Annotated in this window: 42 protein-coding genes, 1 tRNA gene and 1 other annotated feature; of the genes, 9 read left to right on the top strand and 34 right to left on the bottom strand. The window is 62.3% G+C overall.

Going from position 1 to position 43285, the window contains the following annotated elements:
* Positions 1 to 19: 19 nt before the first annotated feature.
* From OCV80_RS09515 to OCV80_RS09505, 3 genes are read right to left on the bottom strand one after another with little or no spacing between them, the layout of a single operon-like run.
* Positions 20 to 985: a tRNA dihydrouridine synthase gene (locus OCV80_RS09515; protein ID WP_136890767.1), complete on the bottom strand. Its 966-nt coding sequence runs from the start codon at positions 983 to 985 to the stop codon at positions 20 to 22.
* The gene (locus tag OCV80_RS09510) at positions 982 to 1332 is read right to left on the bottom strand and encodes an arsenate reductase family protein (protein WP_021750916.1); all 351 of its coding nucleotides are present in this window, start codon (positions 1330 to 1332) and stop codon (positions 982 to 984) included. Before OCV80_RS09510 ends, OCV80_RS09515 begins: the two co-directional genes overlap by 4 nt.
* Positions 1333 to 1362: 30 nt before the next feature.
* On the bottom strand, positions 1363 to 1866 hold the full coding sequence (locus tag OCV80_RS09505; RefSeq protein ID WP_025544457.1) for a GreA/GreB family elongation factor: 504 nt from the start codon (positions 1864 to 1866) through the stop codon (positions 1363 to 1365).
* Between the two features lie 223 nt (positions 1867 to 2089).
* Here OCV80_RS09505 and OCV80_RS09500 point away from each other — a divergent pair, with 223 nt between their 5' ends.
* Positions 2090 to 2323 (top strand): hypothetical protein, encoded by a 234-nt coding sequence (locus OCV80_RS09500; protein ID WP_021750919.1) that lies wholly within the window; start codon positions 2090 to 2092, stop codon positions 2321 to 2323.
* A 46-nt stretch (positions 2324 to 2369) separates the two neighbouring features.
* Here OCV80_RS09500 and OCV80_RS09495 read toward each other — a convergent pair whose 3' ends face one another.
* The 11 genes from OCV80_RS09495 to OCV80_RS09445 all read right to left on the bottom strand — a co-directional run bounded on the left by OCV80_RS09495 (position 2370) and on the right by OCV80_RS09445 (position 17176).
* Entirely contained in the window at positions 2370 to 3224 is an 855-nt protein-coding gene (locus OCV80_RS09495) for a DNA/RNA non-specific endonuclease (protein WP_021750920.1), read from the bottom strand.
* On the bottom strand, positions 3221 to 3628 hold the full coding sequence (locus OCV80_RS09490) for a ribonuclease Z (RefSeq protein ID WP_119311312.1): 408 nt from the start codon (positions 3626 to 3628) through the stop codon (positions 3221 to 3223). Before OCV80_RS09490 ends, OCV80_RS09495 begins: the two co-directional genes overlap by 4 nt.
* A 147-nt stretch (positions 3629 to 3775) precedes the next feature.
* A complete protein-coding gene (locus OCV80_RS09485) occupies positions 3776 to 5482 on the bottom strand; it encodes a [FeFe] hydrogenase, group A (RefSeq protein ID WP_119311313.1) in 1707 nt (568 codons plus the stop codon).
* A gap of 13 nt (positions 5483 to 5495) precedes the next feature.
* Positions 5496 to 7379 (bottom strand): (2Fe-2S) ferredoxin domain-containing protein, encoded by a 1884-nt coding sequence (locus OCV80_RS09480; protein ID WP_119311925.1) that lies wholly within the window; start codon positions 7377 to 7379, stop codon positions 5496 to 5498.
* Positions 7380 to 7390: 11 nt separating this feature from the next.
* Entirely contained in the window at positions 7391 to 7873 is a 483-nt protein-coding gene (locus tag OCV80_RS09475; protein WP_025545751.1) for an NADH-quinone oxidoreductase subunit NuoE family protein, read from the bottom strand.
* Between the two features lie 108 nt (positions 7874 to 7981).
* The gene (gdhA, locus tag OCV80_RS09470) at positions 7982 to 9331 is read right to left on the bottom strand and encodes an NADP-specific glutamate dehydrogenase (protein ID WP_119311314.1); all 1350 of its coding nucleotides are present in this window, start codon (positions 9329 to 9331) and stop codon (positions 7982 to 7984) included.
* 1193 nt (positions 9332 to 10524) lie between these two features.
* Positions 10525 to 10598 (bottom strand) — tRNA-Gln (locus tag OCV80_RS09465).
* A gap of 144 nt (positions 10599 to 10742) precedes the next feature.
* The gene (locus tag OCV80_RS09460; RefSeq protein ID WP_267288379.1) at positions 10743 to 13109 is read right to left on the bottom strand and encodes an SEL1-like repeat protein; all 2367 of its coding nucleotides are present in this window, start codon (positions 13107 to 13109) and stop codon (positions 10743 to 10745) included.
* Between the two features lie 18 nt (positions 13110 to 13127).
* Positions 13128 to 14006 (bottom strand): tRNA lysidine(34) synthetase, encoded by an 879-nt coding sequence (locus tag OCV80_RS09455; protein WP_021750933.1) that lies wholly within the window; start codon positions 14004 to 14006, stop codon positions 13128 to 13130.
* Positions 14007 to 14040: 34 nt separating this feature from the next.
* The gene (gene cls / locus OCV80_RS09450; protein WP_119311316.1) at positions 14041 to 15603 is read right to left on the bottom strand and encodes a cardiolipin synthase; all 1563 of its coding nucleotides are present in this window, start codon (positions 15601 to 15603) and stop codon (positions 14041 to 14043) included.
* 124 nt (positions 15604 to 15727) lie between these two features.
* Positions 15728 to 17176: a nicotinate phosphoribosyltransferase gene (locus tag OCV80_RS09445; RefSeq protein ID WP_021750935.1), complete on the bottom strand. Its 1449-nt coding sequence runs from the start codon at positions 17174 to 17176 to the stop codon at positions 15728 to 15730.
* 249 nt (positions 17177 to 17425) lie between these two features.
* Here OCV80_RS09445 and OCV80_RS09440 point away from each other — a divergent pair, with 249 nt between their 5' ends.
* The 4 genes from OCV80_RS09440 to OCV80_RS09425 are packed head-to-tail and all read left to right on the top strand — an operon-like array spanning position 17426 to position 20300.
* Entirely contained in the window at positions 17426 to 18007 is a 582-nt protein-coding gene (locus OCV80_RS09440; RefSeq protein WP_267288378.1) for a hypothetical protein, read from the top strand.
* 53 nt (positions 18008 to 18060) lie between these two features.
* On the top strand, positions 18061 to 18897 hold the full coding sequence (locus OCV80_RS09435) for a BadF/BadG/BcrA/BcrD ATPase family protein (protein ID WP_021750937.1): 837 nt from the start codon (positions 18061 to 18063) through the stop codon (positions 18895 to 18897).
* Positions 18898 to 18904: 7 nt separating this feature from the next.
* Positions 18905 to 19921: a hypothetical protein gene (locus OCV80_RS09430; RefSeq protein WP_036628665.1), complete on the top strand. Its 1017-nt coding sequence runs from the start codon at positions 18905 to 18907 to the stop codon at positions 19919 to 19921.
* A 19-nt stretch (positions 19922 to 19940) separates the two neighbouring features.
* Positions 19941 to 20300 carry a hypothetical protein gene (locus tag OCV80_RS09425; RefSeq protein WP_025545438.1) on the top strand — a complete coding sequence of 120 codons (360 nt, stop codon included), beginning with the start codon at positions 19941 to 19943 and terminating at the stop codon, positions 20298 to 20300.
* Positions 20301 to 20363: 63 nt separating this feature from the next.
* On the opposite strand, the gene OCV80_RS09420 is transcribed toward OCV80_RS09425, so the two are convergent.
* The 3 genes from OCV80_RS09420 to OCV80_RS09410 form a co-directional block, all read right to left on the bottom strand.
* The gene (locus tag OCV80_RS09420) at positions 20364 to 20798 is read right to left on the bottom strand and encodes a CD1247 N-terminal domain-containing protein (protein WP_025545436.1); all 435 of its coding nucleotides are present in this window, start codon (positions 20796 to 20798) and stop codon (positions 20364 to 20366) included.
* 85 nt (positions 20799 to 20883) lie between these two features.
* Complete coding sequence (gene efp, locus OCV80_RS09415; RefSeq protein ID WP_021750941.1) at positions 20884 to 21453, bottom strand: elongation factor P; 570 nt, start codon at positions 21451 to 21453, stop codon at positions 20884 to 20886.
* 112 nt (positions 21454 to 21565) lie between these two features.
* On the bottom strand, positions 21566 to 22078 hold the full coding sequence (locus OCV80_RS09410) for a YqeG family HAD IIIA-type phosphatase (protein ID WP_036631142.1): 513 nt from the start codon (positions 22076 to 22078) through the stop codon (positions 21566 to 21568).
* Positions 22079 to 22151: 73 nt separating this feature from the next.
* On the opposite strand from OCV80_RS09410, the gene OCV80_RS09405 reads away from it, so the two are divergent.
* Positions 22152 to 22919 carry a hypothetical protein gene (locus tag OCV80_RS09405; protein ID WP_267288377.1) on the top strand — a complete coding sequence of 256 codons (768 nt, stop codon included), beginning with the start codon at positions 22152 to 22154 and terminating at the stop codon, positions 22917 to 22919.
* Positions 22920 to 22960: 41 nt separating this feature from the next.
* Here OCV80_RS09405 and rpsU read toward each other — a convergent pair whose 3' ends face one another.
* The 3 genes from rpsU to leuS form a co-directional block, all read right to left on the bottom strand.
* A complete protein-coding gene (rpsU, locus tag OCV80_RS09400; protein WP_021750944.1) occupies positions 22961 to 23143 on the bottom strand; it encodes a 30S ribosomal protein S21 in 183 nt (60 codons plus the stop codon).
* 143 nt (positions 23144 to 23286) lie between these two features.
* Positions 23287 to 23844: a hypothetical protein gene (locus tag OCV80_RS09395; protein WP_119311322.1), complete on the bottom strand. Its 558-nt coding sequence runs from the start codon at positions 23842 to 23844 to the stop codon at positions 23287 to 23289.
* A gap of 224 nt (positions 23845 to 24068) precedes the next feature.
* Positions 24069 to 26498 carry a leucine--tRNA ligase gene (gene leuS / locus OCV80_RS09390; protein WP_025544859.1) on the bottom strand — a complete coding sequence of 810 codons (2430 nt, stop codon included), beginning with the start codon at positions 26496 to 26498 and terminating at the stop codon, positions 24069 to 24071.
* Between the two features lie 289 nt (positions 26499 to 26787).
* Positions 26788 to 27022: a binding site (T-box leader), on the bottom strand.
* A 181-nt stretch (positions 27023 to 27203) separates the two neighbouring features.
* Here leuS and OCV80_RS09385 point away from each other — a divergent pair.
* Positions 27204 to 27791, top strand: a complete 588-nt coding sequence (locus tag OCV80_RS09385; RefSeq protein WP_119311926.1) for a GNAT family N-acetyltransferase — start codon at positions 27204 to 27206, stop codon at positions 27789 to 27791.
* A 191-nt stretch (positions 27792 to 27982) separates the two neighbouring features.
* Here the strand turns inward: OCV80_RS09385 and OCV80_RS09380 are convergent, their stop codons facing one another.
* From OCV80_RS09380 to smc, 14 genes are all read right to left on the bottom strand, one after another.
* The gene (locus OCV80_RS09380) at positions 27983 to 28345 is read right to left on the bottom strand and encodes a helix-turn-helix transcriptional regulator (protein ID WP_025544857.1); all 363 of its coding nucleotides are present in this window, start codon (positions 28343 to 28345) and stop codon (positions 27983 to 27985) included.
* Between the two features lie 277 nt (positions 28346 to 28622).
* Entirely contained in the window at positions 28623 to 28985 is a 363-nt protein-coding gene (gene rsfS, locus OCV80_RS09375; protein ID WP_025544856.1) for a ribosome silencing factor, read from the bottom strand.
* A gap of 45 nt (positions 28986 to 29030) precedes the next feature.
* Positions 29031 to 30668 carry an LCP family protein gene (locus OCV80_RS09370; RefSeq protein WP_158629683.1) on the bottom strand — a complete coding sequence of 546 codons (1638 nt, stop codon included), beginning with the start codon at positions 30666 to 30668 and terminating at the stop codon, positions 29031 to 29033.
* Positions 30669 to 30690: 22 nt separating this feature from the next.
* Positions 30691 to 32307: an LCP family protein gene (locus OCV80_RS09365; RefSeq protein ID WP_136890771.1), complete on the bottom strand. Its 1617-nt coding sequence runs from the start codon at positions 32305 to 32307 to the stop codon at positions 30691 to 30693.
* Between the two features lie 7 nt (positions 32308 to 32314).
* The gene (gene yqeK / locus OCV80_RS09360; RefSeq protein WP_021752101.1) at positions 32315 to 33505 is read right to left on the bottom strand and encodes a bis(5'-nucleosyl)-tetraphosphatase (symmetrical) YqeK; all 1191 of its coding nucleotides are present in this window, start codon (positions 33503 to 33505) and stop codon (positions 32315 to 32317) included.
* Positions 33506 to 33518: 13 nt separating this feature from the next.
* Positions 33519 to 34007, bottom strand: coding sequence for a GNAT family N-acetyltransferase (locus OCV80_RS09355; protein ID WP_119311325.1), 489 nt, complete (start codon positions 34005 to 34007; stop codon positions 33519 to 33521).
* A gap of 16 nt (positions 34008 to 34023) precedes the next feature.
* Positions 34024 to 34353, bottom strand: coding sequence for a ribosome assembly RNA-binding protein YhbY (gene yhbY, locus OCV80_RS09350; protein WP_021750956.1), 330 nt, complete (start codon positions 34351 to 34353; stop codon positions 34024 to 34026).
* A 274-nt stretch (positions 34354 to 34627) separates the two neighbouring features.
* The gene (locus OCV80_RS09345) at positions 34628 to 35218 is read right to left on the bottom strand and encodes an XTP/dITP diphosphatase (protein ID WP_021750959.1); all 591 of its coding nucleotides are present in this window, start codon (positions 35216 to 35218) and stop codon (positions 34628 to 34630) included.
* A complete protein-coding gene (locus OCV80_RS09340; RefSeq protein WP_267288376.1) occupies positions 35215 to 35388 on the bottom strand; it encodes a hypothetical protein in 174 nt (57 codons plus the stop codon). Before OCV80_RS09340 ends, OCV80_RS09345 begins: the two co-directional genes overlap by 4 nt.
* Positions 35389 to 35533: 145 nt before the next feature.
* The gene (rph, locus tag OCV80_RS09335) at positions 35534 to 36250 is read right to left on the bottom strand and encodes a ribonuclease PH (RefSeq protein ID WP_021750961.1); all 717 of its coding nucleotides are present in this window, start codon (positions 36248 to 36250) and stop codon (positions 35534 to 35536) included.
* Positions 36251 to 36542: 292 nt separating this feature from the next.
* Complete coding sequence (ftsY, locus tag OCV80_RS09330; protein WP_021750963.1) at positions 36543 to 37415, bottom strand: signal recognition particle-docking protein FtsY; 873 nt, start codon at positions 37413 to 37415, stop codon at positions 36543 to 36545.
* Between the two features lie 21 nt (positions 37416 to 37436).
* Complete coding sequence (locus tag OCV80_RS09325) at positions 37437 to 37688, bottom strand: hypothetical protein (protein WP_021750964.1); 252 nt, start codon at positions 37686 to 37688, stop codon at positions 37437 to 37439.
* Between the two features lie 48 nt (positions 37689 to 37736).
* Positions 37737 to 37955 carry a zinc ribbon domain-containing protein gene (locus OCV80_RS09320; RefSeq protein ID WP_025545177.1) on the bottom strand — a complete coding sequence of 73 codons (219 nt, stop codon included), beginning with the start codon at positions 37953 to 37955 and terminating at the stop codon, positions 37737 to 37739.
* A gap of 12 nt (positions 37956 to 37967) precedes the next feature.
* Positions 37968 to 41534, bottom strand: coding sequence for a chromosome segregation protein SMC (gene smc, locus OCV80_RS09315; protein WP_136890772.1), 3567 nt, complete (start codon positions 41532 to 41534; stop codon positions 37968 to 37970).
* A gap of 201 nt (positions 41535 to 41735) precedes the next feature.
* Here smc and OCV80_RS09310 point away from each other — a divergent pair, with 201 nt between their 5' ends.
* Together OCV80_RS09310 and yedE are read left to right on the top strand one after the other, a co-directional pair.
* Entirely contained in the window at positions 41736 to 41972 is a 237-nt protein-coding gene (locus tag OCV80_RS09310) for a DUF3343 domain-containing protein (RefSeq protein ID WP_021748201.1), read from the top strand.
* A gap of 41 nt (positions 41973 to 42013) precedes the next feature.
* A complete protein-coding gene (gene yedE, locus OCV80_RS09305; protein WP_036629706.1) occupies positions 42014 to 43129 on the top strand; it encodes a YedE family putative selenium transporter in 1116 nt (371 codons plus the stop codon).
* Positions 43130 to 43285: the final 156 nt, after the last annotated feature.

Below are 43285 nucleotides of genomic sequence, written 5' to 3'. Positions count from 1 at the left end.
CTTTTGGGGGACGCTGTCCTCACCCGAAGGCCCCTGCCGCGTGGTCCCGCAGAGGCAGCTCCTGGAAAATGGATGCCTCCACCGCCTCGTACTCCCCCGGCGTCCGAAGGCGGCGCATTTTCTTGTCATGGCGTTCGCCGCCCTCGAACAGGTGGATCAGGAAGAACCAGACCTCCTTCATCCGCTGGGCCGCCGGGCCCACCTGGCCATAGAAGTCCTGGTAGGACTGATACAGCGTCCGGGTGAAGGTCTGGAGCTCCTGCCGGGTGGTGGGGACGCCGCCCCGGAGCTTCCGCAGCAGGGCCGGGTCCGCGATGGCCCCTCGGCCGATCATCACCGCGTCGATGGCAGGAAAGTCCACCGCAAAGACTGTGCAGTCCTCCACGGTCACCAGATCCCCGTTGTAGCACAGGGGATTCCGGCTGCGCTCCGCCGCCCAGGCGAACCAGTCCCGGTGCACGGTCCCCTTGTAGAACTGCTTCTGCACCCGGGGGTGGATGGTGAGGCAGGCGATGGGATAACGGTTGTAAATGTCCAGCAGCCGCTCGAACTCCTCCGGCTCCTTCACCCCCAGCCGGGTCTTGATGGACACCGGCAGCTTCACGGCGGCGAATACCTCGTCAAAGAACCGCTCCAGCTCCTCCGGCTTTGCCAGAAAGCCCGCACCCTTGCCCTTGGCGGTGACGGTGCCAGAGGGACAGCCCAGGTTCAGATTCACCTCCGTATAGCCCATGTCTGCCACGATCTCCGCCGCCCACAGAAAGTCCGGTGCCCGGCAGGTCATCACCTGGGGCACCACAGGAAGCCCTGCGTTGGCCGCCGGGTCCAGCTCCCGTTGATCCCGCTTGGTCAGGATATGCTGATCCGTAGGGGAGAAAAACGGGATGAAATACCGGTCCGCCCCGCCGAACATCCGGTGGTACACCTGCCGGAACACCACCTTGGTGATACCATCCAGCGGGGCGAAGTCGTACCGCTGGATCATCCCAGTGCCGTCTCCCACTCCGCCTGGCGGAAGCCGGTGCGGACGAAGTCCTCCCCCACCAGAATGGGCCGCTTTACCAGCATCCCGTCGGTGGCCAGCAGGGCCAGCTGCTCCTCCTCGCTCATCTCCGGCAGCTTGTCCTTCAGGCCCAGAGCCTTGTACTGGAGGCCGCTGGTGTTGAAGAACTTCTTCAGGGGCATTCCGCTCTTCTCCCACCAGCCCCGCAGCTCCTCCGCCGTAGGATTTTCCAGCTTAATATCCCGGGCCTCGTAAGAGACGCCCCGCTCGTCCAGAAAGGCTTTCGCCTTCTGGCAGGTGGTGCACTTGGGGTACCACAAAAACAACATGATGCTCTCTCCTTCTTTTGATCTGTCTGCTCAGTAGCTGCTGATCTCCAGGCTCTCGTCGTCCCGGCCCTTCTCGATGGCCCGGATCTCCACCCAGTATTTCACCTCCGGACTCACCTCCACCTGGATCCGGTCTCCCACCTGACGGCCCAGCAGAGCCTTTCCCACAGGGGACTCCTTGCTGATGAGGCCCTTTAAGGCATCCTGCCGCAAGGTGGTGACGATCTGCAGCGTCATCTCCTGCTTCGCCAGCTCGTTGTAGATCGTGACCTTGTCGAACAATCCCGCTCGGTCACCCTGGTCCTTCACCTCGATGACCTTGGCAGTGCGGATCATCCGCTCCAGGTAGCGGATGCGGCTGTCGTTGCGGTTCTTGGCCTGCTTGGCGCACTTGTACTCGTAGTTCTCGCTGAGGTCGCCGAAGGCCCGGGCCGTCTGCACCTCCTCGATCAGCTGAGGACGCAGGACCCGGGTCCGGTAGTTGATCTCCTCCTGCATCTTTTTGATGTCCACTTCCGTCAGTTCGTCGTACATGACACAGCTCCTTTTCAGGCTGGGGTCGCGGTCCGGGTCCGTTTGCTTTGCAGGTCTCTCACAGGTGTGGGGAACCCGGCGCAGGTGAAATGCGAAATCGCCGCTCTGCGGCTATTCTACCACGTCCGGCAGGAAAGCACAACCCCGGCGGCTCCCTGCCCCGGCACCCTTTCCTCCGCCGGGAATAGAATGAAGTGTATCACGAGTCGAGGAGGCAATTGAAATGGAAAGCACTTCCAGCGCAGTCACCATGTGCGCCACCGTCCTGCGGGTCTGCCCCTGCGAACTGTGCGTCTGCGACCACGAGAACTGCCAGCAGGTCCTGGTCCATACAGACAACGCCTGCTGCTTCCGGGTGGGCCAGCAGGTCTGCATCGAGTTCAGCGGCGCCATGACCCGGAGCTGTCCGCCCCAGATCACCGCCGACTGTGTCCGGCCGGTGAACTGCTGCTGTTGAACATTTGAAAAAGCCGCCCGGGGGCGAATCCCCGGGCGGCTTCGGCTTATGGGTTGCATTGGCCGCAGGGCGTATAGCCCTGGGCGATCAGATCCTCCCGGCTGCCGGTATACTCCTGCCGGTTGGCGGTGCTCATGCCGGACACGCTGGAACAGTCCGGGTCGTGAAATTTGTGGCTGTTGGTATTGAGGATGTACGTGGTCTCGCCGCTTTGCGGCTCCGCTCCCTCCTGCCAGCTCTCGCCGGTGGCGTAGTCGATGGTGATGCCGGGCTGGACGTTGTACACATAGACATTGAAGCAGACGCCTTCCCCCTCGTCCTCCACAGACCAAGCCTCCATCTGGACACCGCTGGCTACCAGGTTCTGACCCTCGAACACCGGGGTCACCCGGTAGAGGACGTGGTTGTCCGTCTCCTTTACATAGTCCGCCACCAGATTTTCAAAGGGCAGCATCCCGTCCACATTCATATAGCGGGTGCCGGTGATGAGATTTTCCTCGTTGGCGTTCTCTCCGGTGAGCTGAAAGCCGATCAGGTGACAGCGGTTGTACAGGTACTCCCCGTCGTACTCCCGGTTGATCCAGCCGGAGGGTGTGACGGAACTGATGCTCTCCCGGTCCTCTGTGGGCATCAGATCCTGTCCCACGTTGGCATAGGCTACGCCGCAACGGCCCAGAGTGTCCAACTCACTGTACGTCTCAAAGGACACAGAGGTCATGTCCTCCTCCGGAAAATCCGGCTGGTTGCCATCGACGGCCACGTAGGGCTCCCCGGACCAGGCGGGAATATCCTCCAGAGAAAAGGAGGTGACGGTGCCCTCCGCCGGGGGCATCATGCAGCCGGAGAGGAGCAGGCACAAGGACAGCAGCGCCGCCGTCAGGGAAATGCGGGTTCGATTCATGGGATATAGACTTCCTTTGTAATGATCTCGTGGGAGAAGCCGGGGAACTCCTCCCGCCGGGCCAGAGTCCAGCCCTCCAGGGACAGGTCCCAGTAAAGGTCCGCCGGATAGGCCCGGTCCCAGCGGTACAGCACCACCCGCTCCACACGCCCGGCAAAGGGCGCCACAGAGCGGTCCTCCACAAAGCAGGGCTCCCCTGGCCCCGCCTTTTCCAAAAACGACTCGTCCACACAAAGGCGGCTCTGCTCCTCCGCCGGGAACTGGCGAGCCGTGGCCCCACTCACCCAGAGGCAGGCCTCCCCGACCTCTGCCAGCAGGTCCGCCCGCACCGCCCGGTCCCGGCTCTGCCGGCGGCAGTTGAAGGCCATGCCGTTCCGGCCGTCCACACAGGCCATCAGGATCATGCTGCATCCTCCCTTCGCGCTCTTTCTCTACGATACCCAAATTCCGCTCGAAACGCAAGGAAAATTTTTCGGCTTCCGCCGGGGGAAGCCGCCGTACCGGGCGGAAGCCCCTCCCGCCTGGGAGGGGCTTCCCTTTGGAAGATATCCTTACGCCTTGTCCGGACGCTTGTACTCCACATGGAGCAGCTGATGGGTGCGGCCCTTCATCGCTCCCTCCAGGAGCTTTGTAACGATGGGGTTCCGCTCAGACCGCTTGATGAGGGCGGTGCGGTCCGCCTCATAGAGGCCCTCTGCCCGCTGCTGCTTCACCGGGATCAGCCCGTAGGGCTGGCCAGCGCCGCCTACGCAGCCGGTCTTGCAGGTCATGACTTCCACCAGGTCGAAGTACTCCTGACCGCTCTCGATATCGTCCAGCAGCTTCTGTGCGTTCACCAGGCCGTGGACCACCGCGATCCGCAGCGCCCGGTCCCCCACCGGCAGCGTCACCGCCCGGATGGTCTCGCTGCCCCGGATGCCGGAGAACTGGATGGCCTGCAGGGTGTTCTTGGACTTGTCCTCCACTACCCGCCGGGCCACGGCCTCCGCCACGCCGCCGGTGGTGCCGAAGATGGTAGCCGCCCCGGTGCCCATGCCGAAGGGCAGGTCCGGGGACTCCCCCTCCAGCTCTGCGAAACGGATGCCGGACTCCTTGATCATCATGATGATCTCCTGCGTAGTCAGCACCAGATCCACATCCGGTTTTCCGTCATGCTGGAACTCCGGCCGCTTGGCCTCCATTTTCTTGGCGGTACAGGGCATGATGGCGATGTGGTAGGTGGTGCGGCCGTCCTCTTCGTCCTTCCTGGCGTACTGATCCTTCAGCACCGCCGCGAACATCTCCATGGGAGACTTGCAGGTGGAGATGTTCTTCAGGAAGTGGGGCCGCTCCTCCTCCACATACTTCACCCATGCCGGGCAGCAGCTGGTGAACATGGGGAAGGGGCCGCCTTTTTTCAGCCGCTCCAGGAACTCGTCCGCCTCCTCCATGACGGTCAGGTCTGCGCCAAAGGTGGTGTCGTACACCTCGTCGGCGCCCATCATCTTCAGGGCGGACACCAGCTTGTTGATGGCATTGACGCCGGGCTCCAGGCCGAAGGCCTCGCCCACCGCCACCCGGACCGCCGGGGCGATCTGGAACACCACCCGCTTCTTCGGGTCGTGGAGGGCCCGCCACCCCCGGCCGATCTCGTTAAAGATGGTGATGGCGCCGGTGGGGCAGGCGGCTGCGCACTGGCCGCAGCTGATGCAGTTGGTCTCTCCGAGCTTGCGGTCAAAGGCCGGGCACACCACCAGGTCGCTGCCCCGGTGGGCGAAGTTCAGGATACCCATGCCCTGCATCTCCTCGCACACCCGGATGCAGTCGCCGCAGAGGATGCACTTGTTGGGATCCCGGACGATGGCCGGAGAGGAGGTGTCGATCTCATAGTGGGGCCGGGTGTCCTTGAAGCGGACGTGCCGCACGCCGAAGCGCAGGGCCAGCTCCTGCAGGCGGCAGCTGCCATTCTTTTCGCAGGTGGTGCAGTCCCGGCAGTGAGAGGACAGCATCAGCTCCAGGATCATCCGCCGGTGCTTTAAGAGCCGGGCGGTATTGGTGCGGATCACCATGCCATCCCGGGGCTCCATGGAGCAGGAGGCGTCGATCTTGCCCCGCTCGTCCTCCACCACGCACATCCGGCAGGCGCCGTAAACAGACAGTTCCGAATAATAGCAGAAGGTGGGCATATCGATGCCGGCCTTCCGGATCACAGCCAGGACGTTTTTCTCCCCGTCGAAGGGCACCCGCTGGCCGTCAATGTACATAATTCCCTTTGCCATGGTACTCCCCTCCTCACTTACTGGCCGCGATGGCGCCGAAGGGACAATTGGTCACACAGGCGCCGCAGTTGATGCACTTCTCCGGATCGATGACGTGGACCTGCTTGGCCGCGCCGGTGATGGCCTCCATGGGGCAGTTCTTCCGGCACTTGCCGCAGCCCTTGCATTTCTCCGGGTCGATGGTGGGGTGGGGTTTTTCCTTGTTGCAGATGGGACAGTGGTGGTCCACTACATGGGCCAGATATTCATCCCGGAAATACTTCAGCGTGCTCTGGACGGGCTTGCAGGCGCTCTGCCCCAGGCCGCACAGGGCTGTCTTACTGATGGTGTCCGCCAGCTCCTCCAGCAGGTCCAGATCCTCCAGTGTGCCCTTGTTGTCGATGATCCGGTCCAGGATCTCCAGCATCCGCTTGGTGCCCTCCCGGCAGGGGACGCACTTGCCGCAGGACTCCTTCTGTGTAAACTCCATGAAGAACCGGGCCGTCTCCACCATGCAGGTGTCCTCGTCCATGACCACCAAGCCGCCGGAGCCGATCATGGCGCCGATGCTCTTCAGACTGTCGAAGTCCAGGGGCAGGTCCAGGTGCTCGCGGCTGGCGGTGGTGGCGCCGCCGGAGGGGCCGCCGATCTGAACGGCCTTGAACTTCTTGCCGCCCCGGATGCCGCCGCCGATGTCAAACACCACCTCCCGGATAGTGGTTCCCATGGGTACCTCAATGAGGCCGGTATTCACCACGTTGCCTGTCAGCGCGAAGGCCTTGGTGCCGGGGCTGGTCTTGGTGCCGATGGAGCGGTACCAGTCCACGCCCTTGCGGATGATGAGGGGCACGTTGGCAAAAGTCTCCACATTGTTCAGCACCGTGGGCTCGGCCCAGAGACCGTGCTCGATGGTCCGGGGCGGCTTGACCCGAGGCATGCCCCGGTTGCCCTCGATGGAAGCTGTCAGGGCACTGCCCTCGCCGCAGACGAAGGCGCCGGCGCCCATGTTTACATGGATCCGGAAGGAGAAGTCTGTGCCCATGACGTGATCGCCCAGAAGACCGTACTCCTCCGCCTTGGCGATGGCCGCTTTCAGCCGGCTCACGGCCAGCGGATACTCCGCCCGGACATAAATATACCCCTCGTCGCTGCCCACGGCGCGGCCGGCGATCATCATGCCCTCCAGCACGCTGTGGGGGTTACCCTCCATAATGGAGCGGTCCATGAACGCACCGGGATCGCCCTCGTCGCCGTTGCAGACGATGTATTTTTTCTCTGACTTCTGTTTCCGGGCACCGTCCCACTTCTGGCCCGCGGGGAAGCCTCCACCTCCGCGGCCCCGGAGGCCGGAGTCGATGATGGACCGGCAGATCTCCTCATCCGTCATCTCAAAGAGGGCCTTTTCAAAACCGGCGTAACCGCCCTTGGCGATGTACTCCTCAATGTCCTCGGCATCGCTGCTGCCGCAGTTCTCCAGCACCACCCGATGCTGCTTCTTGTAGAAGGGGATGTCCTCCTGCCGGGGGTAGGCTACGCCGTCCAGGTGATACACCAGCCGGTCGATGATCTCGCCGCCCAGCACGGTCTTCTCCAGAATCTCATGGCAGTCCTCCGGCTTCACATGGATGTACATGACGCCCATAGGCTCGATGTGGACCAGAGGCCCCATCTCGCAGAAGCCGTGGCAGCCGCTCATCTTTACATGGAGGCTCTTCTCCGCGTCCGTGTCGTGTTTGAGGCCCACGTAGACCGGCAGACCCCGTTTTTCACACTCCGTCTTCAAATTGTCATAGATCTTCATGGCGCCGCCGGCGATGCAGCCGGTGCCGGCGCAGATCAGGATAGAGGGCACCTGCTCGCTCTGCTTCAGGGCGTTGCGGGCGTTAGCCTGGAACACGTGGAAGCTGTCCCGCGTCATCTTTACCTGTCTCATGCGGTGGCCGCCTCCTTTCTGCGGATATCCTCCACCAGCGCCAGCGCATCTTCCGGCGTCATCTTGGCGTGGACCTCTCCGTCAATGGTCATGACCGGTGCCAGTCCGCAAGCGCCCAAGCAGGCCACGGTCTCCAGGGTAAACAGGCCGTCCGCGGAGGTCTTCCGCTTTCCGGTCAGACCCAAAGCGTCCCGCAGGCTGTCATAAATGGGTCCGGATTTGCGCACGTGGCAGGCCGTGCCGGTGCATACCTTGATGATGTGCCGGCCCTTGGCCTCCAACGAGAAATTCTCATAGAAAGTGGCCACGCTGTACACCTTTGCCGTGCTGATGCCCAGCTTTTCCGCGATCAGGGTCAGCGCTCCCTCGCTCAGGTACTTATACTCCCCTTGGATCTCCTGCATGATCGCGATCAGGTTCGACTGATCGCAGCCGTAGGCGTCGATGATCGCCTCCGCCCGGTCCAGATTCTGCTCCATAAATTCTCCCCTCATTGATTCGGATGATAAAAAACACGCGGGATCCGCACTTGCCGGCGGATCCCGCGCTTGTGTGCTCTGTTTCCGATATGTGCTTATGCGTCTGTATCAGAATACGCCCTGCTCCATCATGGCCTCAGCCACCCGCTTGAAGCCGGCGATGTTGGCGCCTGCCACCAGGTTGTAGCCCAAGCCGTACTCCGCGGCCGCGTCCACGCTCATCTGGTAGATGGTGTTCATGATCCGGTGCAGCTGCGCGTCCACCTCTTCCGCCGTCCACACCAGCCGCTCACTGTTCTGCGCCATCTCCAGTGCGCTGGTGGCCACGCCGCCTGCGTTCACCGCCTTGCTGGGCGCCACGATCATCCCGGGCTGCTCCATCAAGAACCGCAGCGCGTCGTTGGTGGTGGGCATGTTCGCCACCTCAATGTAGTACTTCACGCCGTTGGCCGCGATCTGCTTCGCCTGCTCCATGTGCACGTCGTTCTGCATGGCCGAGGGCATCACCACATCCGCCTTCACGCCCCAGGGCTTCTCACCGGGGAAGAATTCCACGCCGAACTTCTCCGCATAGTCCTGTACCCGGTTGCGGCCGCTGGAGCGCATCTCCACCAGATACGCGATCTTCTCCTCCGTGGCTACGCCGTCCGGATCATAGATATATCCGTCCGGGCCGGACAATGTCACCACCTTGGCCCCCAGCTGCGTGGCCTTCTTACAGATGCCCCAGGTCACGTTGCCGAAGCCCGCGCAGGCGATGGTCTTGCCCGCGATCCGCTCTCCCTCGTGCTCCAGCACGTTCTGGAGATAGTATACCGCGCCGTAGCCCGTGGCCTCCGGCCGGATCAGGCTGCCGCCGTAAGAGAACCCCTTGCCCGTCAGCACACCGTTCTCCCAGGCCCCCTTCAGCCGCCGGTACTCGCCGAAGAGATACCCGATCTCCCGGCCGCCCACGCCCATGTCCCCGGCGGGCACGTCCACATCCGGCCCGATGTACCGGTACAGCGCCTGCATGTACGCCTGGCAGAACCGCATGATCTCCGCGTCCGACTTCCCCGCCGGGTCGAAGTCCGCGCCGCCCTTGCCGCCGCCGATGGGCAGGCCCGTCAGGGAGTTCTTGAAGATCTGCTCAAAGCCCAGGAATTTGATGATGCCGGGATACACGTTGGCCTGGAACCGCAGGCCGCCCTTGTAGGGCCCCAGCGCGCCGTTGAACTGGCACCGGTAGCCGATGTTCGTGTGCCACTGGCCCCGGTCATCCTCCCAGGACACCCGGAAGGTGAACATCCGCTCCGGCTCCACCATCCGGTTCAGCAGGTCCACCTTCTCATACTCCGGGTGCTTCTCAATCACCGGCTCCAGAGAGGAGAACACCTCCTCCACCGTCTGCACGAATTCCGGCTCGTTGCTGTGCTTCTTCTTCACGTTCTCGATCACGCTGGTGAGATATGCGTTCATGGCTTTTTCCTCCAATCAAAATTTTGAAAGCCGTGGGCACACAGGCCCGTTCATATCACCAGACAGGAACGGAAATACCTCTCCGCTCCCGCGTCTGTCCTCATACCACCTCTAACAGCCGTTCACGTTCCGCTGCGTTTTTTTCTCCCCCTCTCCGCCGGCCCTCTGCCGGCCTCCGCAGCAATCTCGCTTTCGCTGTATCCGGCGGACGGCATCTTTCGATGGCCGTTCCGCCCCATGCGATCTTTCCAGTTTGATTGTAGCAAAAAAACATATTCTTGGGAAGCCCTATTGTGTAAAAAGTACATTTTTCTTTATTCACTCATTAGTATTTTACAATATTTTCCATAAACGTTTCCTGTATAAACCAGAACTATCTGTAGCCAGCCGTGGCGGAAAATACCACATCTCTCTTCCCGGGTGCCCGAGGCAGCGGCAACGAAGCGGAAAACCAAAAAGCCTGTGGTACAATAACTTCCAGATCTTTACCTGTAAAAGGGCTGTAATTCAGTCCTCCGCGGTTGAAAGCCTTGTGCCGTCATATTCATCGCAGTATCAGCCGCCTGGGGCGATCCGCTTCAGGTTGCGGCTATGCACTGCCGCCCAGGTGAGCGGCGGTCAGAGAGCTCAGGGCGTCACAGCGAACTCACAGCATCGCTAATCAGTGTCAATATTGTGGGTAATAAAGCGGGCCCTGAAATTGCGCTGGTTGCACATCGCCCCCACCATGCTGCCGAGCGGCTGTCAGGGCCAGCGTAATCTTCAGGGAACCGCCGCAGCCGATGTGATCCATATTGGCCACCTTTGTAGGACGATCTTCTTCTGGAGGAACGTCCCCTCGGCATTCTATATGTCGGGAGCCCGTTCCATGACATTCCTTCCGGGAGCGTAGGCTAATCGACCTGATAAAAGGAAATGCCGCATACCAGCCTCAACAGGCCGATATGCAGCATAAAATCGGACGAAACACCTGGTTCGGTATCTCCGGATGCTGAAAACACAGCGGAGTAAGGCTGACCTTCCGCAGGAGCGGCTTTATGTGCGGCAGCGTGGGTACAGTTTCCTTGTTCTTTCATTGCGCACAGCGCGAAAAGCATTCATAGGCGCCCAAAACAGATGTCTTAAAATTCAGCAAACACGCTGAGAGAGCAAAGAAAACCTCGGAACCATTGCAGTTCCGAGGTTTTCTCATCTGGCAGCGGGTGAAGGATTCGAACCCTCACATACAGAGTCAGAGTCTGCTGTGCTACCCTTACACAAACCCGCTATGAAGTTGTGTTCACTCCGCAGCGAACAGATATTATTATACAGAAAAGCGTGATTTTGTCAACCCCCTTTTTTATTTTTTTCCACATGTTTTTTCAAGCGGGCGCGGAATCCCGATCCCGCGCCCGCCACTATGTAAGACCGTTCACTGGCCCCGCAGGCCGTCCAGAAAGCCCCGGAGGAATCCGCCGCCCCGTCGCCTGCTCCCATCTTTCTCCATACGGTCCGCTGCCTCCTGGGCGCCCGCATACCCTTGCTTCGCTGCGGCCTGATAGAGTTCTCTCGCCTGCCTCAGATCCCGGGGCACGCCTTTGCCGTGCTCATAGCACCAGGCCAGATTATACTGGGCACGGGGCTCGGACTCCTCCACTGCCTGGCGGTACCACTTCACCGCATCTGCCCAGCTCTGGGCCACGCCGACACCGGTCTCGTACAGATATCCCAGGTTGCAGGCGGCCACCCGGTCGCCGCCCTCTGCAGCCTGCCGGTACAAATCGGCTGCCTTGGCCGGGTCCTTCGCCACGCCGTGGCCGAACTCCCAGCAGACGCCCAGGTTGCACTGGGCACGGGGGTAGCCCTGCTCCGCCGCCGCCTGATACCAGCGGACAGCCTCTTGCCAGTTCTGTTCTACACCCTCTCCGGTCTCATACAGATATCCCAGGTTGCACTGGGCGGCCGCGTCCTCCCGCTCCGCCGCCTGTCGGTACAGCCGGGCTGCCTCCGCGGCATCCCGCTCCACGCCTTCGCCCCGCTCGTAGCACACGCCCAGGTTGCACATGGCCGCCGCGGAACCGGCATCCACCGCCCTGCGATACCAGTGGACCGCCTCTTCCCAGTTCTGTTCCACGCCGCGGCCGTATTTGCAGCAGATGCCCATGCAGAACATCCCCCGGGGGTCCTCCTGGTCCGCCGCCTGTCGGTACCAGTGGACAGCCCGCTTCCAGTTCTGCTCCACGCCCTTGCCGTACTCATAGCACCAGGCCAGGTTGCACTGGGCACGGGGCATCCCCTGCTCCGCAGCAGCGCGGTACCACCGCACCGCCTCCTCCCAGCTCTGCTCCACGCCCTCGCCGCTCTCATACAGGAATCCCAGATTGCACTGCCCGGCGGCATTGCCCGCCTCGGCTGCCTGGCGATACAGGCTCACAGCCCTGCTCAGGTCCCGCTCCACGCCCTCACCGCGTTCATAGCACACGCCCAGGTCGCACATGGCCGCCGCGGAGCCCGCGTCCGCCGCTTTTTGATACCAGGCCACTGCCTCCGTGCTGTTCTGCGTCACACCGCGGCCATAGTCAAAGCAGCGGGCCACGCAGAAAAGTCCTCTGGCATCCCCCTGCTCGGCCGCTTTCCGGTACAGACGGTAGCTCTCTCCCAAATCCTGGGGGACGCCCTTGCCGTATTCATAGCACCATGCCAGATTGCACTGGGCACGGGGCAGGCCCTGTTCCGCGGCGGCACGGTACCACCGCACCGCCTCCTCCCAGCTCTGCTCCACCCCCTGGCCGCTCTCGTACAGAAACCCCAGGCAGCACTGGGCGTCCTCGTCCTCCTGCTCGGCCGCCTTCCGGTACCAATCCGCGGCAGCCGACGGATCCAGCGGGACACCCCGGCCCCGCTCACAGCAGAAGCCCATACACAGCTGTCCCCGAGGATAGTCCTGCTCCGCAGCGCGGAGATACAGCCGGGCCGCCTCCGGGTAGTCCTGCTCCACGCCCTTGCTATGCTCATAGCACCAAGCCAGGTTGCACAAGGCCCGAGGATAGTCCTGCTCCGCAGCAGCGCGGTACCACCGCACCGCCTCCTCCCAGTTCTGCTCCACGCCCTGGCCGCTCTCATACAAGAACCCCAGGCAGCATTGGCCCGGCGCGTTGCCGTTCTCCGCCGCAGCGCGGTACCATTTCACCGCCTGCTCGATACTCTGGGGCAGGCCGGTGCCGAACTCCAGGCAACGCCCCAGTTCGGTCTGCGCCGCGGGATAACCCAGCCACGCGGCGGACTGATACCAGCGGGCGGCCTCCTTGTCGCTCTGCTCCACTCCCAGGCCGCGGGAATATGCCTCTCCCAGCAGGAACTGGGCCCTGGGAAAGCCGTTTTCCGCCCCCTTTCGGAAGCACTCCACCGCTTTGGAATCATCCCGCGCCACACCGATGCCATGGGCATAGCAGTACCCCAGGTTCGTCAGAGCGGGCATATAGTCCCGGGCGGCGGCCTGGGCGTACAGCACCACCGCCTGCCGGGGGTCTGCAGGCACGCCGATCCCCGCCTCCAGGCACCACCCCAGGTTCGTCACACCCAGCATATCATCCAGGGCCGCCGCCTGTTGGTAGCAGGCCAGCGCGTCCGTCGGCCGCTCCTCATCCACGGCCCGGTTGCCCAGCTGCACCCAGTCGGGCCCCGTCAGCTCCTCTTCGTCCACAGAGAGGAAAAAGGTGCCCCCGCACTGGGGGCAGACATCCGGTTCCTCCTCTGCCAGAAACCCGCAGTCCGGGTTCTCACAGCGATAGTAATTCATCTGCGCACCTCCTCTGTATCAAAGCGCCGCTTCATCCTCCGCAGAGGAGGCGCCCCGCAGGTTGTAGGCCTCCGGAAACGCGAACGCCCTGCCCCGGAATTTGAAGCCCGGAAATGTGTCCAGCTGGACGCCGTGGATGGCCCGGAACATGCTCTTCTCAATGTTTGGATTGGTCTTTTTCAGCTCCCGCAGCAGGAGCTTCATCTCCTGCCGCTTGCTCTCGCCCACACCGTCGGCCGCACCGTCCCGCTCCTCTGTGAAGCGGCAGGCGCACTGGAGAAACCGCAACCCATTGTAGTTCTTCCAGGCAATGATGGCGTCCTCATGGACACAATACAGCGGACGGATCAATTCCATGCCTGGGAAATTTCTGCTGCGGAGCTTGGGGGGCATGGTCTGGAGCTGGGCACCGTAAAACAGGCCCAGCAGCGTGGTCTCCAGCACGTCGGAGAGATGGTGCCCCAGGGCGATCTTGTTGCAGCCCAGCTCCTGAGCCTTGCTGTACAGAAAGCCCCGGCGCATCCGGGCGCATAAGTAGCAGGGGTTCTTCTCCACCTGATAGGCAACGTCGAAAATATCGCTCCGGAACACGGTGATGGGGATGCCCAGGCGGGCAGCGTTCTCCTCGATCAGCGCCCGGTTGGCCGGGGCGTAGCCCGGATCCATCACCAGAAAAACCAGCTCAAAGGGCTGTTCTGTGTGGCGCTGGAGCTCCTGCATCAGCTTGGCCAGCACCATGGAGTCCTTTCCCCCGGAGATACAGACGGCGATCCGGTCTCCGGGAGCGATCAGCTCATACCGCTTGACGGCGGCAATGAAGGGGTTCCAGAGCTCCTTGCGGTATTTTTTGATGAGGCTGCGCTCCGCAGCCTCCTGTGGTGTCAATTCGCGGGACATGGGGACCTCCTAAAGCAAAATGAGAGCGGCCGCGTCAGAACCAGATAGCCACCAGCCGCAGCAGAGAGGCGCACATTTTGCGCAGCCAAGACCGCTGATTCCACTCCGCCAGCGTATAGGGCGCGCTCTGGGCCACCATCCGGTCCATATCCTCCAGCAGGTCTTCCACCGCGGGCATGTGATAGAGGAGCACGGCACATTCGTAGTGCAGCTGGAACGTCCGGTAGTCCATGTTGGTGCTGCCCACCAGGGCCACCTCCCGGTCTACCATGACGCTCTTGGCGTGGACGAAGCCGGGGGTATAGCGGTAAATCTTGACGCCGTGGGCCAGCAGCTCACCCCAGTAGGTCTCCGCCACCATATAGACATATTTCTTGTCCGGGATGGCGGGTACCACCAGCCGCACGTCCACCCCTGCGTCGGCGGCGATGCACAGGGCCTTCTGCATGGACTCCTCCACCGCGTAATAGGGCGTGGTGATATACAGCATCTTCTGGGCGGAGGCGATCAGCTGGAGGTAGGTGTCCTCGATGGGATTGTCCGGATTGTTCAGCGGACCGTCCGTGAAGGGCTGGCACCAGCCGGTGCCCTCGATCTCCACCCGGGGACGGTAGTAGTCGTCCTCATTGGGCAGGGAGCGGCCGATCATCTTCCACATCTGAATGAACTGGGAGGCAAAGCCCCAGGCCCCGGCACCGTCGATCCGGACGCCGGTATCCTTCCAGTGGCCGAACCGGACAAAGAGGTTGGCGTATTCATCGGCAATATTGATGCCTCCGGTGTAGGCGTGCACCCCGTCAATGACGGCGATCTTCCGGTGGTCCCGGTAGTTGAAGTAAATCCGATTCACGTAGCGGTGGACTGGATTGAACACCTCCACCTCCACGCCGGCGTCCTGCAGGGCCTGTAGGGAGGCGTCGGAAAAGCGGGTGAGGTTGCCGAAGTCGTCGAAGATGATCCGCACCTCCACACCGGCGGCGGCCCGCTCCCGCAGCACATGGAAGATCCGGTCCCAGATCTGGCCCTCCGCCAGGATGTAATACTCCAGGAAGATGTAGATCTCCGCTCTCTGGAGGTGGAGCACCAGGTCATCGAAGAAATCGGCTCCCTCCGCGAAATACCGGGCCTGTGAGCCGCCGTACAGCAGGAAGTCCCGCGACTGCAAATAGGAGGCCAGCCGTCCCCAGGCCGGGGAGCGGCGGCTCAGGTGGGCCACATTGGCGGCGCTGGCCTGGCGGGCGCTCTCCCGCTCCACCGGAGGGGCGACCTTCCGCAGACTCAGGCTTTTGGCCTGATGGCTCCCGCCCCACAGAAGGAAAAGAATCATACCGGCCACCGGCAGGGCCAGCAGCAGGCACATCCACACCAGCTTATAGGAGGGGCTGCCGGGGCGCAGATACACCCAGATCGCCACCACGGCGCCAGCCAGCTCCAGAATGAAATAGACGTAGCTGATCTTTTCCGCCAGCAACTGGGTCAGCGCCAGCGTCAGCACGATCTGGGCAATCACCGTCAGTGCGCAGATGGACAGGCTGGTGGCGGCGGAGATCCGCCGTTCCGTCCGCTCTTCCGGCTGGGGCAGACTTCTTTTTCGCATGGTGCGGTCCACCTCCTTCTCTCTCAGCTTCGACCGCTTATCTTATTATTATACCGAAATACCCAGCACTCCGCAACCAATATTCTGTGAACAAACAGCCCCGCCGGAGGGCGGGGCTGTTGGGTCATCTGCTCCGGCAGAGCAGATCCTGCTTGATGTCGAACAGCTTCTGACTCAGATCCACATAGTAGGTGTGAGGGTTCTCGAACCGCTTCACCGTGTCCCACAGGGTATCCACCTGGGCACGGCAGTAGGCCTGGATCTCCGGCAGGGCGGGCAGCTGATAGACCAGCTCTCCTCCCTGAAAGACCGGGACCTGAAGGGGCTTTGCGGTAAAGTTCGTATAGGTCTTGCGCTTCCAGGTGGCCCTGGGATCGAAGAGCTCCAGTGGGGCGCTCTCGTCCACCGTCTCGTCCCAGACGGTGATGTAGTCCGCCTCCGCCTTGCCGGTGGCGTTGTCAAAGATCCGATAGGTCTTCTTGAAGTGGGGAATGGTGATCTTGTCCAGGTTTTCGCTGACCTTGATCTTGGGGATGATCTTCCCGTCTCCATCTTCCACAGCCGCCAGCTTGTACACACCGCCGAACACCGGCTCGCTGCGGGCAGTGATCATCCGCTCACCCACACCGAACACATCGATCTTGGCGCCCTGCAGCAGCAGGTCCTGAATAATATACTCGTCCAGGGAGTTGGAGGCGGAGATCTGGCACTCGGTCCAGCCGGCGGCGTCCAGCTTGCGGCGGGCCTCCTGGGTCAGATAGGCCATGTCGCCGGAGTCCAGACGGATGCCGCACTTGCGGATGCCCAGGGGCTTCAGCACCTCATCAAAGGCCCGGATGGCATCCGGCACACCGGACTTGAGCACATTGTAGGTATCCACCAACAGCGTGGCATTGTGGGGATAGATCTGGCAGTAGGTCTTGAATGCCTCATACTGGCTGTCGAACATCTGGACCCAGGAATGGGCCATGGTGCCGCCGGCAGGTACGCCGTACAGCTGGTCGGAGATCGTGCAGGCGGTGCCTGCGCAGCCGCCGATATAAGCCGCCCGGGCTCCGGAGATGGCGCCGTCCGTGCCCTGGGCCCGGCGGGAGCCGAACTCCAGCACCGTTCGCCCCTGGGCCGCCCGGACGATCCGGTTGGCCTTGGTGGCGATCAGGCTCTGGTGGTTGATGGTCAGCAGGGTGAAGGTCTCGATCAGCTGGGCCTGGATGGCCGGCGCCCGGACCGTCACCACCGGCTCCCGGGGGAAGATAGGCGTCCCCTCCGGCACCGCCCAGATGTCGCCTGTGAAACGGAAGTCCCGCAGGTAGCTCAAGAAATCCTCGGAGAACAGGTGCTTGTCCCGCAGGAAGGCGATGTCCTCCTCGTCGAAGTGCAGGTTCTGAATATACTGGACCAACTGTTCCAGACCCGCGCAGACCGCGAACCCGCCGTTGTCCGGCACGTTGCGGAAAAACACATCGAAATAGGTGATCCGATCCTGGAGCCCTGCCCGGAAATAGCCGTTGCCCATAGTCAGCTCATAAAAATCGCAGAGCATCGTCAGATTGAGTTTCTCTTCCGTTTTCATAACCGTTTCCCCTGTGCCGCCGGCACAGATCCTTCCATGAAGTTTCAGGCCCCCACACCGCTGGAGGCGGTCTGTCCGGGGTTGTTATTCCCTTGAATTATAAGCGGTTCCCCCAGGAAAAGCAATGCTTTTTCCGAATTTGTTGTCAATCTTTTATCAATCGTCTTGACAACAACTCCGCCCTCCCCTATGATGGGGAAAGATTGAACCGCACATTTTCCGGTACACAGCGGACTGGAGGGTTTTCTCGTGAAAAAGTTTGCTCTCCTCTTCTCCGCGGCGGCCGTTCTGTGCATCCTGGCCGGCCTCACTGCATACCACCGCTCATTTCCTCTGGATGCGGGCCTCAATGGGCTGGAACCGGCTGCGCTCCAATGGTTCAACCGGGGCAAGTCCGTTCCCTACGAGGCGGACCAGTTGGAGCTGTACCAGCCTGTGACCGTCGGAAGCCGCACCTATGTTCCTCTGGAGCTGGACGGACGGTTGGGATACCTGTGTCTCTCGAGAGGATTCACCGGGCGGTATAAATTCGACCACTCCGGTCGCGGGACCGGCTCCTTCCGCAACGGAGTGGTGGAGTCCGACGGGGAGCAGATGCTGCTCTTCGAGGGGCGGAACGGCGACGGCCGCATCGCCCGGGCGGTCTTTTCACTGGAGGGCGACGGGCCTTATGCGCTGGACATTCCGGCCTCTCCCGTCTTTCTGGTGAGCACCTCAGCGGATGATACCGTCTCCACAGGTCCTATCAGCATAGAGGAGATTGTCTTTTATGACAGCCAGGGGCGGGATATCACCAAGTCGTTTGACCTCAGCGGAGGCGCCATCCAGTAAGCGCCCCCACCGAAAACCAAGCGGCCGTCTGCCGCTGAAAGGAAGTCATCACAATGGATGTGATCTTAGGCATTGACATCGGCGGCTCCACCACCAAAATCGTGGGTCTGCGGACGGACGGCAGTGTGATCTCCATGCTGCGGGTCCGGGCGGAGGATCAGGTGACCAGCCTGTATGGCGCCCTTGGCAACTATCTCACCAGCAACCGGCTCTCCCTGCGGGATGTGCGGCGGGTGGTGCTCACCGGCGTGGGCGCCTCCTATGTGGAGGGCGACATCTACGGTCTGCCCACCTGCAAGGTGGACGAGTTCTCCGCCAGCGGCACCGGGGCCCTGGCCCTGTCGGGCCAGTCCTCCGCCGTGGTGGTCAGCATGGGCACCGGCACCGCTTTCCTCTGGGCGTCCCCCGACGGCATCCGCCACCTGTGCGGCAGCGGCATCGGCGGCGGCACTCTGGGCGGGCTCTGCCACAAGCTGGTGGGAATGGAGCGCTTCGGCCAGATCAAAAAGCTGGCGGAGAGCGGCAACCTGGACCACGTGGACCTGACCATGAAGGACATCACGGTCCACGCCGCTCCCACTCTGGACCCGGATATGACTGCCGCCAACTTCGGCGATCTGGCGGAGGACGCCACTCCCGCGGACCTGGCGGCCGGCGTGGTCAATCTGGTGCTCCAGGCCATCGGCACCATGACGGTGCTGGCCTGCCAGTGCTGTGACTCCAAGACTGTGGTGCTGACCGGGTCCATGACCACCCTGCCCCAGGCGGTCACGAATTTCCAGCTGTTTGAAAAGCTGTACGGCATCCACTATATCATTCCCGAAAACGCCACGTTTGCCACCGCCATCGGCGCGGGACTGTACAGCCTGCAGAAAAAGCCGGAGGCCTGATTGTGCCATGACGGAAAATTGGCCCCTGTATCATCCGGAGATCCCGGAATTTCTCTGCCGTCTGGCAGAGACGCCGCCCATGGCCCGGCTGCGGCAGGTGGGTATGAACTGCGGGTGCGAGTACACGTCCTTCCCCCACTTTGCCGGGTGGGCCCCCTACTCCCGGTTTGACCACAGCGTGGGCGTGGGGCTGATCGTGTGGCACTTCACCGGCGATCTCCGCCAAAGCGCGGCGGGACTGCTCCACGATGCGGCCACACCCGCCTTTGCCCATGTGGTGGATTTTCTCCACGGGGACCACCTGCATCAGGAGTCCACCGAGGCACGGACGGCGGAACTCATCGAGACCTCGCCGGAGCTTCAGGCGCTGCTGAAAGAATACGGCCTCACCACGGAAGACGTGGCGGATTACCACCGCTATCCCATCGCGGACAATGACTCCCCTCAGCTCTCCGCCGACCGTCTGGAGTACACGCTGGGGGACCTGCGGTGCTACGGCTTCGCCGGGGCGGACGCCCTCCGTGTATTCTACGAAGATCTCACCGTCTGGCGGGACGAGTCCGGCCGGCCGGAGCTGGCCTTCCGCACGCGGGAGACCGCCTGCGCCTTCACAGAGGCATCGCTCCAGACCGCCCGGGTCTATGTGGCGGACGAGGACCGCTTCGCCATGCAGGCCCTGGCGGACCTGCTGCGCGATGCCGTGAACCGGCAGGTCTTGACAGAGGATGACCTGTATCGGACGGAGTCTTTTGTCATCCAAAAGCTGGAGGCAGATCCGGCCAGCGCCCACCGGTGGCGCCGGTTCCGGCGCTTCTGCCGGGTGGAGCGGAGCGCGGAAAGGCCGGAGAACGGACTCTGGTTCCGGATTCCCGCCAAGCTGCGGTACATTGATCCGCTGGTGGCAGGCCTTGGCCGCGTCTCTCGCTTGGACGCCGGGGTGCGGCAGGCCCAAGAGGCCTTCCTGGCCACAGACTTTGCCTGCTGGATCGGTGTTCCGGAGGAAACCGCCGGAGAGAATGATTGAAAAATCAGGAGAAAGAGACATGGATTTCAGAGAGAAAGCTGTCCGGTGTGTCCGGGAGACCGTCCTGCCTGTCCAGGCAGCGCAGTTCCGGGCGTGCGGCTGCGACCTGGACGCCCAGTACCGAAAATACGGGGACACGGAGAGCTTTTTTGCCAAGGTTCTCCAGCCCGGGCGCCTCTATGAGGTGGGTTATCCCAAATGCGTCTGCCCTGAGGTGCTGCGGGGAGAGACGGCCGACGCCGCCCACTGCGAATGTTCCCGGCAGAGTGTGCTGTATATTCTGGAACAGCTGCTGCCCGAAAGACACATCACGGTCCGGACCGTGGAGACGGTGCTGGGCGGCGGGACCTGCTGCCGGTTCGCCGTTACAGTGGAGTAGCAGCGGAAAATGCAAACAGGAGCCCGGTGCACAGCACCGGGCTCCTGCGCTCACATATAGGGATTATTCCTCTTCCTGGGGCTTGTCCTCGTCCTCCAGGCCGTTCAGATCGAACTCCAGCTTCTCGCCGCAGTTGGGGCAGATGACCTCGCCGTCCTCCAGGACGGACTCGTCGAAGTAGATGGTCTCCTCGCAGGTGGGGCAGGTGGTGGCGTAGCAGTCCTCGTCCTCCTCCGGCTCCTCATACTCGTATACATCCTCTTCGTCCTCGTCATCCTCGCCGAAGACGGCGTCCTCCACATCCTCCAGGTCATCGCTGACAGCGTCCAGGCCGTCGTACAGCTCCTCCTGGTCCGCCTTCATATCCGCGATCTCCAGGGCGATGTCGTCCAGCACGTCGATGATGGCGGCAAGCAGCTTGCCCTCCTTCTTCTCGGTGTCCAGTTCCATGCCTTCAGCCAGGCCCTTCAGATACGCGACCTTCTCCGTAATCTCCATAACAGCAGCTCCTTTCCTTTACAAACAGCGTTGCGGTCATTCTCAGGAACAAAAGGGGGGAATACGCTTCCCCCCTTTGCCTCACTTACTCCTTGCTGCGGCCGATATACTCGCCGGTGCGGGTGTCGATCTGGATCTTGTCGCCCGTGTTGATGAACAGAGGCACCTTCACCTCAGCACCGGTCTCCAGCGTCGCGGGCTTGGTCACGTTGGTGGCGGTGTCGCCCCGCAGGCCGGGCTCGGTCTCCGTGACCTCCAGGTCCATGAAGTTGGGCACTTCCACGGTGAACACGCTGCCCTTGTAGCTCACCAGCTTGCAGACGGTGTTCTCCTTCACGAAGCGGAAGGCGTCGCCCAGCACGTCCCGGTTCAGCGGGACCATGTCGTAGGTCTCGGGATCCATAAAGTAGTACAGGTCGCCGTCGTTGTAGCTATACTCGGCATCCTTGCGCTCCACAGTGGCCTGCTCGAACTTGGCGGTGGGGTTGAAGGACTCCTCGCGGATGGCGCCGGTCATCACGTTCTTGTACTTGGTGCGCACGAAAGCCGCACCCTTGCCGGGCTTCACGTGCTGGAACTCCACCACGGTGCAAACGCTCCCGTCCTTCTCAAAAGTGACACCATTGCGGAAATCGCCGGCAGTAATCGTTGGCATAAATGATCCTCCTCTGAAATCTCAAGAAAAGCTGACCAGCCGGCCGCCTCTCTATCTCTACAAAAATTCCTCTGCTATTTTATCCTATGTTGTCCGGTAATGCAAGTATTTTTCAGGACTTTTTTTCCATTTTGCGGCGGCAGACAGCCTTAAACGGGGCCTGGAGAGCGTGGAGCACCTTCTGCCATGCCGTCACGGCGCCGCCCACCGGCTCCACCATCAGAGGCAGGACTCCGGCCCGGTTGGCGGCCAGCATATCCGTCAGCAGCTTGTCCCCCAGCATGGCGGTGCAGACCCGGTCCGCCCCAGCCCGTGCCATGGCGGCCTCCAGGCCCCTGGGACTGGGCTTTCCTGCACGGCCCTGATAAGGCACCCCCAGGTCCGCGCAGAACTCCGTCACCCGGCTGCCGGAGCGGTTGTTGGAGACGATCATGAAACCGATCCCCGCATTGCGGAGGGCGGCGATCCAGTCCCGCAGGGACTGATCCGGCCGGCGGGTCTTCTTGGCGGCCAGGGTGAAGTCCAGGTCGCTGAGCAGCAGGGTGATCCCCTGCTGCCGCAGCCAGTCCGGCGTGATCTCGCTGTAATGCTGGAACACCCAGCGGGGCGTCAGGGAAAACGGCATAAGCGGCTCCTTCTCTGCATAGTCTCCTTTTAGTATACCAGTCCCAACGGGATTCCACAAGGGGGAGTTCATTTTGCAGATCTATCTGGCCGTGACGCCGGCCGAGGCCCAGGAGGCCTCCCGCTTCCGCTGTTCCCTGGCCCATGTGGCCTACTGTATCGGGCCGGACTCCACGCTCCTGCGGCAGAACCTGCTGCTCCAGACCCGGGGCGGGCTATTGTCCGTCACAGACCGGGGCGCGCCCTTTATCGCCAGCCCGGAGCGGCTGTCGGCCGCCGCGCTGCGGGAGTGCGGGCGGCGGAGCTACGGCGGCGTGCTGCTGGATTTCGAGCAGCCTCCTGCGCCGGACCGGCTGGCCTTTGCGGAGACGCTGGCCAGGCGCCTGTCGCCCCGCCCCGTTTATGTGCCGGAGTCCTACGCCGCGGCGTCAGGCGCCATTCCCCTGATCTGCACCGCCATCTCCGGCGGGAACTTTGTCCAGCGCCTGCAGGAGGCCGCTGCCGGACGGGACAGGGCAGGCGGTCTGGCCCTGGATGTCCAGCGGCTGCGGATGGACTTCACCCTCCCGGCTCAAAGCGGCGAAGGCCGCCCTCTCAGCGGCCTGGAACTCCAGGACCTGCTGGACCGGGAGTCCCCCTCCGTTTTCTTCTCCCAGGACCTGTGCGCCCGGTATTTCACCTATGCCCGGGACGGCGAGACGCACTTCGTCCTCTTCGACGACGCGGACACCCTTTCCCAGAAGCTGCGGACCGGCGGGAACATGGGCTTCGCCGCCGCCTTCCTGATGTATCCGGAGGTGCAGGATCTGCTGCCCAAGCTGTTTCCCGGGCGGAGGACATAAAAAGTGCTGTACCTTTCGGCACAGCACTTTTCCTTGACAGATCAATAATAGCGCTTCTTGTTCTTGCGAGCGGCCTCAGACTTCTTGCGGCGCTTGACGCTGGGGCTCTCATAATGCTCTCTCTTCCGCACTTCCGCGATGACGCCGGCCTTGGCGCAGCTGCGCTTGAAACGCTTCAGCGCGCTGTCGATGGACTCGCCGTCCTTCACATGGATCTCAGACATCTATATTTCCCTCCCTCCGAGGTATCCGGCTTAATCCAGGATACTTTAAGGGCCATAATCTATGGCTTTAACATAAGCATTATACAAACCTTCCGGGCCGTTGTCAAGAGATTTTCCGGAAAATCAGCATTTCTCCCGGGAGATCAGTCCGCCGCTCTCCGGTACACGATGGGCACATCGTACCCGAACGTCCGCTTTCCGTTCACCTCCATGGTCTCCGCCACCTCCAGGGACTCCTGAGAGAATCGCTCATACAGGGTGAACTTCAGCACCGGGGAGAACATGCTGACGCTGCCCCCCTCCCACACGCCGTCGTGCAGCGTATAGAGGGCAGGCGTGAATTTCTCGGAGATCTCCAGATCCTCCCATTTCAGGGGCGGCAGCGTCTCATAGGTGGCCGCGCCGCCGTCCGCCGCCTTGGGCAGCTGATAGGATGTCAGCTTCACCGCCTCCCCCTCCTCCGTAAAGAGGAACAGATGGGGTGAGGCGTGGGTCTTTCCCTCCGTGGTGTAGTAGCTCTCCTCCAGCACAAATGCTCCCGCAAAATCCGCGGGGAGGCCGTCAATCTTGTCGTTGCACACGGTGTTGACATGCTCTGCCAGCGGCAGGGCGGGGCTGCCGCTCCGCCGCAGCTCCTCCAGCTGCCGGGTATTGTCAAACCTGCCGCACAGCAGGCGCAGGAATTCATCCAGACGGCTCATAGGTTCTCCTTTCTCAGGCAGGGCCTGAAGCGCAGGCCGGACGGGATTTCCCGTCCGGCCTTTTGGTGTGATTGGGATGAACTGGGATGCTCCCACCAGATGCATCGGCCGGTTCCCGGTCCAGCGGGGCTCCCGCATCGGAATGCAGCCGGACAGGCACAGGCCGTCCGCCCCAAGGTTGTTGCCTCCGGCAAAAACGCTTGTACGCACCGCTGGGCGCAGTCTTATTTCGCGGGCTTGACGATCAGGTTCACCAGCCGGTTCTTCACCAGGATGGTCTTGATGATCTGCATCCCTTCGGTGGCCTTCCGGACCTTCTCCACCGCCAGGGCGGCATCCACCACGGCCTTCTCCTCACTGTCGGTTGGCATGGAGATGGTGCCCTTCAGCTTGCCGTTTACCTGGACGGCCAGCTCCACTGTGGAGGCCACGGTCTTGCTCTCATCCGCCACGGGCCACTCCGCCTGGCAGCACATCTTGCCCGTCTGGGCGGCGAAGCCCAGGTTCTCCCACAGCTCCTCGGTGATGTGGGGGGCGAAGGGGTTCAGCAGCAGGAGCAGATACTTCAGGTCGCCCCGGGTGCAGCCGTTGGCGTTCAGCTCGTTCACCATGGTCATCATGGCGGCGATGGCGGTGTTCATCTTCAGACTGTCCACATCCTCTGTGACCTTCTTGATGGTCTTGTGGATGACGGCCTCGTTGGCGGGGGTCACATCATAGCTGTCGGAGGCGCTCTCCGCCAGATTCCACACCCGGTCCAGGAACCGCTTGGAGCCCTTCACCGCGTCGTTGGACCAGGTTGCGGCCTTCTCAAAGTCGCCGATGAACATGATATAGAGGCGCATGGTGTCGGCGCCGTACTGGTCCACGATGTCGTTGGGGTTCACCACGTTGCCCCGGGACTTGGACATCTTCTCGCCGCCCTCGCCCAGGATCATGCCGTGGCTTGTGCGCTTGGCATAGGGCTCCTTGGTGGGCACGGCGCCGATGTCATACAGGAACTTGTGCCAGAACCGGGAGTACAGCAGATGCAGGGTGGTGTGCTCCATGCCGCCGTTGTACCAGTCCACGGGAGACCAGTAGTCCAAGGCCTCCTTGGAGGCGAATGCCTTGTCGTTGTGGGGATCCATATACCGCAGGAAGTACCAGCTGGAGCCAGCCCACTGGGGCATGGTGTCGGTCTCCCGCTGGGCGGGGCCGCCGCACTTGGGGCAGGTGGTGTTCACCCAGTCAGTCATCTTGCTGAGGGGGCTCTCGCCGGTGTCGGTGACCTCATAGGAGTCCACCTCCGGCAGCAGCAGGGGCAGCTGCTCCTCCGGCAGGGGGACCCAGCCGCACTTGGGGCAGTTCACCAGGGGGATGGGCTCGCCCCAATAACGCTGGCGGCTGAACACCCAGTCCCGGAGCTTGAAGTTGGTCTTGGGACGGCCGATGCCCTGCTCCGTCACCCACTTCTTCATGGTGGGAATTGCCTCTTTCACGGTGAGGCCGTCCAGGAAGCCGGAGTTCACCATGATGCCGGTGTCGTCCTTCAGGGTGAAGGCCTCCTTGGTGATGTCTCCGCCCTGGACCACCTCCACGATGGGCAGGCCGAACTTGGTGGCGAACTCCCAGTCACGCTGGTCGTGGCCCGGCACGCCCATGACGATGCCGGTGCCGTAGCCCATCAGCACGTAGTCGGAGACGAACAGGGGCACGTGCTTGCCGCTGGCGGGGTTGACGGCCTCGATGCCCTCCAGCCGGACGCCGGTCTTCTCCTTGTTCAGCTCGCCCCGCTCAAAGTCGGACTTGCGGGCGGCCTCCTCGATATAGGCGGCCACAGCATCCCAGTTCTGGATCTGGTCCTTCCACTGCTGGAGATAGGGATGCTCCGGGGAGATGACCATATAGGTCACGCCGAACAGCGTGTCGCACCGGGTAGTGTAGACCGTCAGCTTGTCGCCGTTGGTGGCGGTGAAGTCCACCTCCGTGCCCTCGGACCGGCCGATCCAATTCTTCTGCTGGATCTTCACCCGCTCGATGAAGTCCAGGTCGTCCAGGTCGTCGATGAGCCGGTCGGCGTACTTGGTGATGGCCAGCATCCACTGGCTCTTCTCCTTGCGGATGACCTGGCCGCCGCAGCGTTCGCACACACCGTCCACGACCTCCTCATTGGCCAGGACGATCTTGCAGCTGGTGCACCAGTTGACGGGCATGGAAGCCTTGTAGGCCAGCCCCTTCTTGAACATCTGCAGGAAGATCCACTGGGTCCACTTGTAGTAGCTGGGGTCGGTGGTGTTCACCTCCCGGTCCCAGTCGAAGGAGTAGCCCAGCATGTGGAGCTGCTTGCGGAAGTTCTCGATGTTGTCGTGGGTCACCTTGGCGGGGTGGATGTGGTGCTGAACGGCGTAGTTCTCTGTGGGCAGGCCGAAGGCGTCATAGCCGATGGGGAACAGGACGTTGTAGCCCTGCATCCGCTTCTTCCGGCAGATGATGTCCATGGCGGTGAAGGGCCGTGCGTGGCCCACGTGGAGCCCCTGGCCGGAGGGATAGGGGAACTCGATCAGGCCGAAGAACTTCTCCCGAGTCTTGTCCCCCGTGACGGCGGTGAAGGGCTTCTCCTCCAGCCACTTCTGCTGCCACTTTTTCTCAATGCTGGCAAAATCGTATTTCATATCCTTCTCCTCATTCCTGTGAATGGATTTCTCTGTTCGATTTATTTTTGCCGCGGCGCGCCCCCGGGCGGCCTCTCTTGCTTCTACGGGGCAATTCACCTTCTGTACGTGGCAAAAATACTTTGACCCAACCGCCTTGGGTTGTGTCGCCAGTGACTGATGCCGCTGGTGAAGGCACTCTGCTGCGCAGCCGTTGGCGGCTCTGCCGCCTGACGGATGCGGTGTGCCCCCTGCGGGCAAGGAGATGTCAATCCCCTCTTTAAGCTGTAAAAGCGCCCCCGACCTTACGGTCAGGGGCGTAAAAGCTACGCGGTACCACCCTGGTTTCGCCAGCCGTTGCCGGATGGCGCTCAACGGCCCGGAGGGCCTCGGCCAGTAACGGGGCCTGCCGTCCCACCCTACTATGTCCGTTCAGGCGGGAGACTCCGGGAACAGTCATCCGCGAAGGTCCCCCACCGGCTCGCAGCAACCGCCGGCTCTCTGAAGGCGGGACATTTCGCCTTTCTTCCCATCAATGTCGTTAACGGGTCTATTTTATGTGGCTTTGCGCGTTTTGTCAAGAGGTAAGCGGGAAAAGCGCTTTACAATCCAGTCGACATCTTGTTTTTGCCCGTCCTGCTCTGTATAATGGGGAAAATCCAACGTATGGCAGCAGAAAAAACTCTGGCAATTTTGGGGGGAGGCGAAACCGTGAAGGGCACCCTGATAAACACGCCCACATTGGAAACCGGGCGTTTGATCTTGAGGAAATTCACAGAGCGCGATCTGGAATGGCTGTTTCTGATTCTCCATGACAAGGAAGTCAATCAATTCCTGCCCTGGTATCCGATAGACAGCATAGAAGAAGCCAAGAAATTCTATGAAGAAAGATACGCTTCAAAATATGTCCAGCCGCAGGCATACGCTTACGCGATCTGCTTGAAAACGGACGATCATCCCATCGGCTACATAAAAGTGGATATGGAGGAACATCACGATTTCGGATATGGGCTTCGCAGGGAATTCTGGCATCAGGGACTTGTCACAGAAGCGGGCAAAGCGGTGATCGCCCAAGTGAAAAAGGACGGCCTGCCTTATATCACAGCAACGCATGACCGAAACAACCCAAGAAGCGGCGGCGTTATGCGGAACGTTGGAATGAAGTACCAATATTCTTACGAAGAACAGTGGCAGCCCAAGAATTTTCTGGTTACATTTCGGATGTACCAACTGAATCTTGATGGGAATACAGATCGGGTTTACAAAAAATATTGGGACCAATCTGCTGCCCATTTTATAGAACCGAACGTGTGAACAGATGGATATTGGAGAAAAGTTGGGCGCCGAGGCAGCCGGACTTGTTAAAACCGAAGTGCTTGGTGCATGGACCTGCCTCACAGGAAGCAGGCCCATTTTCATACAGGCGCGCCCAATGCGCCCTCACACTTCGCAGGGAAGGCTTTTCGCCCCCTGACTTATATCGCTGCCCCTTGATTCCGATTGTTTCATACTCCCCCGCCGGTCGCCTGATGCAGCAGCTCCTCCGCTGGCACACCGAAGAGCTTCGCCAGGGCCAGCAGGTTGGAGGTGCTGGGGTCCGCCGTGCCGGTCTCCCATTTGCTGACCGCCTGCCGGCTGACCCCCAGGGCCTCCGCCACGAACTCCTGGGTCATCTGGCAGCGCATCCGGTGGGCCTTGAGGACCTCTCCCAAGGTGCGGCGGGTCTCCGCTTTTTCCCTGCGGGCCTCCCCGCCCCGCAGGTACTTCCGCAGGGCCCGGATCAGCAGGATCAGCAGATAAATGAGCCCTGCCCAGATGGCCAGAAACAGGAGCAGCAGCGGGAGCATGATAATGGAACTGAATGCCATTGCAGTTGCCTCCTTTTGTTTTGGTGGTCTCAGCATACCCGGGGCGGGCGGTTGCGTCCACCAGCTATCGCGCAACTCTGGGTTGATAAGCAGAAAAAAGCTCCGGCGGTCAGCGCCGTCGGAGCTGATGTTTCCCCTTTTCACCGGACACGGCGCCCCACAAAATCTTCGTTTTGCGTGGCACCACATTGGACTCAAATGGGCAGGCAGAGCCTGCCCATTTCATATTTTTGCCTGCGGCAAAACGCTTGGACACGCCACTTGGCGCGAAGGGCGATCAATTCTCCGTCAGCACACCGGAGAGATCCACCGGCTTGCCGTCGTGCCAAAGCCGCTCCAGCGAATAGAACTCCCGGGCCTCGGCGGAGAACACGTGGACCACCACACAGCCGTAGTCCAGCAGGACCCAGGTGCCGTCCCGGTAGCCCTCCCGGCGGAGAGGATCCTCCCCCGCCTGCTCCTTCATGGCCTTCTCCACTGCGCCGCACAGGGCGTTGATCTGGGTGTTGGAATTGCCGGTGGCAATGACGAAATAGTCCGCCAGGGTGGTCTGCTCCGTGATCTCGATGGCGGCGATGTCGCCGCCCTTTTTCTCGTCCAGGGCTTTGGCCGCAGTCAGGGCCATCTCTTTGGGTGTCATGGACTCATCCTTTCTGATCGTTTGAATCTGCGGCACACCTGCCGCTCAGGTTACAATAATAAACCCGTCATCCGGGGCCGCGGTTCCGCCGTCGGACGTACCGGGGTCTACAGGAGGCGCCGTCTCACCATCAGACGGCTGGGAATCCGGCGACTCCGGGGCGGTTCCGCCGCTCTCACCTGCCGCCGGGTCTCCGCTGCCGCCCGGGAGCTGGCCGATCACCTGTCCTGTACCGGGGTCCAGGATCTGCCCGGTGCCGGGATCGATGATGCCGCCGGTCTCCGGGTCGATCAGGTCTCCCGTGTCCGGATCGATGCTCCCCGTACCGGGCTCCGTGGCTCCGCCGGGATCCGTGGTCTCTCCGTCGCCGGGCGTCCCGGCCGCCCCGCCGGTCTCCGGCGCTCCGGCATCAGGGCCGGTCCCTGTGCCGGTCTCCCCCTCCGGGGGCGTCTCCTCCTCCGGCTCCTGGGGCGTCCACTGGGCCTGCCAGTAGGACCGGGGATGGGTGGCGTTGCTGTCTTCCACATGACCGGTGGAGGAGCTGACGGAGCCGTCGCTGTTCACGGTCATCATATCCAGATCGCTGCGGGTAAATACCTCGGCGTAGGGGCTCAATTTGGTGTTCACCAGCTCCAGCAGTTCATTGGGATAGGGGGTCACATAAGAGGCCTCCGAGTATTCGCCGTTCGCCTTGCTGATAGACGCGCTGTAAGCATAAGCACTGCTGTTACCCGGCATGGTGACGAATTCCACGTTCTCCGCCTTCAGGCCACCTAAAAATGCGGCCTGCGCAAACCAGAGGATGTTTTGAAACGTCAGGTTTGTCTCCACATTGTCCTGAAATACCTGAATGAACTGCCGGACTTTCGGCACATTTTCCACTTTCAGCAGTTGCTCGACCATCGCCTTCAAAAACGCCTGCTGGGTCTTGATGCGGCCCACGTCTCCCTCCGGGTATCCCAGCGTCACGCCGTTCTTGCGGTTGTCATGGCGGTAACGGAGGACTTCCATGGCGTCCTCGCCCGTGAGCAGGCGATAGCCTTTCTCCTGATGGATATGGAGGTTTTGAAGAGGATCATCATAGTTCATATTCCGGGGCACATCGAACCAGACGCCGCCCATGGCGTCCACGATTTCACCCACGGCCTCCCACTCCACAATCACCTGATAATCCGGCTCAAAGCCCACCAGCTGGGAGATCTCCTTATACAGGGCCTGGATACCCCGGTCTCCGCCGCCATAGGTATTATAGACAGAGTTGATCTTCTTGATATCCCAGGAGACATTCACCATAGTGTCCCGGGGAATGGACATCACCGTGGCCTTCTGGTTGGTCACGTCGTAGCTGGCCAGCAGCATCGTGTCCGTATTGCCGCCGCCCCCCGTGTCCCGGCCCAGGATCAGAACTGTGTAGTAGTCCTGACTCTTCCGCTCCCCGTCGCTGCGGGGGCGGGTCCCCTCGCCCCAGTCGATCTCCTCCACCGGATCGGTGGGTTCTTCCGTCTCCTGGGGCTCTGTCTTGCCGGTGTTGAGGTCCGGCCGGACGAACAGGCTCTGCCAGGCCAGAACTCCCGCCAGGGCCACAGCCAGAACTGCGGCTGCGGCAATCAGCCCCTTCTGCCCCCTGGTCAGTCCGGACCGTCTCTTTGGGGGACGTCCTTTTCCATCCATCTGGTCCGCCATGGTGCCACCCCTTTTCCGTCATTCAGCTCACGATGATAAAGCCGTCATCCGGAGCCTCTTCTGCGGCAGCATCGCCGCCTCCATCTCCGGTGCCGGAGGTCTGGCTGTCTCCAGTGCCCGAATCGGTCGTTCCTCCGCCTGCGTCAGGCGTGCCGCCGTCCGGAGTCCCGCTTGTGCCCGTACCCGGATCGGTGGTCCCGTCGGTGCCGGTGCCGGTGGTTCCTTCTCCGGTGTCAGGTCCTGTGGTCCCGCCGCCGGTGCCGGGATCTGTCCCGCCGTCGGGCGTTGTCCCTGTTCCGGGATCCGTCGTGCCAGAGCCCGGGTCTGTGGTCCCGCCCGTCCCCGGGTCCGTGGTTCCGCCATCCGGCGTCACCGGCAGGCCGGTGTCCGGATCGATGGGATTACCGTTCTCATCCACCGTGGGCGTCTCCTCCTCCGGCTTGCTGGGCGTGGTAGGCTTCACCGGCGGCCGGGCCGCCCGGCTGTCTTCCACATGGCCGGTGGACGAGCTGATGCTGCCGTCAGAGTTGACGGACATAATGTCCAAGTCGCTGAGGGTGAATACCTCCGTATAAGGACTCAGCTTGGTGTTCACCAGCTCCAGCAGCTCATTCGCGCTGGGCACCACGTAGGATTGATAGTTGTGATAGGTGCGGCTCCAGCAGGATGCGGTCCGGTTGGGCATGGTGACAAACTCCACGTTCTCCATGCTCAGCCCACCCAGAATCGCCTGCTGGGCAAACCATAGGATATTCTGGAAGCTCAGGTCTGTCTCCACATTGTTCTGGAACACCTGGATGAACTGGTTGATCTTTGTGACGTTCTTGATCTGCAGCAGCTGGTCCACCATGGCGGTCAGAAACGCCTGCTGGGTCTTGATGCGGCCCAGATCGCCGTCCGGATAGCCGTAGCGCATGTCGTTGTCGTGGCGGTAGCGGAGCACCTGCATGGCGTCGTCCCCCGTGAGCAGGCGGTAGCCCTTCTCCTGGTGGATGTGAAGGTCCTGATAAGGATCGTCGTAGTTCATGTTCCGTGGCACGTCGAACCAGACGCCGCCCATGGCGTCCACGATCTGGCCCACGGCGTCCCACTCCACAACCACCTGATAGTCCGGCTCAAAGCCCACCAGCTGGGCGATTTCCTTGTAGAGATACTGGATCCCCCGGTCTCCGCCGCCATAGTAGTTATACACGGAGTTGATGCGCTTGATATCCCAGGAGACATTCACCATGGTATCCCGGGGAATAGACATCACCGTGGCCTTCTGGTTGGTCACGTCGTAGCTGGCCAGCAGCATCGTGTCCGTGTTGCCGCCGCCCCCCGTGTCCCGGCCCAGGATCAGGACCGTGTAATAGTCCTGACTCTTCCGTTCCCCGTCGCTGCGGGGGCGGGTCCCTTCGCCCCAGTCGATCTCCTCTTCCTGGGTCCCGCTGTCCGCATCCGCGTTCTTCTCCGGCAGATCCGGGCGAACGAACAGGCTCTGGCAGGCCACCACCGCGATCAGCACGATGGCCAGTACCACGGCTACCGCGATCAGCAGCTTCTGCTGCCGCGTCAGGCGGCTCGGTTTCTTCGGCTTCTTGGGTCTGCTCTTTTTCGGCGTCCCGCCCGCCGGATGCTTTCCGTTTTCTCTATCCACTGTCTCTCTATCCTTTCAATGCGTCCCGCGCCTCAATGGTGGCGTGGTGCACAGGGTTTCCCATTTCGGTCATCTCTTCGATGGTCATCTCCAGGCCCATCAGCAGGCCCTCGTCCAGGTCTTTATAACACACAGCGCGGAGTTTGTCTACCCCCGGAAAATTCCGGGAGGGCTCGATATAATCCGCCAGATAGATCACTTTTTCCAGCAGGGTCATGTGGGCATGGCCCGTGGTGTGCCACCAGATGGCGTTGTAGATTTCATCGTCCACACCGAACACGTCCCGGGCGATGGCCGCGCCGGTCTTGGCGTGGAGAAGCTTCAGGGCCTTCTGCTCCAGCTCGTCCAGCTGGATGCCGTACCGGCCGCACAGTTCCAGCTGCTCCTCCATGTTCAGCTTTTTTGTGCAGTCGTGCAGCAGTGCCGCTACCCGGGCCTTCTCCACATCGGCGCCGTACCGCTCCGCCAGACGGATGGCCTCCTGCTCCGTGCCCAGCACGTGGGGGATGCGCTTGTTTTTCAAATAACTCAGAGCTATCGGCCGCAGCTCCCGCAGGGGCAGGCGCTTCAAATCCGCCCGGGTGCCGTACAGTCCCTCCCGCAGGATATAGCCGTACACCGCCGGAGGCAGGAGATTCACGCCCTCTCCCTTCGCCAGCATGGTTCGCAGGTCTGTGGAGGACACATCCACCACGCCGGGGATGGTGAGGGTGAAGATCCGGGCCTGGGGATATGTCCGGTACAGATAGTCCCGCTGAACGGAGAACAGCTCCTCCGTGTCCGCCTCCGTTCGGCCGAAGGTGGCGATCCCCGCCAGGGACAGAATCTTCTCCGCTTCGTGCCAGGTCTGGATGGTGAGGAACATGTCCGTGCCCATCAGCAGCCACAGCTCGTCCTCCGGGTACCGCTCCTTCAGCTGGGCCAGGGTGTCGGAGGTATAGCTCCGCCCCGTCCGCTTCAGCTCCAGATCCAGTACCTGGACCCGGTCCCCCAGGCCCAGCTGCTCCCCCGCCAGGCGGGTCATCTCAAGCCGCTGTTCCGGAGTGGGGCTGCCCGCTGGCAGCGCCTTGTGGGGTGGCTCCCGGTCCGGGACCAGCAGCAGCAGGTCCAGCTTCAGCAGCTCGAATACCGCCCGGGCCGCGGTCACATGGCCCAGGTGGGGCGGGTTGAACGTCCCGCCGTAAACGCCGATCTTCATACGCGATTCCTCTTTATGGTTCAGATTTTTCCGCCGGAAGCTCCAACTCCATCTCGTCATCCGTGGCGGTGAAGCCATACCGCTGATACAGCGGGCGGCCCATGGCGGTGGTGTGGAGAGAAACCGTCAAACAGCCCCGCTCACAGGCCGCTGCCGTGAGGAGATCCAGCATCCGCCATGCGATCCCCCGGCCTCGGAAGGCAGGATCCGTCCAGATGTTCATAATATGGCCGGACAGACCCGCGGGATTGTGATAGGAGGGCATCTCCCGGCGGAGGTCCAGGCCGCCGGTGGCGGCCAGCCGCTCTCCCGCCAGCGCCAGAAGCGCAATGTGGCTGCCGGACGCCAGGGCCTGGCGGTAGTAATCCCGGACCGCATCCGGCAGGCCATGCGGCAGCGCCGCCGTCTCCGAAAGGTGCCGGTAGGTCCGGATGGCCCGGAGGCGGCTCTCCGTCAAGAGCTCCAGATCCCCGATCCCGGCAGTGCGGAACGTCAGTTCCATCGGGCGCCTTCCCGGGTCACTGGGGGCGCTTCTTTGCCGGCTTCACCAGCTGGATGCGCTTCTCCCTGGGCTTGGAGTGGCTCTCCCGGTACAGCACGAACTTCGTGCCGATGACCTGCACCACCTCGCTGCGGGTGGCCTTGGCCAGCTCCTCCGCGGCGGTGCGGGCGTCGTAGTCGATATTGTTGTCCAGCACCCGGCCCTTGATAAGCTCCCGGGCCTCCAGTGCGTCATCCGCCTGCTTGATGAGGTTTGCCCCGATACCGTCCTTGCCCACCTGCAGGATCGTGTCGATGCTGTTTGCCAGGCCCCGCAGCTGGGCCCGCTGTTTGCTTGTCAGTTCCATGTATACTCCTTTATTCCGGGAAATGGCCCCGGTCTTTTTTATTTTTCGTCATGCCAGGTAGACTGCCGCAGCTTCTCCATAGACTCCTAGGCAATCCACTCTTCTGTATAGCCGCAGCTGCGGCAGACATACCTCTGAATTTTTGCATTTACAAAAAACCGATGGGAAAAGAATTGTACAGCCCCGGCTCCACTGCCAGCAGGTCCGCGCTGCCGCATTTGGGGCAGCGTCCGGTCGTTTTCACCGCAGTTCCCTCCTCATCAAAGGTAGACGGTTATTTTTTCAAATAAGTTGCCAGTTTCTCCGAAAATGCCCGCAGAGCTTTTCCTCTATGGGAGATGGCGCCCTTCTCCTCTGCCGTCAGCTGGCCGAAGGTCCTGCCCTTCTCCGGCACCAGGAACACCGGGTCGTAGCCAAATCCCGCCGTCCCCATGGGGGCAAAGGCGATGGCACCGTCGCACCGGCCCTCCGCCGTCAGCTCGTCCCCGCCGGGAAAGGCGCAGGCGATGGCGCAGGCGAAGTGGGCCGCCCGGGTAGTCTGTCCCCGCATGTTCTGCAGCAACAGGGTATACCGCCCCCGGTCGTCCAGCTCCTCCCCGCCGTAACGGGCGGAATACACGCCGGGTCCTCCGTTCAGGGCGTCCACACAGAGACCGGAGTCGTCCGCGATGGCGGGCAGCCCGCTGGCCGCGCAGATGGCCTTGGCCTTCAGCATGGCGTTTTCCACAAAGGTGGTGCCGGTCTCCTCCACGTCTACGGAGATTCCCACGTCTGCGGGGCTCACCACTTCCACCCCCAGTCCGGAGAGGATATCCGCCATCTCCTTCAGCTTGCCGGGGTTATGGGTCGCCAACACGAATTTCATACCGTCTCCTCCTTTTCCGCCGCACGGTCCAGACGCTTGTTCCGGATGGTCAGCACCAGGTCGATGGTGACCATGGTGATATCCAGGATGTAAAAAGCCGCCACATAGGTGACATTTCCACTGATGAACTTCCCCGCCAAGCCGCAGAGATAGCCCACGATGATGCACACCTCAAACCATAGGCTCTTGCCCTTTGCAGTACGGGAGCGCACGGACTTTGTGATGTTGAAGGGCTAGGACAGGCCGAAGCAGATCAGCATAATCATCTCGAATACCTGCGCCACGGAAACCATCTCCTTCTTTCAATTTGTGGTTTTATCGCTTCAAAATCTCCCGCTGGAGCTTCAGCAGCTCCCGGTTGCCCTTGGCGCACAAGCGCACCAGCTCCTGTTGCTCCTGGGGTGTGAAGGCCCGGCCCTCGCCGGTGCCCTGGAGCTCGATGATCTCCCCCAGCTCATTCATCACACAGTTCAGGTCCACCTGGGCACGACTGTCCTCGCTGTACTGCAAATCCAGCATAAGGGTCTCCCCGACGATTCCCGCAGACACCCCGGTGACGAAATGCCGGATGGGATTGGAGGCCAGCACGCCCTCCTCCACCAGCTTCCGGCAGGCCAGGGCCAGCGCCACAAAGCCGCCGGTGACGGATGCGGTGCGGGTTCCGCCGTCGCCCTGGAGCACGTCGCAGTCGATGGTGATGGTATGCTCCCCCAGCTTCGCCAGGTCCACGGCGGCCCGGAGGGAACGGCCCACCAGCCGCTGGATCTCTGCGCTGCGGGGCGAGAGCTTCAGCTTGGCGATGTCCCGCTTGCTGCGCTCCCGGTTGGCCCGGGGCAGCATGGAGTACTCCGCTGTCACCCAGCCGGTGCCCTCCGGCACATGGGGCGGCACCCGGTCCTCCACGCTGGCGCAGCAGAGAACCATGGTGTTGCCGCACTGGATGAGACAGCTGCCCTCCGCGAATTTTACGAAATCAGGGGTGATTTTGATCGGGCGCAGCTCGTCAAACGCCCGTCCGTCTTGTCTGGTCATGGTATGCGCTCCTTTTCATTTTCCCCGCAGAGAGGACTGGATCGCCGCGAACGCACGGTCATAGTCATCCCTGTGAACATAGATGGTGTAGGTCAGGACGCTGTCCTGTACAGCAGTCGGAGCGGCCCCCTGCTGCGGCGGGCAGCCGCGGCGTATAGGCCCCGGGTCCTGGTGCCGCTGGAGAGCCCGGCATCTGAAAGCGCCCCGCGGATCAGAAAGTACATCTGCTGCGACGACACAGAGATCAGTTTTCTCCGATTCCAAATGGTGATCCTTGTCTCTCTGCTGCCGCTCAAATAATGGCCTCCACATATTCCTTCGCGTCGAAGGGCTTCAGGTCGTCCACCCCCTCGCCCACACCGGCCAGCTTCACCGGTACGCCCAGCTCCTTGGCGATGGCGATGACGATGCCGCCCTTGGCCGTGCCATCCAGCTTCGTCAGCACGATGCCGGTGAGTCCTGCGGCCTCCTTGAACTGGCGGGCCTGGATCAGGCCGTTTTGTCCGGTGGTGGCATCCAGCACCAGCAGCGTCTCCCGTGCGGCGCCGGGGCATTCCCGGTCGATGATCTTGGAGAGCTTGGCGAGCTCCGCCATCAGGTTAGCCTTGTTGTGGAGGCGGCCGGCAGTGTCGCACAGCACCACATCCACCCCTCTTGCCTTGGCAGCCTGCAGGGCGTCGAACAGCACCGCGCCGGGGTCAGCCCCCTCGTGCTGGCGCACAAGTTCGCAGCCGGCCCGCTCCGCCCAGATCTGCAGTTGGTCCGCCGCTGCGGCCCGGAAGGTGTCCGCCGCGCAGAAGAGGACCCGCTTGCCCTCGCTTTTCAGCTGATAGCCCAGTTTGCCGATGGACGTGGTCTTGCCTACGCCGTTGACGCCGATGAACAGCACCACAGCAGGCCGGGTCGAGAGATCCAGCTCCGTGCCGCCCACGTCCATCTCCTCCGCCAGAATGTCCCGGAGGGCGGCCTTGACCGCCTCCTGGTCCTGGAGCTTCTCCTTCCGGACCCTCGTGCGGAGTTTTTCCACGGCGTCCAGCGCCGTGTCCATGCCCAGGTCCGCCAGGATCAGCGTCTCCTCCAACTCCTCGAAAAAGGCCTCGTCCGCCTCGGAGAAGCCGGAGAAGAGATTTGTGGTGATCTTTTTCAGCTTGTCAAAAAAGCCCATGGTATCCTCCCAAATCGGAAATCAGCGCCGGAGAGGTTTATCCCAGTCCAACCTGTTTCCGCAGTATTTGCAGTATTCGCCGGGAAAAAGCGGCAGATGTGCCCCGCACTCCGGGCAGCGGATCACGAACAACTGGATCGCAAGGCCCGCCGCCAGCAGCAGTCCCCCGATCACGCCCGCCTCCGGTACAAATACGGTCCTGCTGAGGAACTGCAGAACAAATCCCGGGACTAGCAGGATAACGCTCAGGATCGTCCATCTGCGCAGTGTCATGAGATCGTCCTCCCAATCGCTTCAAATCCTCTTGCGCCGGGTCGCCGTTCACTCCACTTTCTTGCCGCAGTATGGGCAGGTCTTATCCGGTCGGAGCTCCCGAACGGACTTTCCGCAGTGGGGGCAGCGCAGCAGCCACCACACTAGCCCCAGATCCAAAAGGAAAATCAGCAGCCCTGCATAGGTCATCCATCCGCCCCGGAAGATAAGGAGGCCTGCCAGCAGGCCCACCCAGATGATCAGTATCTGTTTATGCTTGCGCTTCATGGATTCCGCTCCTTATTTGATCTTCAGCTCTTTCGCCATGTCATTCAGATTGATGGTCAGGATCTTGCTCACGCCCTGCTCCTGCATGGTGACGCCATAGAGGACGTCGGCCTCCTCCATGGTTCCCCGGCGGTGGGTGATGACGATGAACTGAGTCCGGCCTGCCAGCGTCCGCATATAGCGGGCGTAGCGGGTGACGTTGGCGTCATCCAGAGCCGCCTCGATCTCGTCCATCACGCAGAAGGGCGTTGGATGGACTTTCAGAATGGAGAAATACAGCGCGATGGCCACAAAGGCCTTCTCGCCGCCGGACAGCAGGGAGATGGTCTTGAGGGTCTTTCCCGGCGGCTGGGCCTTGATCTCGATGCCGCAGCCCAGGATGTCCTCCTCGTCCTCCAGTTCCAATCTGGCCGTCCCTCCCCCGAAGAGCTCCTGGAAGGTGGTCTGGAAGCTCTCGGACAGCAGCTTGAACTGCTCGGCGAAAATCTTGGTCATCTCCTCCGTGATCTCGCCGATGATGTTCTGCAGCTCGCCCTTGGCCTTCTCCACATCGTTGCGCTGGTCCGTCAGGTAGGTGTAGCGGGTGTTCACCCGCTGGAACTCGTCGATGGCCCCGATGTTTGGGGTGCCCAGGGCGGTGATGTCCCGCTTCAGCTCCCCGATCCGCCGGTTGGCCTTGGGCACGCTCTCCAGCTCGATCCGCTGTGCCTGGGCGTCGGAGTGGGAGAGTTCGTAGTGTTCCCACAGCCGGTCCAGGATCTGCTTTTCCTCCATGGCGGAGGTGGCCCGCTTCTGGTCCAGCTTGGCCACCGCCCGCTCCAGGTTCAGCAGGTTCTCGTTCATCTCCTGGCCCGCCCGGTTCTTGGCAGTCCGCTCCGCCTCCAGGGCGTTCTTCTCCTCTGTGATGGCGGCCAGCCGCTGCCGGAAGGCCGCGCCCCGGCCCGCCAGCTCCTCCAGCGCCGTCTGCAATCCGGCGATCTCTTCCTCCGCGGCGGCGATGTTTCGGCGGTAGGTCTCCGCCATCTGTTCCTTCTGCTCCCGGTCACCAGAGAGATCCGCGCACAGCGCCCGCAGGTCCGCGGCGCTGCGGACTGTGGCCTCCCGCTCGGCCGCCAGGGCAGCCAGATCGCTCTTTCTGCCGCTGATCTCCTCGGCCAGGGCACCGGATTTCTCCAGCAGCTCCGATTGGCCGGAAAGAGCCGCCTCCGCCTGGGCCCGCGCGTCCGCGGCGGCGGATTCCTGTCGGTTGATCTCCACCTGGGCGGCGGCAGACCGGGCGTCGTTGTCCGTCAGCCGTCCGGCCAGACTCTCCAGCTCGCCGACGAGGTTCTCCACGCTCTCCTCCAGGGAGCGCAGCAGGAGATCATATTGTCCCCTGATGCCCTCCAGCCGCAGGACCTCGTCCTCTGCGTGGCGGCGCTGGGCCTCCGCGGTCTCCAGCTCGTATTGGGCGGCGGCCAGTTCCCGGGCGGTATCCTCCTCCGCCTGCTTTGCCTCCGCCAGCTTTGCCTGCATGGCAGCGGTCCGGGCGGTGAGCTGCTCCAACTCCGCGGACCGGCTCAGTACACCGGCGGACCGGCTGGTGCTGCCGCCGGTCATGGAGCCGCCCCGGTTAATGACTTGGCCGTCCAGCGTCACGATCCGGAAGGCGTTGCGGTACTTCCGGGCCATGGCGATGCCGCAGTCCAGGTCCTCCACCACCACAGTGCGGCCCAGCAGGTTGTAAACAATATTCCGGTACGCCGGGTCAAATGTCACCAGCCGGGACCCCAGGCCCACAAAACCAAATTCCTTCTCCACGCCTTTTTCATGGAGCTCGTCACCCCGGATGGCGGTGAGGGGCAGGAACGTGGCCCGTCCGGCGTCCCGCTGCTTCAGGTAGCTGATGGCGGCCTTGGCATCCTCCTCCCGGTCCACCACAATGTTCTGCAGTCCCGCCCCCAGGGCGATCTCGATGGCCAAGGAGTACCTGCCATCGGTCTTCACCAGATTGGCCACCGGGCCATGGATGCCCTGCAGGCCGCTCTGTGCGCGGCACACGAACTTGACCGCCTTGGAGAAGCCCTCGTACTCCTTCTCCATCTCTGTCAGCAGGCGGCGGCGGTTTTCCAGCGCCCCCGTGTCCATGGTCAGCTGGACCCGCCGCTCCGCGGCGGCAGCGGCCTTCTTCTTCCGTTCCTCCATCCGCAGGCTGTGGCCGGCGATGATGTTGGCGGCGGCCTCCGCCTCGTCCCTGGCATCCTCCAGGGCGCGGCGGTTCTCCCGCGCCTCCTGCCGGGCGGACTGAAGCTGCTCCTCCGCGGCGGCCCTGTCTCGCTCTGCGGCCTCCCGCCGCTCCTGGATCTGCTTCTTCTCCGCGGCGGCGGCGGCCAGTTCCGCCCGCGCGTCCGCGGCGGCGGCCATGGCGAGGGCCTCCTGTGCCCGCAGGCGCTCCGCCTCGTTCTGGGCGCCGCCGGCCTGTTCCGCCATGGTCTGGGCGGTCTCCAGCAGGGCGGCCAGCGCACCGTTCAGCTCCCCGATCCGGCGGTCGATCTCCGCCACCCGGGCTTCCTGCTCCTCCGCCTGCTTCGCAAGGCCGCCGGAACGGCTCTCCGCCTCTGCCAGCTCCGCCTCCGCCCGCTGGATGTTCTCCCGGTTGTGGGTGACGGTGCTCTCCAGCACGGCGGCGGCGGACTCCTTCTCCTTGATCTGCTCCTCCAGAACGGCGGACTCTGTCCGGACACGCTCAGCCTCCATGTCCTTCTCCCGCATCCGCTCGCTGTACCGCTCCCCCTCGGCATAGAGGGCGTCCAGAGCGGCGCGGGCCTCGTCCCGCTGGGACTCTGCGGCGTGAAAGTCCGCCTCCAGCTTCCGGGCGCCCGCCTTCAGGGTGTCCAGGTTCTCCAGCCAGACGGAGATCTCCAGAAGGCGCAGCTCATCCCGGAGCACCAGATACTTCCTGGCCTTCTCCGCCTGCTCCCGCAGGGGCTCCACCTGAAGCTCCAGCTCGGCGATCTTGTCATTGATGCGGACCAGATTCTCCTCCGTCCGCTCCAGCTTCCGCTCCGCCTCCTCCTTCCGGTGGCGGAATTTGGAAATGCCGGCGGCCTCCTCGAAGATCTCCCGCCGCTCCCCGCTCTTGGCGGAGAGGATCTCATCAATCTTGCCCTGGCCGATGATGGAGTAGCCCTCCCGGCCCATGCCGGTGTCCAGGAACAGCTCCGTCAAGTCCTTCAGCCGGACAGACTGGCGGTTGATGTAGTATTCGCTTTCGCCGCTGCGGTAATAGCGGCGGGTGACGGACACTTCGCTCTCCTCCATGGTGGGGAAGATGTGCTCCGTGTTGTCCAGCACCAGCGTCACCTGGGCAAAGCCCACCTGGCTGCGCTTCTCCGTGCCGCCGAAAATCACGTCCTCCATCTTGGCGCCACGGAGGCCCTTGACGCTCTGTTCCCCCATCACCCACCGGATAGCGTCGGAGATGTTGGACTTGCCGGAGCCGTTGGGACCCACGATGGCGGTGATGTCCTCGCCGAAATTCAGGACCGTCTTGTCTGGAAAGGACTTAAACCCCTGGATTTCCAATGCGCGCAGATACAAACTCTCACCTCATTCGGCCTCTCAGCCAGATCACATACTATAACTAGTATAGTATAGCAAAGCCACTCCCCTATTTCAAGGAAAAATCTCCAGGTTCGGCGGCTCCAGCCGGAGCTGGGCCGTTATCCTCGAAACAGATCTCGCTTTTTCCATTTTTTCATGTTATTCTTTTGAAAAAATAACGAGTAGAGGAGGGAGTCCGTGCGAGAAAAAAGCCCCCGGCTGATCGTGACGTTTCACACCACTGCCGGGGCCATCGCCACAGAGCAGCTCTGCCGCCGCCTGGGGCTGGAGGGCAAACTGATCTCCGTTCCCCGGTGCATCACATCCGACTGCGGCATGGCCTGGTCCGCGCCGCCGGAGCTGCGGGAGCACCTGGAGACCCGGCTGCAGGAGGCCGGGATCGAGACAGCCGGTTTCTATGAGCTGCCCCTGTGACGATTTTCATCCCAGCGCCGAAGAGAGTGAGGAGTGTATTTATGAGAGAAAAGAGTTGGTTTCGGGAATACGGATTGATCTTGGCGGCGGGCGTGGCCGTGGGCATTGCCGCCCTGATCCTTACCGCCTCCGGCAACCCCAAGAACATGGGCTTCTGCATCGCCTGCTTCCTGCGGGACATCGCCGGCGCCCTGGGGCTCCACAGCGCCGCCAATGTGCAGTACATCCGGCCGGAGATCATCGGCATCGTGGTGGGGGCCGCGGCGGCAGCTCTGGCTGCCAGGGAGTTCCGGGCAAAGGCCGGGGCCTCTCCCGCCTGCCGGTTTGTGCTGGGGATGTTCGTGATGATCGGTGCTCTGGTGTTTCTGGGCTGCCCCCTGCGGATGGTCATCCGGCTGGGCGGCGGCGACCTGACTGCCGTTGCCGGGCTGGTGGGCTTCATCGCCGGGATCCTGGTGGGCGTGGTATGTTTAAAGAAGGGTTTCTCCCTGGGCCGGGCCTATCCCGTCCGCATGGGCGAGGGGTTCGTCCTGTCTGGGATCCTGATGGCGCTGTTGGGGCTGCTGCTGTTGGTGCCCACCCTGCTGAAGTTCTCTGAGGCGGGCCCCGGCTCCATGCGGGCCTTCTGGGGGATCTCCCTGGCGGCCGGTCTGGTTGTGGGCGTGCTGGCCCAGCGGAGCCGGCTGTGCATGGCCGGCGGCATACGGGACGCTGTGATGCTGCGGGACTTCAAGCTCCTCTCCGGCTTCCTGGCCATCTGGGGCACGGTCACCATTGGCAATCTGGTCCTGGGATCCTACAGCCTGTCCGCACTGTCCCAGCCCATCGCCCACAGCCAGTACCTCTGGTCCGCCCTGGGCATGGCCCTGGCGGGCTGGGGTTCCATCCTGCTGGGAGGCTGCCCCCTGCGACAGTTGATTCTGGCCGGTGAGGGCAACGGCGACTCCGCCGTGACCGTCCTGGGCATGATCGTGGGCGCCGCCGTCTCCCACAACTTCGGTCTGGCCGGCGCGGCGGATTCCGTGGCGGAGGACGGCACCTATGTGGTCGGCGGCATCGGCACTGCCGGCATGGCGGCGGTGGCCATCGGATTCGCGGTACTGCTGGCCATCACGGTGACCCATTTGCCGAAAACGGAGGCTGTATCGCGTGATTGAGCACACAATGTATGAAAATCGTCTATCGCCCTGTCCTGACAGGCAACCGGCGATGGCGGAAAATTTTCCCATTTTGCACAGGGAAAATCCTTGAATCTGTGCCGCATATCGCGGCGAAAGGGGAATTTGATATGGTAGATACCCGCGGATACATTT

Source organism: Oscillibacter acetigenes, assembly GCF_025567605.1.
Taxonomy (GTDB): Bacteria; Bacillota; Clostridia; order Oscillospirales; family Oscillospiraceae; genus Oscillibacter; species Oscillibacter welbionis.
The sequence above is the reverse complement of the archived record's forward strand: the minus strand, read 5'-3'. Positions and strand labels throughout refer to the sequence as shown.

Excerpts from the sequence above, each read along its gene's own strand:
- OCV80_RS09515 (WP_136890767.1), bottom strand. The coding sequence starts at position 985 with ATGATCCAGCGGTACGACTTCGCCCCGCTGGATGGTATCACCAAGGTG.
- OCV80_RS09510 (WP_021750916.1), bottom strand. The coding sequence starts at position 1,332 with ATGTTGTTTTTGTGGTACCCCAAGTGCACCACCTGCCAGAAGGCGAAA.
- OCV80_RS09505 (WP_025544457.1), bottom strand. The coding sequence starts at position 1,866 with ATGTACGACGAACTGACGGAAGTGGACATCAAAAAGATGCAGGAGGAG.
- OCV80_RS09500 (WP_021750919.1), top strand. The coding sequence starts at position 2,090 with ATGGAAAGCACTTCCAGCGCAGTCACCATGTGCGCCACCGTCCTGCGG.
- OCV80_RS09495 (WP_021750920.1), bottom strand. The coding sequence starts at position 3,224 with ATGAATCGAACCCGCATTTCCCTGACGGCGGCGCTGCTGTCCTTGTGC.
- OCV80_RS09490 (WP_119311312.1), bottom strand. The coding sequence starts at position 3,628 with ATGATCCTGATGGCCTGTGTGGACGGCCGGAACGGCATGGCCTTCAAC.
- OCV80_RS09485 (WP_119311313.1), bottom strand. The coding sequence starts at position 5,482 with ATGGCAAAGGGAATTATGTACATTGACGGCCAGCGGGTGCCCTTCGAC.
- OCV80_RS09480 (WP_119311925.1), bottom strand. The coding sequence starts at position 7,379 with ATGACGCGGGACAGCTTCCACGTGTTCCAGGCTAACGCCCGCAACGCC.
- OCV80_RS09475 (WP_025545751.1), bottom strand. The coding sequence starts at position 7,873 with ATGGAGCAGAATCTGGACCGGGCGGAGGCGATCATCGACGCCTACGGC.
- gdhA (WP_119311314.1), bottom strand. The coding sequence starts at position 9,331 with ATGAACGCATATCTCACCAGCGTGATCGAGAACGTGAAGAAGAAGCAC.
- OCV80_RS09460 (WP_267288379.1), bottom strand. The coding sequence starts at position 13,109 with ATGAATTACTATCGCTGTGAGAACCCGGACTGCGGGTTTCTGGCAGAG.
- OCV80_RS09455 (WP_021750933.1), bottom strand. The coding sequence starts at position 14,006 with ATGTCCCGCGAATTGACACCACAGGAGGCTGCGGAGCGCAGCCTCATC.
- cls (WP_119311316.1), bottom strand. The coding sequence starts at position 15,603 with ATGCGAAAAAGAAGTCTGCCCCAGCCGGAAGAGCGGACGGAACGGCGG.
- OCV80_RS09445 (WP_021750935.1), bottom strand. The coding sequence starts at position 17,176 with ATGAAAACGGAAGAGAAACTCAATCTGACGATGCTCTGCGATTTTTAT.
- OCV80_RS09435 (WP_021750937.1), top strand. The coding sequence starts at position 18,061 with ATGGATGTGATCTTAGGCATTGACATCGGCGGCTCCACCACCAAAATC.
- OCV80_RS09430 (WP_036628665.1), top strand. The coding sequence starts at position 18,905 with ATGACGGAAAATTGGCCCCTGTATCATCCGGAGATCCCGGAATTTCTC.
- OCV80_RS09425 (WP_025545438.1), top strand. The coding sequence starts at position 19,941 with ATGGATTTCAGAGAGAAAGCTGTCCGGTGTGTCCGGGAGACCGTCCTG.
- OCV80_RS09420 (WP_025545436.1), bottom strand. The coding sequence starts at position 20,798 with ATGGAGATTACGGAGAAGGTCGCGTATCTGAAGGGCCTGGCTGAAGGC.
- efp (WP_021750941.1), bottom strand. The coding sequence starts at position 21,453 with ATGCCAACGATTACTGCCGGCGATTTCCGCAATGGTGTCACTTTTGAG.
- OCV80_RS09410 (WP_036631142.1), bottom strand. The coding sequence starts at position 22,078 with ATGCCGTTTTCCCTGACGCCCCGCTGGGTGTTCCAGCATTACAGCGAG.
- rpsU (WP_021750944.1), bottom strand. The coding sequence starts at position 23,143 with ATGTCTGAGATCCATGTGAAGGACGGCGAGTCCATCGACAGCGCGCTG.
- OCV80_RS09395 (WP_119311322.1), bottom strand. The coding sequence starts at position 23,844 with ATGAGCCGTCTGGATGAATTCCTGCGCCTGCTGTGCGGCAGGTTTGAC.
- leuS (WP_025544859.1), bottom strand. The coding sequence starts at position 26,498 with ATGAAATACGATTTTGCCAGCATTGAGAAAAAGTGGCAGCAGAAGTGG.
- OCV80_RS09380 (WP_025544857.1), bottom strand. The coding sequence starts at position 28,345 with ATGGCATTCAGTTCCATTATCATGCTCCCGCTGCTGCTCCTGTTTCTG.
- rsfS (WP_025544856.1), bottom strand. The coding sequence starts at position 28,985 with ATGACACCCAAAGAGATGGCCCTGACTGCGGCCAAAGCCCTGGACGAG.
- OCV80_RS09370 (WP_158629683.1), bottom strand. The coding sequence starts at position 30,668 with ATGGCGGACCAGATGGATGGAAAAGGACGTCCCCCAAAGAGACGGTCC.
- yqeK (WP_021752101.1), bottom strand. The coding sequence starts at position 33,505 with ATGAAGATCGGCGTTTACGGCGGGACGTTCAACCCGCCCCACCTGGGC.
- OCV80_RS09355 (WP_119311325.1), bottom strand. The coding sequence starts at position 34,007 with ATGGAACTGACGTTCCGCACTGCCGGGATCGGGGATCTGGAGCTCTTG.
- yhbY (WP_021750956.1), bottom strand. The coding sequence starts at position 34,353 with ATGGAACTGACAAGCAAACAGCGGGCCCAGCTGCGGGGCCTGGCAAAC.
- OCV80_RS09345 (WP_021750959.1), bottom strand. The coding sequence starts at position 35,218 with ATGAAATTCGTGTTGGCGACCCATAACCCCGGCAAGCTGAAGGAGATG.
- rph (WP_021750961.1), bottom strand. The coding sequence starts at position 36,250 with ATGACCAGACAAGACGGACGGGCGTTTGACGAGCTGCGCCCGATCAAA.
- ftsY (WP_021750963.1), bottom strand. The coding sequence starts at position 37,415 with ATGGGCTTTTTTGACAAGCTGAAAAAGATCACCACAAATCTCTTCTCC.
- OCV80_RS09325 (WP_021750964.1), bottom strand. The coding sequence starts at position 37,688 with ATGACACTGCGCAGATGGACGATCCTGAGCGTTATCCTGCTAGTCCCG.
- OCV80_RS09320 (WP_025545177.1), bottom strand. The coding sequence starts at position 37,955 with ATGAAGCGCAAGCATAAACAGATACTGATCATCTGGGTGGGCCTGCTG.
- yedE (WP_036629706.1), top strand. The coding sequence starts at position 42,014 with ATGAGAGAAAAGAGTTGGTTTCGGGAATACGGATTGATCTTGGCGGCG.